Here is a 54,468-nt window from a genome sequence, read left to right on the forward strand (position 1 = left end):
CAGCACGCCTGGACCGCTGCCTCAGAACGGGAATGAGACGACTCCGGCGCCGATGGCGGACTTCACGAGTCCGGGCGAGCCGATTCCGAAGGCCGCGGCCAGGGAGTAGGCCGGCGCCGCCTCGGCGGCGGTGGTTCCCGAACCCGTCGGCCAGTGCGCTCTCGCACTGCCGTCGGTCATGGCGTGGAGTTCGCCGATCGGTACCCCCTCTCGCAGCAGCGCGCTTCGGCTGGTGGTGGTGGTGGGGGCCAGACGGTAGTCGTGGCCGCTGTAGCGGACGTCGACGCGCCGGGAGCGCCTCCTGATGAAGCCGAGGCCCGGCTGGACAGGGACCGCCTCGCCGCTGATGCGCAGTTCGAGGTCGGCGGGGGCGCGGCTGCCGAGGGGGGTGCGGTGGTCCATGATCTAGCGCGTCTGGTACGAGTAGCCGACTGTACTGGGGCTGAGAGGGCACAGGGCGACCGACTTCTTGCCACGCCCACCCAGGACCCGTAGACCGGGAAGGTGATGCCGTGGGAGTTTCCGCGTCCCCGCTCCACGGTGCACTTGATGACGGCGCGATGCTCGTTCAGGTTCAGCGGCCCCGGGCTTACGCAGTACGAGCTGGCCTCGCCCCGGCCGAAAGAACGGTCTTGCTCATCGGGGAGAACATCGGGGCACTTCCTTCGGGTCGTGACCTGCGGCCTTACGGCCGTAGACGAAGGCGGGCGAGGCATTCGCCCGCCCTGAACAGAGGCAGCGGGTCCGCACGGCCCCGGAGGTGGTGCCGCAGCGGACCGGGCACGCCTGTTGACGTGGAGCGCGTGAGTTCCCGCGATCAGTGGCGGTATCCCAGGACTCCGTCATCGCGCAGAGGCGCACAGGTCATCCGGTCGGGAACGAGAGCGGCACCGCGCCGGTGGCGGACGCAAGCGGGTGACTGTGACCGGCCCAGCGCCACTTTGGCGGCCTGCGCGGATGAGGTGCTCGTCACGAACCAGGTCTGAGTGCCGCTCACCCAACCAGCCCCGGTCGGCCGGATGGTGGGAATGGTGACGGTCCACAGGTTCATGGCCTTCTCCGTCCTGCATCGATCGGCTACCGCAGCCCAGCCTTGCGCCGGGCGATCGTGGCGGCAAGGACGGCATTCCCGCCTTTCACGCCGCCCTGCGGGTCCTGCCCGGCCGCGCTGCCACTCTCCTCTGAATCGTGGGGTTTCGCCGTGCGGGGCCAGCCATCGGACCGGGCTCACCCGCCCGCAGGGCAGGCATCGGCGTTGCCTGCGGCATGGCATGGAAAGGGGGGCGTGTGGCGTTGCCGCCATGGCCGGACGGGTGGAGGCTGGACGGTGTGACGAAGGTCCGCGATGTCCTGTTCATCTTGTTCGACGGTGTCGTCGGACTGGACGTGGCCGGCCCGCTGGAGGTGCTCGCCGCGGCGAACGCCTACCGCGCCGGCCGCCCGCCCGCGACACCGGACGGGGCGGCCTACCGGATCCGCACGGCCAGTCCGCAGGGGCGCGCGGTGCGCACCTCCAGCGGACTCACCCTCTCCCCGGACCTTGACCTGTACGCGGCGCCCGTACCGCACACCGTGCTCGTCCCAGGCGGCTCCACCACACCGGACGGGAGCCTGGTCCTGGACGTCGACGTCGTCGCCTGGCTGCGCGCCAACGCCCCACGTTGTCGACGGACCGCCTCGGTGTGCACGGGCGCGTTCCTGCTGGCCGAAGCGGGCCTGCTGGACGGTCGCCGCGCCACCACGCACTGGAGCCGGACCGCCGAACTCGCCACGCGCCACCCCGCTGTGCGGGTCGAGGACCAACCGATCTTCGCCCGCGACGGCCGCATCTGGACCTCAGCCGGCGTCACCAGTGGCATCGACCTCACCCTGGCCCTCGTCGAGGACGACCTCGGACGCGACGCGTCCCTGACAATCGCCCGCCACCTCGTGCTCTTCCTGCGCCGTCACGGCAACCAGCAGCAGTTCTCCACCCAGCTGCGAGCCCAGACCGCCGAGCGGCCGGGACTGCGCGAGATCCAGCAGTGGATCGCCGACCATCCCGACTCCGACCTCAGCGTCGACGCGCTGGCTCACCGCGCCAGCATGTCCCCACGGCACTTCACCCGGGCCTTCACCGCAGAGACCGGCGTCCCGCCCGGCCGCTACGTCGACCGCACCCGCCTGGAGACCGCCCGCCATCTACTGGAGGACAGCACCGACAGCATCGACCACATCGCCCACCGCGCCGGCTACCCCAGCCAGGAAGCCATGCGGCGCGCCTTCCACCGCACCCTGGGACTCAGCCCGCTGCAGTACCGCACCCAAGCCGGGCACAGCCCGGCCCCACACTGACCCGGCTCTGCTCCGGCGATCACGCCCTCGAAGACGCTCCTGCGACCCTCGGCGGTACGAGGACCGGCGGGCTGGCTGTCAGCGCGCCCGGACCACCCCCGGACACCCCCGCACCACAGGAACGCCATCCGTGGCACCAGCGCCCCGGGCACCAACCTCGCACCGCCGCCCCAACGGCCATACGCCGCCCTGAGCCGCCGGTTCGCCTCACATCCTCGACCTGACCCCGCCCTCCTGGGGAGAGAGACGCCTCGCGCCCCAGCGGTGACTCGACGACCGGCTCCCCCGAACTCCAGCCCCTGTACCGATATCGAGGGCGGGCAGCGGTGAGGCGGCCCAGGTCCGCAGGGATGGGCGGATGATTCGCGGGCAGGCACGGTATTCCATCGTGATCAGGGGCTCAACACCTCATGATCCCCCGGAAGCCGTGCCAGCCTTCATCCGGCCCCGGTCTCCGAACTCCGCCCGCACCGATTCTGAATCAGCACCGAAACAGACGGATCTCGGAACGATGTCGCCCTGACACGATGACGATTCTTCATTTTGTGTGACTGTTGACGGTTTCTGGTGTCGGAGATTCCAAGGGGCGCAGGAGGCCGCGTAGCTGCACAAATATTTCACATTGGCTCGTTTCCGTGGAATCATTTCGTAGTCGGTGTGTCACGATCGTGTCCAGCCAGCGGGAAACGACTTGCCCGGCTGCTTACGTTTCGGAGGCGCTCCATGCCCGACTCGACCTCGCCCGAACCCGCCCGGCTCGGGCGACGCAGCCTGATCAAAGCCGCCGGCCTGGGCGTCACTGCGCTGGGTCTGGGGGCTGCTGTCCCCGGTGGTGCCGCAGTCGCGGGTCCGCGCGGCACGCCCGCGGAAAAGCCGTCCCGGTTGCTGCTCAACACGGTGAATCTTTATTGCAGGACGGCCACGGCCGTCTATGACGGCAGTGGCAATGTGACTATCGACATCACGGTCGGAAACTTCGGCAGCGTGGCCGCGACCGGCCCCGTCTCGCTCAAAGTACTCACTCCGTTCTACGCCAACATCAACGCGCTGCCGACTGTCGCCGGCGGCACATCCAGCTGGCTCTATGAGAACGCCGCACCTGAGGTGCCGTCCATCATCAAGGTCGCCTTCGACGGCTTCCCCGCCAATTCCACCAAGACCCTCACGCTCTCATGTGCTCTGGACGCCGGTCATCCCAACCTGCCGCCGATCGGGCGCGCGATCTTCACCACCGACGCGGCCAACACCACCGATGCCGACAGCGATCTGACCCGTAACAACTGGCTGTTCACCTTCCTGGGGGCCAGCCTGGCCGCGCCGACGGCCGGCAACGCGAACCTGTACTTCACCGTCCCCCAAAAGCCCCTCGTCGTGGGCGGCGCGGCAGAGAGCATTCCATTCAGCTTCTACAACGGGGCCGGCACCCTCCTCCACGGCACCTCACACCCGGCCTGCTTCACCTTCACGACGCCCTTCCACACCCGGGTTCCTTCCGCCGGCCGTCCTTCCGGGCTCACCGCCCTGTACGAGAACGACGACCCGGCGATCCCCTCGGTCTACCAACTGGCGGTCCCCGCCGGCTTGGGGGCGCTGGGACCGCTTGTTCCCACCGTCATCAACATCCCCTTCCAGGTCCAGAACGACGCCCCCCGACAGCTGATCCCCGCGACCGGCATCATCGTCCCCACCGGGAGCGACACCCAGGGCGACCGCTCCACCAACTCCACCCGCTTCAGCATCCTTTCCACCGCGAACGCCGCCGTATAAGGGTTCCTTGGCCGTGGTCGGGTCCTGGCCTAGCTCCGTCGCCCCCAAGAGCAGCCGTCACCTTCCCAATGGTGAATCGGCACGAGCGCCGCGTGCACCCGAGCTACACCGCAAGACGCCCAGATCGGTGACCTGCAGACTTCGGACGGCCAGGCCGGCCAGAGGATCACCGGGGCTGTCCGCAACCTGTGCCTTGCCGTACCGTCCCATGCGTTCTGCGACCCCCAGGAGCTGGCCCGTCATGCGCATCGTCCTCGGACAGAACCAGTACGGCAAGGAGCAGGTCAGGGTCGTTCGTGTGCAGCGCGGCCCCGAGAGCCACCGGATCAAGGATCTGAGTGTCAGCATCTCGCTCTCCGGAGATCTGGACGACACCCACTTGGGCCGTGACAACAGCAAGGTTCTCGTCACCGACACCCAGAAGAACACCGTCTACGCGTTCGCCAAAGAACACGGAATCAACGAGATCGAGGACTTCGGCATTCTCCTGGCCCGGCACTTCGTCGACTCGCACCCGCCGATCCACCGTTCCCGCGTTCGGATCGAGGAGTACTCGTGGAACGCGGCCCTTCCCCCGGAATCCCTCGATGCGGAGAGCGCCCCGCCTGCCCAGCATGCCTTCACCCGGTCGGGCAGCGAGACCCGCACCGCGGAAGTCGTCTACGACGGCACACAGTTCTCCGTCACCTGCGGCCTGACGGGCCTGCACGCCTTCAAGACATCAGGATCGCAATTCCAAGGCTTCGCCCAGGACCGCTACACCACGCTCCTGGACACCGCAGACCGCGTCATGACCCCCGCCATCACCGCGCGGTGGCGGCACCGCACAACCACGGACGACGGCCCCTCCGACGGCTGGACCCGCGCTCACCACCGGACGCGCACCCACATGCTCCAGGCATTCGCCGACACCTACAGCTTCTCCCAGCAGCAGACGCTGTACGCCATGGGCACCCGCATGCTCGAACACCGCGGAGAACTCGACGAAGTGCGCCTCTCGCTCAGGAACATGCACCACCTCGCCGTCGATCTGAACCCCTTCGACCTCGACAACGACAACGAGGTCTTCTACGCCCCCGACCGGCCCTACGGCATCATGGAGGGAACCGTACTGCGCGAGGGTGCCACAGCCCGTATCCCCACGGACTGAAGCGGACAGATCCACTGAACGACACCACCGGTTGTCTGCCTCGTCAGCGGGGAGCGCCGGTTCCTACCGCTCGGGCAGGGCTTCCTGCAGCGGCATCCGGGCCGGCGGGGACAAGCGGGTCAGCGTGCCCGCGACGGCGGGGCGGTGTGCGTGCGGGGCGAGTCGCTCGCCGAACCACTCCTGCAGGCACGGGGACAGGCGGCCGACCAGGGCGAGCGCGTGGTCGATGTCGGTTGCTGCCGCGTCGGCGTCGCCGAGTTCCAGCCGAGCCACCACCACTGCCCGCAGACGCTCGCCCAGGTGGGGGGAGCGGTGGGCCGGTGCGGCGTCCGGCGCCGACTCGAAGTACGCCAGCGCCCGCTCGGCGCGGCCCAGGAGCAGCCAGGTGTTGCCGTGGGCGAGGGCGAGGTACCTCTCGTCGACCGCCGCGCAGGAGGGTTGCGCGTCGGTGTGCCACGGCGGGGCGCCCCGCAGGGCCCGGCCGGCCCGCTCGAGGGCGCGCACGGCTTCGCCCGCATCGCCGAAGGCGGCGAGCGAGCGCGCTTCCCGGCTCTCCAGGGCAGCCGCCAACCGCGGCGCAGGCCGGGGAAGGACGGTACGCGCGGCGGCCATCAGCGCCAGTGCGTCGCCGGGATCGCCGAAGCGCAGGTGCCGGACGGCGAGCTGGGAGAGGTAGGCGGCGGTGTGCCGCCGGGATCCGGCCGCCGCCGCGGCGCGGAGTGCGGCCAGCGCGTAGCGCTCGGCCCAGGTCTCCTCGCCCTGGGCGCCGCACAGCCACGCGCGCAGGGCGGCGGCACGTGCGGCCAGCAGCAGCAGTCGGGAGCCGTCGGGGCTGTCGGGGCCGTGGGCTGTGAGCAGCGGGGTGATGAGGTCGTACTCGGCTTCGGCGGCCGTGTGCAGCGCGGCCACCGGGATCGGGGTTCCGGCCTCGAGTGCCTCCAGTGCACGGAGCCGGGTCCCGGTCCAGGCGAGTGTCTTGGCGAGGGCGGGGTGCCCGCTCGCAGAGCAGCTTCGGGGGGCATCGGAGAGGCAGGTGAGGGCAGCGCGGATCTGGGCGGCGAGCACCGGGCCGGTGACGGTGAGGTGCGCGGCGCACGGCCCGGCTGCCAAGGGGAGGCTGTTGATGGCGGCGATGGCGCCGTCCGCGGTCCACGGCCTCGTCAGCAGGCTCGTGTCCCCGGTGGCCGGGAGCAGCCAGTGCGGCCAGCCCAGGCGCAGGACGTCGTCCTGGGGGATGTCGTGGATGTGGGCGATGGCCAGCTGCGCGGTGGTCTCGGGGGCGATCCGGCCCGATTCCCAGCGGGACACCTTCTCCCGGCGCGCGGCCATCTGCCCGAAGCCGAGCTCGGCGTGCGTACGCGCGACCAGCCGTGCGTAGGCGGGGTGTGAAAGACCGATCGAGGTCCGCAGAACCGCCAGGGGGTGCAGTGCCATGCCAATGCTTTCCATTTTTAGGATTTCCCCGCCCCCAGAATATGCTGGACCGCTGGCGCTGTCAAAATCACGAGGCACCCCCAGGCACCCCCTATTTCGTGGCGCAAGGAACGGGCATCGCATCTAATTCTCGTGGGCGATTCGCCCGACTGACCGAGGGAATTCTTATGCGTAGCCTGATCCGATCCGTCTCACTGTCCGCCCTGGCTGTGGCCGCCGTGCCCGCGCTGCTGCTGGCGGCTTCGCCACCCGCCTCCGCAGACGGGGAGATGAACTTCGGCGGAGGTGCCGGCGACCGCGGCTCGTCGAGTTTTTCGCCGACCGCGCAGAACTGCGAGGGCATCTACACCTACCTGCGCTCGAACGGCGGAGTCGTCAGCAAGATGCCCAAAGATTTCCAGAACGAATGGCGTCAGTGCGCCAGCGGGTCCATCGGTTTCAAGAAGGGCTGAGAAAGGGACGGACGCGGGAGTCGGAGAAACATGTACACGATTGTCGGCCTCCTGGCGGGCCTCGGCGGCTTGGCCGGCGCTGCCGTTGTCCACCTGGTCCGGCGTGACCGCCACCGCAGGGAGGGAGACGTCACCGGCCTGCTGATCGAACGACGGCGCACCGCGGAGGCCGCCCAGCTGAGGTCTGCCTGCACGAGCAATCCGGTCCACCACGGCGGCGGCCCGACCATGCCGAACGGCCCTTACGGGTAGCGGCGGAGATCCGGCGCTCGGGCGCGCCCCTGCGGCCCTCCACGCGGTCGCTGCGGACCCTCGCCGGGTATTGCCGCCCCTGGGCGGGCGGCCCCAGCGGAGCGGGCGGCCGCGGCGCAGGCCGGGCCCGCAGCCCGGTGCTGGGGCGGCGGTTCGCGGGGCATGCTGGCTGCTCAGCGGCGGTGTCCAGATCTGGGTCATCGACGAGCTCGCCAAGATAGTCAGCTGAACGAGGCCGCTGTCGTCGGTACAGTCCGGAAATCCACCCCGAAGAAAGCCCGTGATGTCTGATCCACTCCCCCCGCGCGGGAGCACCGCAGAGGATTCGATCGCCGTTTTCGGCGCTCTTCTGGTGCTGCCCGCAGGAGTTCTCCGGATCCTGTCACGGCCGGGCCACTCCGAATTCCTCGCATGGGCCTGGAGTCTCCAGGGCGCGGCCCTGCTGTCCATTGTCCTGGGAATAGCCGTCGGGGCCGTGAGGGGGCGTAAGCCCTCTCCCGGGATCTGGGGCACTCTCGTCGTATGGACCCTGGCCGCCGGCCACGGGCTGAGCTGTCTCTGACCGTGTGAACCAGCCGGTGACAACGACCGACGACCGGGAGAGCGCCGTTCGGACGCGCCGCAGCACCAACGGGAGGGACTCGCGCCGGTCGGCGGACCGGCGCGAGTCCCTCCCTCCTGCATGACGGTCAACCGATCAGACGAGCCTTCTCGAACCGTCGCTATATCGGCCTGACCAGCCCTGTTGGTCCATGACCAGCCGCACGGCGGATCATGGACAGGAATCCCGACGTGTTGCAGACCCGCACGCGGACGACGCCGGGCTGTGCACCGCTTGCGCCGCCGAGCACCTGGTCATCGCACACCCCGACGTGGAGATCCCGGGCCCGCCCGGACCACTTGGTGGTCATCCCAGGGTCCCGAGCACGGGGCCGCCCGCTGTTGGCGTGCCAGCGTGCCGGCGGACCGCGGGTGGGAATCGCTGGCTTGGGTGGGGCAGGGGGACTATGGGTTCACGCACATCGCGTACGCGGAGAGCTTGTGGTTGTCCGGCACATCGAACGCCTTGATCACTCAGCCTTTTCCGTCGCCATACGGTCGGTTGGCGTTGACGTTCAGGCAGGCGTGGCCGCTCGGCGTTCAGCTGCCTGTTGCCCTCGTAGCCGCCGCCCGCAGCGATCTCCCCGGCAGGGCAGCGCGCAGCGCGCCTCAGCCACGGTGATCAGGCCGGTGGAAGCCCTGCCGTCGGGTGCGCTGCGCCTGGTGGACGTCCTGACTGTGGCGCCGCGGTGGCCGGGTGCCCGCTGGTCCTGGTGATCGCCCTCAACGGCGTCCAGGCCGGTGCCCTCCTGTGCCACCTGGCGGTGTGCGGCGACGAACGGCCGCCCCGCCACTGCTGCTGCGCGGGGCGGCCTTCGCCGCTGTCTCCCAACTCGACTGGTGGGGAGCGCTGTTGATCGGTTTCCACAACAGCCGGCGGTGAACGCCGGTCAGTCGGTGACCTCCTTCCACCCGCCCGGCGACATGGTCAGGTGCAGGATGCCCCGGTAGGCCCGGCGCTTCCAGAGCGTCGCGCCGTCCCCGTACTCCGGCAGGGCCTGCCGCGCCTCCTCCTCCGAGTCGAAGGCGTACTCCTTGCCCGCAGCCGAACGGATCTTCCAGTCGTCCATCGGCATGTCCTCGAGACCCATGGCCCGCTCCTCCTCACTCGTCACTCTTCACTCGTCGGTGACCGGGCGGCCGAGGCCCTCCGGACTCCTGCTCCTGACCTTGCGTGATCCGGCGCAGCCGCGCCAGCTCGGCCCGTACGCCGGCCCCGGCGCCGGCCGCCGTCGCGCGCACCAGCGCGGAGCGCAGCTCCCGGTGCCGCCCGCCCGCGAGGGCGGCCAGGGCCTCCAGCTCGTAGAGCGTGCCGGCCCGGCGGGAGTCCTGCGGCCGCTCGCGGGGGCGTAGTTCCTCGATCGCGTCGACCACGCCCGAGAGGGTGCGGAACGCGGCGCCGGCCGCCGCGAGCGAGCGGTAGAGGACGGCCTCCGCACGGCGGGCCGCCCGCTCCAACTGCGCGGTGCGGTCGGCGATCTCGGCCGCGCCGCCGAATCGCAGGGCCAGGTCGCAGAGCAGCGCCCAGGAGTCACCACGCCGCTCGCTCCAGTAGCCGGGGGCATCGGTGGGCAGCTCGTCCAGGGCCCGGGCCAGCTCGCGGTAGAGGCTGCGGGCCCGGTCGGGGCGGAGCGGTCCGAGCAACGCCGCCTGGGTGCGGTAGTACAGCCACTTGGGGTTGTCCGGCTCCTCGGCCGCGCATCGGTCTACCAGTTCGGCGTATGCGGGGAGCTTGCGGTGGCGGGCGACAGCCTCCGGCCGGTGCCCGTGGTGGTCGAAGCGGACGTCCAACCGGACGGTGTCCGGGGCCTCGCCGTCCCGGTCGTACGGGCGCTCGTGCACCCGGCCCCGGAACCGCAGCGCACCGGCGGCGCGTACGGCCCGGGCCGGGAAGGCGCCGGCCGGACGGCCGATGTCCCGGACCTCGGGGCACCCGGCCAGGCCGGCGTCCGGGAAGAGGAGGTCGAGCAGGGTGAGGGCGCGCCGTACCGCCCCTGCGGACTCCGGCGCGAGCACCTCGTCGGCGTCCACGTGGAGGAACCAGCCGGGGCGCGGGTGCCGGAAGGCGAGGTTGCGGTGGTGGGAGAAGTCGTCCCGCCACGGTGCGTGGACCACCTGCACCGGCAGGCCCTGGGCCCGGGCGACCTGGACGGTGCGGTCGGTGGAACCGGAGTCGATCAGCAGCACCCGGTCCGCGTCGGCGGCCAAGGCGCGCAGGCACGGGCCGATCGCCGCCTCCTCGTCCCGGGTCAGCACCACGGCGGTGACCGGTGAGGGCGGGCGGAGCCGGTACTCCTCGGCGGTGGCCCGCCGGTCGCGGCCCGCCGTCAGGTGACGGCCGGTCAGCCCGGCGCCGAGCTCCCGGAGCAACGGGAGGTCGCGGTCCAGGCGGGAGGCGGCCGGGCCCGGGTGCTCCGGGTGGTGGCGGCGCAGGTCGTCGAAGCGCACGGTGATCAACCCTCCTCCGGCCGGGTGACGGTCACCCGCTGGTCGGCCTCGAAGGCCGAGGGGTGCCCGTGGGAGACCAGGACACGGCTGGCCCCCCGGTCGCCGAGGCCGCGCCAGACGCGGGTGGCGGTCTCCGGGTCGAGCGAGCTGAAGGACTCGTCGAACAGGTAGATCCGGGGGTCGGCCAGCACCGCGCGGGCCAGCCCGAGGCGCTGGACCTGACCGCGCGACAGCCCGGCGCCGTCCTCGCGCACCGGCTCGTCCAGACCGCCCGGCAGGCTCCCCAGGACCTCCCCGAGGCAGGCCAGCCGGCACGCCTCGGCGAGCTCCTGCTCCGACCTGGCGGCGCCCAGGGTGAGGTTCTCCCGGACGGAGGCGGCGAACAGCGCGGGCACCTCCGGGACGTAGAGCACCTCCCGCCGGACGGTCACCTCCGGCAGCCCGGCCAGCTCGTGGCCCGCCAGGGTGACGCTGCCGCCGTACCCGGGCCGCAGCCCGGCGACGGCCTGGAGCACGGTGCTCTTGCCGGCCCCGTTCGTCCCCTCCAGGCGGCAGCTGGTGCCGGCCGGGACGGTCAGGTCGAAGCCGCTCACCGCCGCCCGCACGGCACCTGGGTGACGCACCGTCAACCCGCGCACCAGCAGGTCCGTGCCGGTGCCGGTACCCGTGCGAGGGCCGCTTCCGGTACTGGAGGCCGCCGTGGGCGGTTCGCGCTGCGCCAGCACGTCGCGGTAACGGCCGAGGGCGGCGCCGAGCCGTTGCAGGCGGATCTGGAGCGCGGCCAGAGAGTCGGCCGCGGTGAGGAAGTACCCGGCGACGGCGAGCAGGGCGAGCACCTGGCCGAGGGTGAGCACACCCGCCAGTGCCCGGGTGAGGCAGGCCCAGACCAGCAGCACCGAGGTCACGCCCAGGGTGGCGCTCTTGGCAGCCGCGTTCAGGTTCTCCGCCCGGCCCAGCCTGGTCGCGGCCTCGACCCGCCGGTCCAGCGCGTGCCGCACCCGGCCGGTGGCGTACGCCCGGCGCACCGGGCCGGTCACCTCCGAGCGTCCGCGCAGCACCGTGAACAGTTCCGCCTTGAGGGTGGCGTCCCGTTGCAGCACCTCCTCGGAGGACTCCCGCACGGTGCGGTAGAGGGCGGCGGAGCCGGCCGCGTTCACCCCGGCCGAGAGCAGGACCAGGAGCAGCACGACCGGATCCCGCCAGGCCAGGTAGCCGGCCGCGGTCACCAGCACGCAGCAGTCGAAGACCGCCCGCACCGTGGTCGAGGCGACCAGCACCTGGATCTCCTGGACGTCGTCCAGGCGTCCCACCAGGTCACCGGTGCGCCGACCCTGGTGGAAGGCGAGCGGCAGCCGGGCCAGCTTGCGAACGTAGCGCAGCGACAACTCCCGCTGGAGCCACTGCGCCAGAGCTACCGTCACGCGGCCGCGCAGGTACTGCGCACCGGCGGCCACCAGGACCACGGAGGCGAATCCGGCGGTGAGCACCGCCAGCGTGCGGTCCCCGCCACCGCGCGCCAGTGCGTCGAGGGCGATCTGGAGGAACAGCCCGGTCAGCAGGACCACGGTGGAGGCCAGCAGGGTGAGTGCCAGTACCAGGAGGAGGGCCGGGCGGCGCAGTCGCAGCAACGGCCAGAGCGCGGTGCGCTCGCGCTGCCCGGCGGCGGGCTGATGCCGCAGGGAGAGGTGCGGCCTGCGGCGGTGCCCGGTGGGGCGGGGCGGTCTCTCCGTCACCAGGGCGGCGCCGAGGAAGACCTCGGCCAGATCCGCGCGGCCGATCCGCACCGGTCGCACCCGGAGCGGGTCGCTGACAGTGAAGCCGCCGTCCGCGCCGGCCTCGTGCACCACCACGAAGTGCGGGCGTTCCGCCACCCGGACGAGCACGATGGCCGGCCCGGCCACCCCGACGGCCCGTGCCAGTTGGGCGACGTCCAGCCGCAGCAGCAGGCTCTCCAGGCCGTAGCCGGAGAGCACCTGCCGCAGCCGGAGCAGGCTGGAGCCCCGCTCACCGAGGCCCACCGAATCGCGCAGCACCGCGGTGTCCACCGACAGCCCGTGCCGGCGCAGGACCGTGCGTGCGCAGGCGGGCCCGCAGTCGGTGTCCCCGCTCTGCCTGGTGTGGTACCTGCTCCAGCGCACGGCCCCGTCCTCCTTCCGGTCCAGGCCCTTCAAGCCCGGTGCCTAGCGGCACTCGCGGTTGTAGATCGCCATGTAGTCGGAGGGGGTGCCCCCGCAGGAGATCACGGCGCTGGTGGTGGCGAGGGTCCAGATGTACGCGCACTGGGCCGCACTCAGGCCCTCGGCGGCGGCGGATTCGGCCTCCGTCTCGGTGAGCTCGGGGAATCCCAGAGCCCGTAGCTCGGACAGGGTCATGACGTCCTCCTCGGTCGGTTCGATGGTCTGACGGTCGGGCCCTGGGTCGCCCCGGCCCTGCTGTCGAGGTTGGCCCGCCGGCCGCACGGGGGCAAGGACGGATGGCCCACCTTCCGGGCCACCTTCCGGGGCGGCGCCCGGGCGGCAGCGTTGCGGCCGGCCGGCGCCGGGCGGAGGCTGGGACGCCCTGGTCTTCACCGCCCGCCCTGCCCGACAACCTCCGCCAAGCCGTCGCCGCCTCCGAGGGGGACGACCCCGAACGGGCACCGGTGGTGTGGCTAACGCTCGCCGCTGCAGCCGGTTCCACCTCTACCCGGCCGTCGACCCCGGTCTCGACCAGACCACCGACCCTGGTCTCACCGTCGGACCGCTGCTCCTCCTGCCGATGACCGATGTCGCCTACCGGTGGCGCTGGGCACCCAGACCGGGGCCCCGCGGGCGAGCACGCTCCAGCAGTAGCCGCCCGTCCTGATCCGTACGTTCGGGTGTACATCGTCGACCTGGCGAAGGGGTACTGACCGGGCTCTGAGACGGCGCCGTCTCGCCGGAGTGTTCCCAGCCACTGACTCTGGTGAGTGTCCCGGCGGTCCCCATCGGGGACCGCCGGGACACTGCACGGGCGTTCTAGCGGCCGCTGTGGTCGATGACGTTGCCGTTGGAGCAGTTGTTGGCATGGCCGCCGACCCAGTCGCCCAGGACCGGGACGACCGCCACCTCCTGGAGGCAGACCACGTCGGCGGTGAAATTCCAGAGGTTGGCTGCGTTTGCGCCATCCCCGAAGTTGGAGTCGTTGTGGGCGTGGGCGTGGGCGGGCACGGTCATGGTGGCCGTGGCGAGCGTCATGACAGCCACCGAGATGATCTTCTTCATGCTGACCGCAACGATGCCGGTGTGAAAAGGACGCGACGGCATCCGGCCGGGCACCGGGGTGTGCTGGGAGTGGGGCCCTGCGTTACGGGGCGGTGCAGATCACGGAGGCGTGGTCGGAGCACTTGGGCGCCTCGGCCTCGGGGGCGGAGTCCCCGGTGTCAGGGTCATCGGGGTCGGGGTCGGGTCGGGGTCGGGGGCCCTGGCGCCGGGGCCCGCCCGGCCGGTCACACCGTCGCACCGTGCACCCCCCATCGGGACGGCGAGCCCGGACGAGGGCCGAGGCGGTCCAGCACCCGATGTGCTTCGGGGACGAGGTAGCGCATCGCCACCAATCGTGACAATCTGCGACGGCGAGCGGGCCGCCAGGGCTCCGCCAGTACCTGGGAGATCACATGGGCAGTGTCGCCTTGATGACCACGGCGGTAGTCATCGCCCCCGCCCCTCTCACCTGGCCCCACCTGCGCGTCCTGTGCCCCAAACCGTGCCCCACCCACCGGGAGGTGCCGCGCGGGGGCCGGCCGGCCGCCGCCGCGGTCCTCGCATTCTGGCTCCTGCCCCTGGCCCTCGCCTGCTCATTGCCGCTCTCCGGCGACTGCATCGGCCTGACCGCGGCTCTGGCACCATGGATGGTCCTCACCCCCGCCCTCGCGCTCGCCACATCCCCCCAGCGCCGCCACCTGGGCCGCAAAGGCGACCTGGCGGGGGCATGGGACCACGAAAACCCGATGCCCCCGGCCACCCCCCGGGAGATCGCCGCTCTCTGGCTGGCCGTGCTGGGCATCGCCGTGCTGACGCTGGACTGGGTGCTTCCCGTCCTCAGAGGGCCCTTCCACGCACTCGGTACCGGCGCCCTCGTCCTGTCGTGCATCGCCGGGGCCGCCGTGCACATCGCCGTACAGCGCAGGCTGAACCATCGCCGCGAGGTGAACTGCGCCGAACGGATCCGCCAGTACGCGACCTACCACCGGTCCCCGGCCCACTGAAACCCCGGAGCCGGCCCGGCGGTTTCTAGGGGCCGATCGCTCCACCCGCACGCAACCCCGCCACTCTCCAGGCACCTGTCGCGCCGTGTGCCGGTCCGGACCTGCTCGGCTCGGCATAGTCACCGCTCCGGCCTTGCCCGCATGGCCCCCTCAACTCCTCACGGCCGTACCCCGTCCCGGCGCCAATGCCGATGACGTGGGGCGCTGACGCCGGCCCCTCGCCCTTGACACCGAAGGACCCCACTGGCGGCAGCTGCTCCCGGCCGATCCGCTCGGGCCCCGGCTCGAAGACGCCTCCCACTGCGGAGAAGCGGACGACGAGAAAGCGACCGCTCGGGTGGCAGCCCTCTCGTCATCCGCTTCCGTACCCGCCAGGGACGGCCCGTCCGGCCGTCCCTGCCCTCACCGGTGATCCACCCACGCCGCCGCACCGTCCGTCAGGACGGTCGGCCCGGATCAGGGCCTCTCGTTCCGCGCACGTCGGGCGGTCCCGCGCGGGGCGGGGCCGGGGGTGCCGGGCGGGGGCTAGTTGAACGCGACGCGGAAGGTGTTGTCCTCGTCGAGGGTGATCTCGGCGTTGCCGGTGATGCCTTCGTAGGCGCCGGTGCCGCCGGTGACCAGGCCGCGGTAGACGACGCCCGAGGCCGGTTCGGTGACCGGGAACATGACGTTGTAGCTGACCTGGTCCTGGCCGTTGTCGACGTCGAACGTGATCATCGTGGTGCAGAACGCCGTCTTGGCCTGGGCGGCGATGGCGTCCTGGTCGCAGAGGCTGTAGGCGGTGCCGACCTTCTTGCCGTCGCCGTCCGAGATCCGGCCGGTGCTGAACGCCTTACCGGTCGGAGCCTCCTTGAAGTCCAGGGTCAGGGCCGGGACGGGGGCCGCCCGGTGGGCGGTGGGGCTGGTGGCGGTGGCCGGGACGGCGGCCCAGGCCACGGCGCCGGCCAGTACGGCGGCCGCGACCAGGGTGGTGGTGCGGACGGGAGCGATGCGCTTCACGACAGTCCTCTCGACAAGCAGCGGGCGATGCCCGGTATCAGCCCATCTGCACACCGGAGAGTGCGCGCGGACGCACGCCCGCCCCAGCGCCCGGCCCGGCGCGGCACCGCCCCACCGCCCCACGGCCCCACGGCCCCACGGCCCCACCGCCACCAGTGCCGCACACCGTGGCCCCATGAGACCCGTCGCCGGTGCCGCCACGGCCCTCGCCCTGATCACCCTCGCCCTGGGAACACCGCCGGCCCACGCCACCCGAGCCGTCCACGCAGCCCCGGCCGGTCCGGACACCGTTCCCGAGCAGGTGACACCCGGCGTGGAGTACCAGGCGTACACCCTCGCCACCCCCCGCGGCACCACCCGCGTCCACGTCGTCACCGCCCACCTGGACCACCAGCAGGAACGCGCCGTCCCCAACGGCATCGCCATCACCACCAGAAAGCCGTTCGGATCATCGTCACACCGCTGACCAGGCACGACAGGCTCAGAAACGGGCACTCAATATCACCGAGGAGCAGCATCCCGGGGTGCAGGCCACCGGCACCCCGTGCGAGCGGACGGTCTTTCACAGGCTTGCGGTGAGGGGCGGCGGTTCCGGCCGCGCAGGTTTTCGGCTGGGAGATGCCGCCGGTGGCAGACTGGAGGATGTCCTGGAGGCCGGGTTGGACGGCACCGCCCGCTTGGCGCTGCACGAGTGCATCCACACCCGACTCTCAGCGGCACCGGCGTCCCGCCTTCGCACGCCTCTGGCTCTCACCTCTGTACAAGCGGAGCGGCGGCGCGCCGACGGCCATGGCGACCCCAGGTGGCCGCGTGGAACTCGGGACCTCATCCGTTGCTCGGCCATGCCCGACCAGCACCAGCTGGCCGCCCCCGATCACCACGTCCACCCCGGCCGGCAGGCCAACCGGACCCGGGGCGTCCTCCGCCGTGACACCCCCGCTCGCCTGCCGCTGCGCCAGAATGGCGAACAGCCGCACAGCGCAGCGCAATACAAGCGGAAGTACAGCCCATGACGCGGAGGTACAGCCCATGACGAGGTACAGCGTCGACCTTCACCGACGTGAGCTGATCGCCACCTGGGGCACCGGCGAGGGCGACCTCGCCACCCGCATCGAAGCCCTCCCCGCGGCACGGACACGGGCACGCTCCTGGCCCTGGCGCGCGCCCTCACCCTGCTCTCCGACGCCGCCTGGCGCACCTACACCCACCCCGCCGGCGCCGCCGACTCCCTGGAACCCAACACCGAAGGCTGGCGCCGCGAGGAGGAACGCAAGCACTTCGCCGAGGTGGTGGACGCGATCACCAAGCCGCACCTGCCCAGCGGCGGCGCCGTGATGGTCTCCTACAGCCACCTGCTCGAATCCGCGAACCGCGTCGGACGCGCCCTGCACCACCTCGACACCCCGGACCTCACCGCGGCCGTACTCGCCGAGGCAGCCACCGAACTCGCCGCCGTCGAGAACGCCGAACTCGGCGACCTCACCGGCCGCGCCCAGCAGGCCGTCCTCCTCAGCCGCGAGGACGCCTCCCCCGTCCAGGTCGCCGCCGCCGACCGCCTCCTCCAAAACGACCCCTTCGGCCCCGCCGAACTCTTCTCCACCATCGACCCCACCGCCGCCGCCGTCGCAGCCGCCCACTGGCTCGCCGCCGCAGCCGAGGTCACCGCCGAAGCCTCCGGCTACGAACCCACCCAGGTCGTCCTCGAAGCCGACAACATCGAATCCCTCCCCCACGAAACCCCCACCCTCGTCCTCGGCCTCATCGACGACGGCGCCACCCCGCACCAGGCCGTCACCGCCTCGTCCGCCACGCCATGCACATCACCGACGGCCTCCTCCCCGACCCCACCGCCCTGCGCGAACAACTCGACGACCTCGAAGAAACCCTCGCCGAATACACCGGCGAAGACGACCCCGACCTCGAGAACATCGCCCTGCGCCTCACCCCCCTCGACCCCAAGCGCCCCGCCCGCGACCTCCTCGAAGACCTCCTCACCGGCATCCACGCCTGCTGGCTCCTCCACAACGAATACGACGACCTCGACACGGACGAAGACCTCGGCGACGCCGAGGACTGGGACGACGAACAGACCGAGGAACACCAGAGCCGCAGCCGCCAACGCTTCGCCCAACTCGTCCGCGAAACCGCCGCCCACCACCGCGCCCGCCTCATCTGACCGGGCAGCCCCGGCAGCAAGGCGTGGGTCGCTCTGTCCGACCGCGTTGTCGACACCCTCGAAGACCGGGCCGGCACACGAGCGTTCGGCCAGATCACCTCCGCCGGCGGCTACGTCTTCCACCGCCACGGCCGCCCCCTGCACCCCAAGAACGTCCTCGACCACTTCCACCTGCTCTGCGACAAAGCCGGCGTCCCCCGCATCGCCCTCCACGACCTACGCCACCTCACCGCCAGCTTCGCCACCGCAGCCGGCGTCCCTCTGCCCGTCATCTCCAAGACCCTGCGCCACCGCACCCTGTCCACCAGCGCGAACATCTACACGGACCTGACCTTCCCCGCCGCCCGCGCAGCCGTCGACGCCGTAGCCTGGATCCTCAACAACGCCGACCGCGCCGCCCTCGGCCGGCCCGCCTGCCACGCCCGTCGCCCCTGGCACCAGAACCCGCGCCCGCACCGGCGACTTCCCGCGTATCAGCAGCCAGGAACAGAAGAAGCCTCAGCGGCCTGGCCGATGTGGCCCGGCGACCACCATGCGACCACTAGCTGACGCAACAACAAAAAGAGACGGCACGGCACCTGGGTTCCCAAGTAGCGTCTCTCACAACCGACTTCACAGTCGGGACGACAGGATTTGAACCTGCGACCCCTTGACCCCCAGCCGCCGAGCGAACCCGACGGCCGCTTCGTCGACGGCGCTGGCCAGCTCGCGTGGCCGGCGTCTGCAGGCGAATCATGGTCGCTTACCCACCGACTACGGATGGTGATCTTCCGGGCGGTGTGTCGTCTTGAGCGTGTCTTCGCCATGTGGTTCGGAGTGCTTCACGCACCGCCCCGCACGCTCTGCCGCCACACCCGATACGACAGCCACTCTTGCCACAGAGGCACCACCCAGTCCAAGGGAAGGGGAAGCTCATGGGACAGCGTGCGCAGCGTGGTCGGGTGTACCAGCGGTGTGGGTGTTCGGATGAGCACGGGAGGCAGTTGGGTCTGTGGTGTGTGCGGTTGCTGGAGGAGGCGGGTCACGGGTCGTGGACGTACTGGTCGACCTGGCGCCGAAGGACGGGAAGCGAAAAACCCGCCAGCGCGGCGGGTTCGCCAGCCGTGCGGAGGCGGCCCGGGAGATGAAGGCGGTGTTGGACGGTGAGCCGCGCGGGGTGTACGAGGACCGGCGCGTGACCGTGGCGGGCTTCCTGTGGCAGTGGCTGGAGGTGAAGAAGGAGGAGCTCGCGCCGAACACGTACCCCGGCTACGAGGCGTGCGTGGAACGGGACCTGATCCCCGCCTTCGGCCACTACCGGCTGCCCGACCTGCGGCCCAAGCACATCGAGCGCTGAATCGCCGCCCAGCGCAAGGCCAAGCGCGGCAAGGTCACCGCCTACCGGATCGCCTCCACCCTGCGCAGCGCCCTCAACACCGCCGTCCGCTCCTGGCGACTGCGCTACAACCCCGCCAAGCACTCCGTCCCCGCCCGGCCCCGCACCGCCGAACGCACCTGCTGGACCCCCGAACAGGCCGCCACCTTCCTGCGCCACAACGCCGAGCAGTACGCCGACCAGCTGACCGACCTCTTCGAGGTCATGCTCGGCACCGGCATGCGCCGCGGCGAGATCCTCGCCCTGCACTGGTCCGACGTCCACCTCATGGTCCGCAAGCTCTACGTCCGCTGGACCCTCGCCGCCATCGACAACGGCAAGATCCACCTCCGCGAACCCAAGACCGACGCCAGTAGAACCTGGATCAGCCTCTCCCCCAGTGCCAACAGCCGAGACCTTAAGATCTCGGCTTCTCTGATGCTCAACTATCTTGCGATACAGGTGAGTTGGAGATTTTGGGCGGAAGTGATGCCACGGACTGCCGACGGTGACCCAATGTTTACTTTCCACACAAGCGTCCGCTTTCACCCGTCAGCGTTCATGAGCGCTCATCCCGCGTGGTCCCAAAATGGTCCCAAGGCCTGCTCGGTACCGGCATGCGCCGCGGTGAGCAGCCGTCCGGTGTTGGCCGGGTTGGCAGGCGATGCCAAGGGGCGGACCGCCGCATCTTGTTCACGAGACGCTCCGCGCTCCCCCGCCGCGTCACCCCGATGGTTCGACGAAGCCGGACTCGTACGCGGCGATCACCGCCTGGGTTCGGTCCCGCGCGCCGAGCTTCGCCAGCACGCTGCTCACGTGGGTCTTCACCGTCTGCACGCCGAGGTGCAGCCGTTCGGCGATCTCGCCATTGGTCAGGCCGCCGGCTACCAGGCGCAGCACCTCGGCCTCGCGCTCGGTCAGCGCCGCCCGGGCCATGCTGTCGCGCGCGGCCGGGTTGCCCCGGCCGGCAGCAAGGCGGCGGAGTGAGGCCGGGAACAGCAGCGATTCGCCGGCCGCGACCAGCCGGACCGCATGAGCGATCTCGGCCGGGCGGGAGCGCTTGAGCAGGAACCCGTCCGCGCCCGCGCGCAGCGCCTGGTAGACGTAGTCGTCGTTCTCGAAGGTGGTGACGACCAGGATCTTGGGCGGCGGCTGCTCATCGGGCGGGCGGGACCGGAGGAGTTCGCGAGTCGCCGCCAGGCCGTCCATGGTGGGCATCCGGACGTCCATCAGCACCATCTGCGGGCGCAGCTCCCGGGCCAGCGCCACCGCCTCGGCTCCGTCATCGGCCTCGCCGACCACCCTCAGGTCGCCCTGCGCCTCCAGGACGGCCCGCAGCCCGGCCCGGACCAACTCCTCGTCGTCGGCAAGCAAAATGTCGATCATCACGCGCCCAAGCGTAGGGGCATCCGTACAGCCAGCACCCACTCGCCGGACTCGGGACCGGCTGTGGCCTCGCCGCCGAGCAGCGCGGCCCGCTCGCGGATGCCGCGAAGTCCCTTGCCTCCGTTGCGCTGTGCCGTGCCGACGAAACGGGACGCGCTCCCCGTGGGACGGGGAACGCCACCGGTCTGCGCCGCGTTGGCGCAGCGGAGCTCCAACTGCCCTTCCCGGACGGCGATCCGGATTCTGATCGGCTCGCCGGGCGCATACTTGAGCGCGTTGGTGACGCCCTCCTGGACGATCCGGTAGGACTCGTGGGAGAGCACCTTGGGCAGTCTGCCGGGCGGCACGTCGATCGACGCCTCGACCAGGCTGCCGGCCGCTCGAACGGCGTCGATGAACTCGGGCAGTTGCTCGACGCCGGGGCGCTCGATGGCCGTGCCCTCGGTGCCCTCGCGCAGCAGGACGAGGGTGCGTTCGAGGTCCTCCATCGCCTGGCGTCCGGTCTCCTCGATGACTTCGAGCGCCCTGGCGACGAACGCCCCGTCGTCGACCGCGCGTGCCGCGCTAGCCTGAAGGATCGTCACGGTCATTGCGTGGCCGATGGAATCGTGCAGCTCGCGGGCCAATCGGTTGCGCTCCAGGAGCTGTTCGGCCCGCAGCTCGGCCTCGACCATTCGCTCCTCCCGTGATGGTCCCAGTAGCCCTACTGCCATGGCGAGTTGAAGGCGGCCTGCCCAGACCATCAGCCAGCCGTAGCCGAATACCAACAGTGGTATCACCGGCAGGTACCAGAACGATCTTTCCAGGTAAGCCAGTTGGACACCGACCACGATGGCCTTGGGCGCGATCAGGAGATCATAGAGGACAGTGAACGTGAACACCGAGACGACCCCGGCCGCCGAGCCGAGTGCGATCCGTCCGATCAACCAGGTCGCCGTACGCCACCGATCGGCCCAAGTGCGGGCGGGCTCGGCAGTGATGTCCTCCTCCCGGTCGGGCACCAGCAGCAGACGCGCCTGGATGCCCTCGACCCGTCTGACCGCCGGCAGCATGGCGATCAGCGCGAGCAGCACGACGTCCACCGCCACGCTCTCCGCCAGGATCTCGGTAAGGCTCTTGTGGTAAGTCCCGGGGTAGATCATCAGGATGACGCCCGCGAAGATCCAGCCGGTCAGCAGGTGCAGCCAGCGGGCGTACGTGGCGCTGGCCAGAAGCGGTGCGAGAATTCTGGGCACTCGGTCATCCTGCCAGACCAGCGGCTGTCCGGTTGTCCTCCCGCAGCCTCCCGTCGTCAGCTCCCTCTCGAGAGGGAGGCGCGTCCACTCCGCAGCGGGATCCGCAGGAGGGCCCCGCCCGGGTCGAATGAGGTCGTCAATGGCGGACACGTAAGTGGAGGGTGATGCGCCCATGATCGAGATCCAGGGCCTCACCAAGGAGTACGACGGGAAGCGCGTGGTCGACGACCTCTCCTTCGAGGTCCGACCCGGGGTCGTGACCGGCTTCCTCGGCCCGAACGGTGCGGGCAAGAGCACCACCATGCGGATGGTCCTCGGGCTGGACCGGCCCACCGCCGGGCGCGCCCTGATCGACGGCCGCCCGTACATCGAGCTGACCGACCCGCTGCGGCGGGTCGGCGCGCTGCTGGACGCCCAGGCCCTGCACGGCGGGCGGACGGCGCGCGGCCACCTGCGCTGGATCGCCGCGAGCAACGGTCTCCCGGACCGCCGGGTGGGCGAGGCGCTCGCTCAGGTCGGCCTGGCCGACGCGGCCGACCGCCGGATCCGCGGCTTCTCGCTTGGCATGCGCCAGCGCCTTGGGGTGGCCGCGGCACTGCTCGGCGACCCGCCGGTGCTGCTGCTGGACGAGCCGGTGAACGGCCTGGACCCGGAGGGCATCCGCTGGATCCGCACCCTGCTGCGCGACCTGGCCGCCGAGGGGCGGGCGGTGCTGGTCTCCTCCCATCTGATGACCGAAATGGCCCTCACCGCCGACCACTTGGTAGTCATCGGCCGCGGCCGGCTGCTCGCAGACGCCGCCACCACCGACTTCATCGACCGCCACGGCCGCACCCGGATCCGGGTGCGCGCAGTGGACTCGTCCAAGCTCGCCGGTCTGCTCACCGGCGACGCCCTGCGGGAGCTGGGCGACGGAACGGCCACCGCCGAACCGGTGGAGGACGGAGCCTGGGAGGTGACGGGCGCCGCGTCCGAGGAGATCGCAGCGCTCGCGGCCGAGCGCAGGGTGGTGTTGTTCGAGATCGCCGTCCAGCAGGACTCCCTGGAGGAGGCATTCATGCGGATGACCGCCGACAGCGTCGAGTACCGGGCGGAGGCGACGGCGTGAGCGCACCTCACGGGATCGCGCCCGCGCCTTTCCCCATCCTCCGCAGTTTCACCTTCGCGCTGCGCGCCGAGCAGATCAAGCTGGCCACCCTCCGCTCGCTCTGGCTTCCCCCGGTGCTCGCCCTGGTGTTCACCGCAGGCGTCACCACCGCGATCGGCGCTGCCCTCGGCGGTACGGAGCACCACCTCACGGATGACCCGGGCGTCGGCGTCTACTACGGCCTCACCTTCGGTCAGGCCGCGGTCGCCTGCTTCGGGGTCCTGCTGATCGGGCAGGAGTTCAACACTCGGATGATCGACGTCTCGCTCATCGCCGTCCCCCGGCCCGGGCACCTGTACGGGGCCAAGGTGGCCCTCGGCGCGCTGGTCGCCCTCGGCGTGGGCGCGGGCGGTACGGCCGGCGCATTCGCCGGGTACGCGGCCACCGTCCCGGGCGACTGGGACGGCCCCGCGTTCGCCCGCAGTGCCACCGCCGGCGTGCTGTACCCCGTCCTGTTGGTGGTGTTCTGTCTGGGTGTGACGACGATCCTCGGCAACCTCACCGCCGCCCTGGCCGTGCTGGTACCGACCGTCTTCCTGCTCTCGCCGCTGCTCAGCGGTGTGTCCGGGGCGCGGAAGGTGGTGCAGTTCCTACCCGACAGGGCCGGCCAGTACGCGCTCCACTACACCGACGACCCGGAGATCGCGTACGGGCACTGGACCGGCCTCCTGATCATGGCGCTCTGGACGGGCGCGGCGGCGTTCGGCGGCCTGTACGCACTGCGCCGCGCACGCTGACCCCGCGAACACCCCGACGCGTTCCGGCCGCCGCTCCGAACCACCCCCGTGGGATGCCGTCCCCTCTTGAGAAGCGAGTAACCGATGACCATGGCACACGTCCTACGCGCCGAACGGATCAAGTTCGTCACCCTGCCTTCCCAATGGACCGCCCCGCTGGTCGCCCTGGTGCTGAACGTCGGCATCTCCGCCGCCCTCGGTGCCGCGGCCGGGCCGGGCGGGCTGTCCGGCAAGGACCCGGCCAGCATGATCTACTACGGCCTCAACTTCGGCGATGTGGCCGTCGCCTGCCTGGGGGTCCTACTGATCGGGCAGGAGTTCAACACCCGGATGATCAGCGTGTCGCTCACCGTCATCCCCCGACGCGGGCACCTGTACCTCGCGAAGCTGACGCTCGGCGCCGGGTTCGGGCTGCTGCTCGGGTTGGTCTCGACCGGCCTGTCGTTCCTGGCCGTCGGTACGACGACTGATCTGGATTTCAGCACCCCGGGGTTGACGCGGAGCTTCGTGGCGGGCGTGCTCTACTACCCGCTGATGGTGGTGCTGTGCCTCGGCCTGACCTCCATGATGGGCAACTTCACCGCCGCGCTCGGCCTGCTCGCCCCCATGGTCTTCCTGGGCACCACCTGGCTGGCCGCGATTCCCGGCGTGCGCGAGGTCGGCCAGTTCCTGCCCGACCGGGCCGGTCTCTACGCGCTGCGCACCCAGACCGACGCCGGCGTCCACTACGGGCACTGGACCGGTCTGCTGATCATGGCGCTGTGGACGGGCGCGGCGGCCTACGGCGGCCTGCGGGCGACGCGGCGGTACGACACCTCCTCGAAGTAGACCTTCCGACCGGACGCGAAGGTCACGGGCGTGCCGGAGGAAGGCGTTCTGGAGCCGGAGGATCCCTCGCGTGGTGGGCGAGGTGAGGTGGTCCCGCAGGGCTGGGGGAAGGCCTCCGGTCAATTCCGCAGATTCCTTCATATCTGTCTCCCTTGCGTATGTCGAGAGGGGGATGAGAGGTCCATCGGAAAGACGCTAAGGCGGTTCGTGACACGGCTCCGGAATCTTCCGGAGGAATTTGTTCGGCACCCCGTGGGCCGGATGGCTTGGACGGTTGAGTGCTGCAGTCCCGGACGGTAGCGCCGTCGTCGGAGTGGTGGGGGCGGTGGCGCCGGCCTCACGGCCGGTTTCTGCCGTTTCGGTAGGTCAGGAGATTCTCCCGCTGCTGTCAATGACGGTTCGCCGGGTCCCGGTCATCTTTTTCAGGGGTTCTTGGGGGGATTTTTCGCATTCTAGTAGATCGCATATGATCCAAAGTATTATGCAAAAGTCCCCGTTGTCACGCCATGATTGACACCAGGGTTTACTGAACTTGATCGAGTGATGTCGGGGCTGTTCGACTGACAGGCGCCGGACGGCTCCGGTAGCTGTTGGTCGTGAGATACGCGCAAGGCGGCGGCTTGACCGGCGCCGAGAGAGCCGCGCGCGAGCGGATCCGGCTGCAGGCCGTCGTCCGCTTCGAGGGCGGGGAGAAGAACAGAGAGATCGCCGCCTCGTTGCGGGTCAGCGAGCGGTCCGTTGAACGCTGGCGTCGGCAGTGGCGGGAGCGGGGGCGGGACGGGGTCCAGTCGAAGGGATCGCCAGGGCGGCCGAGGCTCAGCGATGCGCAAATCGATCGGCTTGAACGGGAGTTGGAACGCGGTCCGCTGGCCCATGGCTGGGAGGACCAGCGCTGGACCCTGGCCCGGGTGAAGACGCTGATCGGGCGGATGTTCCACGTCAGCTACACCGTGGAAGGGACATGGCGCCTGCTCAAGCGCCATGGCTGGTCGTGGCAGCAGCCGGCCCGGCGGGCGATCGAACGCGACGACGCGGCTCTCGAGTTGTGGCGGAAGGAGGTGTGGCTCCAGGTAAGAAGTCATCTCATTTGGATAGTCGTCGGGTGCAAATGAGGGCTGCGGCGATGCTGGCGAAGGCGGCGAAGTGGTCGGCCTTGCGTTCGTAGCGGCGGTGGAGTCGGCGGAAGCCGCCGAGCCAGGCGACGGTGCGCTCGATCACCCAACGGTGGCGGCCGAGGCGCTGGGAGGACTCGACGCCTCGGCGGGCGATGCGGGCCGGGATCTGCCGTCGGCGCAGGTAGGAGCGAATAAAGCGGTGGTCGTAGGCTTTGTCGGCGTGCAGCTTGCCGGGACGGCGGCGCCGCGGGCCGCGCCGTGAGCGGATCGGTGGGATGGCGTCGACGAGCGGGATCAGGGCCTGGCTGTCGTGGACGTTGGCCCCGGAGATCGCGAGTGACAGGGGTAAACCGGTGCGTTCGGTGAGCAGGTGGATCTTTGACCCGTACTTGCCCCGATCGACAGGATTCGGACCTGTCAGCTCCCCTTTTTCAGGGCCCTCATGTTCACCGAGTCGACCGCGCACCTCGACCAGTCCAGCTCGCCGCGCGCGCCGAGCTCGTCCAGGACGACCCGGTGGAGCTTGGCCCACACCCTGGCCCTGCTCCACTCGGTGAAGCGCCGATGGGCGGTGGGCCCGGACGGTCCGAAGCAGGGCGGCAGTTGGGCCCACGTGCACCCCGACGTCGCGACAAACACAATCGCCGCCAGCACCTCACGGTCCCCGTGGCGGCGCCGACCGCCGCCCTGCGGGCGGGTCGGCGCCGGCGGCACCACCAACTGGAACAGCTCCCACAACTCGTCCGGCACCAGGCGCTCCACGATCGTCACGGGAGCAGCTTACAAGTCCAAATGAGATGTCTTCTAAAAGCACCGCGGCGGCTCGCGGAGCCTGGGTGGTCTTCGAGGACGAAGCCGGGCAGACGCTGAGACCGCCGCGCGCCAGGACCTGGGGCCGAGTGGGGTGCACGCCCGTCGTGCGGGTGAAGGGCGGGGGCTCCGGACGGATATCCATGGCCGGGATGAGCTGCTACAAGAAGGGTGAACGCTCCCGGCTGATCTTCAGAGTCCGCCTGCACCGAGGGCGCAATGGCGAACGCAAGAGCTTCACGTGGCAGGACTACCGCGACCTCATCGTCCGGGCCCGCATCCAGCTCGGCGGCCCGATCGTGCTCGTCTGGGACAACCTGTCAGTCCACCTCGTGCCGCAGATGAAGGACTTCGTTGCCGCGAACGAGGACTGGCTGACGGTCTTCCAACTGCCCTCGTACGCACCGGACCTCAACCCACAGGAAGGCGTCTGGTCGCTGGTCAAGCGGACCATCGGCAACCTTGCCGTGGCGAACCTCGACCACCTGACCAAGACCGTTAAACGGAGCCTGAAGAAGATCCAGTACCGACCGCACCTGATCGACGGATGCCTCACCCAAGCCGGACTGATCATGGACGGCTGACCCCGACCAGAACCCGACACCACTCATTCAATTTCAGTAGCTGTCCACACAACAGATCATGATGAAGCGTGGGCTCGCCGTTCGCGCCATCGAACCCAGTAGTCGACCCCATCGGCTCGGTAACGATCCCCGCCGTCGTAGCGCCACTCAGCAACCAGCAACTTTGCTTCCGCGGGCGCTTGCCGGTGTGGGGTGAGCAATGCCGTCAGCTCGTCGTACCGGGCGTCGATGCCCCCGTGGCTGGGGTGGTCGTACTGGAGCGTGCCGCTGAGACAGATAGGGGTGGCCGCACTCGCGGCGCCCGCTGTGGCCGGGACGGCCGCTACAGCGGCGAATAGCGCTGCGGCCAGGGCGACAGCTCGGTACGGCAGTCGCGGTCGGAGAATCACAAAGGTCCTTCCGGGTGGGCAAAGTACGGCGCAGCGCGCAGCGTGATCAACCTATTGCCGTGAGTGATCAGGCGCTAGTGCGCCTTTGCCGTTGGCGGTTCTCAGCCAGCGTCGTTACTGCTCGCCGCGACCCGAGCGTTCTTCTTCCCTCAGAACTCGGCGCGACCCGGAACTTGACTGGTGGTCGAGCTGCTGGTGCCAGGCCGGGCGGCTTCCCGTCCTCCGGTCGTCCCAGGAGGGGTCGATCTCGGAGGCGACCAGCATCGCCGCCTGGGGCGGCCTGCGGCCTGGCAGGCGGTCGGCGATGGCCTCCCGGAAGAGCTGCCGGATCGGCAGATCGGAGGCGATCGCAGCGTGCGGAGGATCGTGCCGGGTCGGCTCGGGTGCGGCGTGGCCCCAGCAAATGGCTGATCAAGCACTCAGGTATGCTCCATCGCTGGCGCCTACTACTCGGTCGGCCCTCACCAGTCCCCCGGCCCAGCTCACGGCCGCGTCCGGACTCGCAGGAGCATTCGTCGCTCGGGGGCCGCCATCCCCTCAAGCTGGACGTGACGCGGCGCCACACAGAGGGCACATTTGAGGGCACATTCGAGCGGGTTACCCCGGGACAGTCCAGGCCAGAGGCTTGTCCGATTTTCTATCACTTGCCCAGACGTAGGCGTATTTGCGCAGGCCGGCGCAGTCCGCGCCCAGTCCTGGTATTACTGGTCGACCTTGCTCTGGCCGAACCACTGACGGGTGGTTCCGAAGACGCCGGGCACCTGCCTTCTGCCGGCAGCGGAACACCGGCCCACCGGGCCCGGCGATCACTACAGTCCAGGCGCATGACGACAGTGACAACGCACACGGTCGAATACGCGGCCGACGGCCTGACGATGATCGGGCACCTCGCGCTCCCGGCCGGTGCCGACCGCCGGCCCGCGGTCCTGGTCGGGCCCGAGGGGATGGGGCTCAGCGACGTCGAGCGGCGGCGGGCCGACGCTCTCGCCGAACTGGGATACGTGGCGCTGGCCTTCGACCTCCACGGCGGGCGCTATCTGGGCGACCCCGAGGAGATGCTGGCCCGTTGCCTGCCGCTGCTCGCCGACCCCGACCGGATGCGGGGCATCGGCCACGCGGCGCTCGACGTGCTCCGCGCCGAACCGCGGACCGACCCCGACCGGATCGCCGCCGTCGGCTACGGCACCGGAGGCGCGATCGCGCTGGAACTCGGGCGCGACGGCGTCGACCTGCGCGCGATCGGGACGGTCAACGCGACCACCACGGGCCGACCGGGCGAGACGGCGCGCATCCGCTGCCCGGTGTGGGCCGGCGTCGGGTCGGAGGACCCGATCATGCCGCCCGCGCAACGGGACGCGTTCACCGCCGAGATGCAGGCCGCGGGCGTCGACTGGCGCCTCACGGTCTACGGCGGCGCCCTGCACGCCTTCCACCACCCGCCGGTCGACCACACCGTGGTCCCCGGCGTCGGTCACCACCCGCGGCACGCGCGGCGAGCCTGGCGGGACGTCCTCGACCTGCTCGCCGAGTGCCTGCCCGTCACGGAGTGATCCGGTCGGCAACCGCGATTCCGGACCACAGGCGGAGCCCTCGGGCGTCACCGTTCACCGGGCTCGGACGCGCCGGGCCCCGTCCCCGCGGCGTGGCTCAGCCGGTGCCGAACTCGTAGGCGGCGACCTCGGCCAGCAGTGCGGTGCGGCGCTCCTCGGGCAGGAAGGAGGCCCGGAAGGAGTTGGCGGCGAGCAGTCGCAGGGTGTCCTCGTCCAGGCCGAGCGCCTCGGCGAGGGCGTCGAAGGTGTCGCCGACATAGCCCCCGAAGTAGGCCGGGTCGTCGGAGTTCACGGTGGCCAGCAGGCCGGCCGCGAGGATCGCGGGCAGCGGGTGGTCGGCCAGGGTGTCGACGCAGCGCAGCCGCACGTTGGAGAGCGGGCAGAGGGTGAGCGGGATCCGCTCCCGGACCAGCCGCTCGACCAGGGCCGGGTCCTCCAGGCAGCGCAGCCCGTGGTCGATCCGCTCCACCCCGAGCACGTCCAGCGCCTCGGTGATGTACGCGGCCGGGCCCTCCTCCCCGGCGTGCGCGACCCGGTGCAGCCCGGCCTCGGCGGCCCGCCGGTAGACCTCGCGGAACTTGGCCGGCGGGTGGCCGACCTCGGCCGAGTCCAGACCGACCCCGGTGATCCGCCCGCCGAACCAGGGCCGGGCGGCCTCGAAGGTCTCCAGCGCCGACTCGGCCGACTCGTCCCGCAGGAAGCACATGATCAGCCGGGTGCTGATGCCGTGCCGCCGCTCGGCCCGGTCCAGCGCCCGCCCGAGCCCGTCCACGACGACCGGCAGCGGAATCCCGCGCGCGGTGTGCGCCTGCGGGTCGAAGAAGATCTCCGCGTGCCGCACCCCCTGCGCCGCCGCCCGCGCCAGGTACGCCTCGGCGAGCTCCTCGAAGTCCTCCTCGGTCCGCAGCACCGCCATCAGCGCGTAGTACAGGTCGAGGAACGACTGCAGGTCGCCGAACGCGTACGCCCGCCGCAGCTCGTCGGCGTCCGCGAACGGCAGCACCACGCCGTTGCGCCGGGCGAGCGCGAACGCGAGTTCGGGCTCAAGGGTGCCTTCGATGTGCAGGTGGAGTTCGGCCTTGGGGATTGCCATCGATGCCTGTCCGGGGGGTTCGGTGCGAATGCGAAGGTTTCATCCTACGTTTCCCGCCTCGCCCCGCCCCATCTCACCCTGCCCTCACCCCACCTCCACCCCGAGCCGGGCGGCCCCCGCCCGGCCCCCGCGCGGCTCCGCCGGGGTCGAACGGGTGTACCGGTGGGCCCGACGGGGCACCGGGTATTCGGGGGGACGGTTCCCGTCCGAGGAGGCAGTGGACATGGCGCACCCCGACACCGCGCACGCCAGGCCCGAGGGCATCTCCCCGCACGCCCTGGGCAACGACACGCTGCTGCACGAGCTGGAGCAGCTGCACCGGACCAGGCACGAGACCTTCCTGTACGGGTCGGAGGAGGCCCTGAAGCGGCACACCCTGCGCACCGGGCAGCTGGAGGCCGAGTACCTGCACCGCTTCCCCAACCGCCTGGTCACCGCCGGGCGGACCAGGGCGGGCGCCCGGGCGCGCGACGCGGCGGCCCGGGCCGAGGCCCTGCCGGAGTAGCCGCGGGCCGACCGTCCGCCGGGACACGCCGGGCGGGGGTGGTACCCGGGGCGCGGGCGGTGGGCCAGGGTGGGAGGACCGACACCTCCACCCCCGCGCACCCCTGGGAGGGGCCCCGATGCCCATCGCAAGCGTGAACCCGGCGACCGGCGAGACCCTGGAGACCTTCGAACCGCTGGACGCGGCCGGCCTGGAACAACGGCTGGCCCGCGCCGAAGCGGCCTTCCGCACCTACCGCACCACCTCCTTCGCCCAGCGCGCCGGCCTGCTGCGCCGCGCAGCCGAGCTGCTCGACGAGGACCACGAGACCGTCGCCCGGACCATGACCGAGGAGATGGGCAAGCCGATCGCCGCCGCCCGCGCCGAGGCCGCCAAGTGCGCCAAGGCGATGCGCTGGTACGCCGAGAACGCCGAGGCGCTGCTCACCGACGAGCACCCGGAGCCGGCCGACGTGGCCGACGCCGGGGCGGCCCGCGCCTATGTGCGCTACCGGCCGATGGGCGTGGTCCTGGCGGTGATGCCGTGGAACTTCCCGTTCTGGCAGGTGGTGCGGTTCGCCGCGCCCGCGCTGATGGCGGGGAACGTCGGGCTGCTCAAGCACGCGTCCAACGTGCCGCGCACGGCGCTGGCGCTGGAGGAGCTGTTCCGGCGGGCCGGCTTCCCGGAGGGCTGCTTCCAGACACTGCTGATCGGCTCGGGGGCGGTGGAGGGGGTGGTCCGCGACCCCCGGGTGGCCGCGGTGACGCTGACCGGCAGCGAGCCGGCCGGGCGGGCGGTCGCGGCGGCGGCGGCCGACGAGGTGAAGAAGGCGGTGCTGGAGCTGGGCGGCAGCGACCCGTACGTGGTGATGCCGAGCGCGGACGTGGACGCCGCCGCGGCCACCGCCGTCACCGCCCGGGCGCAGAACAACGGGCAGTCGTGCATCGCCGCCAAGCGGTTCATCGTGCACACCGAGGTCTACGACCGGTTCACCGCCGCGTTCACCGCCGCCATGGGGGCGCTGCGGGTCGGCGACCCGATGGACGAGGCGGTCCAGGTCGGCCCGCTGGCCAGCCGGCAGGGCCGGGACGACATCGCCGAGCTGGTCGAGGACGCCCGGGCGCACGGGGCCCGGGTGGAGTGCGGCGGACGGCGGCCGGACGGCCTGGACGCGGGCTGGTTCTACGAGCCGACGGTGCTGACCGGCATCACGCCGCGGATGCGGATCCACCAGGAGGAGACCTTCGGCCCGGTGGCCACGGTCTACCGGGTGGCCGATCTGGACGAGGCGGTGGCGGTGGCCAACGACACCCCGTTCGGGCTCAGCTCCAACGTCTGGACCGAGGACCCGGCGGAGCAGGAGCGGTTCGTCCGGGACATCCAGGCGGGCGGGGTGTTCTTCAACGGCATGACCGCCTCGCACCCCGCGCTGCCGTTCGGCGGCGTCAAGCGCTCCGGTTTCGGCCGGGAGCTGTCCGGCCACGGCATCAAGGAGTTCTGCAACATCACCACGGTGTGGATCGCCTGAGTCCACTCCATCCGCGCGACCTGCGCGCCCCCGGCCGGGGCCGTGCGCCCCGGCCGGATCCGGCCAAGTTCGGGCACTGTCGATTTCTCCGATTTGCCCGTTTGTCCCGGATCCGCTGCCCGAAAGGGAACCCGCCGCCTTTCACAGTGGCGAGACAGACCCTCCACAGAAACCCCTTCGTTGACAAACAGACGTGAATTATTACGCTAATACTCAGAGCATTTTGGCGACGTAATTACCGATGGCCGAAGAAAGGCGGGTCGGACCGGTCGGTCTGTCGCCACCAGCGCATTTCCGGATAAGTTCCGTAACGACCGGCCGGAGGGCCGGTCACCACGGGAAGGAAAATGCGATGAATCTTCTCCAGCGCACCGTCGCCCTCGTCGCCTCGACCGCCGTCCTGGCCGGCGGCGCGACCGTTCTGGCCGCCGGCCAGGCGAGCGCCGCCACCACCGAGATCACCCTCCAGAACGTCGCCACCAGCCGCTACCTGGACAGCAACGGCAACGGCAACGTCTACACCCTCCCCGGCAACGGCGGCTCGTACCAGCGCTGGTACTCCAGCGACCTGGGCGGCTCCACCTTCACCCTGCGCAACAAGGCCACCGGTTTCTGCCTCGACTCCAACGGCAACGGCAACGTCTACGCGCTGAGCTGCAACGGCGGCAGCTACCAGAAGTGGGTCCGGGGGAACGGCGCCTACGGGCACACCTACCGGAACCTCGCGACCGGCCTCTACCTGGACAGCAACGCCAACGGCAACGTCTACACCCTGGGCGGCAACGGCGGCTCGTACCAGCAGTGGAGGTGAGCGCCGGTCAGACCGGTGATCGTCGGTCAATAGTGATGATCTGACGATCAGACAGGAAAGGAGTCCCTCCCCGGCGCCTCAATCGCCGGGGAGGGACTCTCCATGCTACGGTGCCCGCCCGGGGGCCGACACGCCCGGCGGCGTTCGCCGATGGCTGAACCCGCCCGCCACCCCGAGGCGTCGAACAAGAATCGGCCGCAGACCACTCGCACCCGGAACGACGGGGATGTTCAGTGACAATTAGTACACTCACATCAGCACTCCAGCGCAGGACGGAGGGTGACGAACCGTCGAGCGCGGCGTCCCCCGTCGATCGGCGGGTGCAATTCATCCCCTGGGCGGTCGCCCTCACCCTGTTCCTGGTCTACGCCTTCTTCACCGTTCGCCGTCATGAACTCCTGCTCACCAGCGGATACGATCTCGGGATCTTCGAACAGGGCGTGCGCGGCTACGCCGAGGGCCGCGGCCCGATCGTCGAACTCAAGGGCCCCGGCTTCAACCTGCTGGGCGACCACTTCTCGCCCGCCCTCGCCGCTCTCGCCCCGTTCTACTGGCTCTGGCCCTCCGCGAAGGTCCTGCTGCTGGCCCAGTCCGCCCTGGTCGCCGTCGCCGCCGTCCCGATCACCCGCTGGGCACTGCGCGAGCTCGGACCGGTCGCCGCCGGGATCACCGGCCTCGGCTACGGGCTCTCCTGGGGGCTGGCCTCCGCCCTCGGCTTCGACTTCCACGAGATCACCTTCGCCGTCCCGCTGATCGCCTTCTCCGTCGTCGCGCTCGGCGAACGCCGCTGGATCGCCGCCCTCGCCTGGGCCGCGCCGCTGGTCCTGGTCAAGGAGGACCTCGGCATCACCGTGGCCGCCGTCGGCGCCTACATCCTGTGGCGCGGAGACCGGCGCGTCGGCGTGGCCGGCGTCCTCCTCGGCGTCGGCTCCTCGCTGCTCGAACTCCTGGTGCTGCTCCCGGCGATGAGCCCGGGCGGCAGCTTCGCCTACTGGGACAACCTGAGCGGCGGCTCCGGCGGGCGCAATCTGCTCACCCTGCCGCTCGACCTGGTCACCCCGGGCGAGAAGGTCACCACCGTCCTGCTGCTGCTGGCACCGACCATGCTGCTGGCCGCCCGCTCCCCGCTGGTGATCGTCGCCCTGCCCACCCTCGGCTGGCGGCTGCTCTCCAACAACCCGGCCTACTGGGGCACCAGCTACCACTACAGCGCCGTGCTGATGCCGATCGTCTTCGCCGCCTTCGTGGACGTCCTGGTGAAGGCCCGCGGCTGGCGCGGGACCGTTCCACGCTGGATCGCCCGCGCGGCGCTACCGGTCAGCCTGACGGTCACCCTGGCGCTGCTGCCGGGCTTCGCGTTCGGACAGCTCTTCTCCACCGAGCTGTGGCGCACCCCGGCCCGGGTCGAGGCCGCCCGCTCGGTGCTCGCCACCGTCCCGGACGGCGCCCGGGTCTCCGCGTCGAACCGGCTGGTGCCGCAGCTGACCAACCGCTGCGAGGTCATCGTGTTCGGCTGGCCGCAGAACTGGTCGACGGCCGAATGGATCGTGGTCGACGAGGGCCAGCCGATGGGCTGGCCGCTGGCGCCCGACCGCGAGCGGCAGGAACTCGCCACCGTCAGGAGCAGCGGCTACCAGGTGGTGCGCAGCGACCACGGCATCACGCTGCTGCGGCGGGCACCCGGCACCGTCGCCCCGGCGGCGGCCGACACACCGCCGCCCGCCGGCCCCGGAGCCGGCTGATCCGGCGCCCGCCACCCCGCGGCCCGCCCGAACAGCAACCCCGCCCCCGCCCCCGACCACCTCAGGGATCCCGTGCCAGTCGAAACCGGGCTCAGCCCGTCCACCCGCCCGAACCGTCCACCCCTGCTGCCGCGCGTCGTGCGCCCGCCCGCGCCCGGCGCCGCCGCGCTCTCCGGCCGCCGGACCGCCGTGCTGACGCTGCTCTGCTTCGCCGTCACCGCGGCCTGCGGGCTCCAGCAGTGGTCGGCGGTCCTGCTGGGCGGCTTCGACCTCGGCATCTTCCACCAGGGTGTGGCCGGCTACGCGCACTTAGGGCTGCCGATCTCGCCGGTCAAGAGCTACCACCACGAGTTCCCCCCCGCCTTCTCCCTGCTGGGCGACCACTTCTCGCCGATCCTGGCCGCGTTCGCCCCGCTCTACTGGATCTGGGAGGACCCGCGCACCCTGATCCTCGGACAGGCACTGCTGCTCGCCGCGGGCGTGCCGCTGATCCGCCGGATCGCGGTGCGCTGCTTCACCCCGCCGACCGACGGCACCGGGTCCGGGACGGACGCGGACCCGGCGGCCGGGACCGACCCCGCGCGGCTGCGGACCGTGCGCCTGGTCGCCGACCTGGCCGGCCTCGTCTACGGCCTCGGCTGGCCCCTGCTCGCGGCCGGCCGGGGCGGCTTCCACGAGATCGCCTTCGCCGTCCCGCTCACCCTGCTGATGCTCGAACGCGGCCTGGCCCGCCGCTACGGCACCGCCGCGCTCGCCGCCGCCCTGCTCTGCCTCACCAAGGAGGACCTCGGCCTGCTGGTCGGCATGTACGGCCTGGTCCTGCTCTGGCGCGGCCGCCCGCGGGGCGACCGGCAGGGCGAACGGGCCGGGGACCGGCGCACCCTGGCCTACGGCGCGGGCCTGCTGGTCGGCGGTCCGCTGGCCTCCGCGCTCGCCATCGTCGTCCTGATCCCCGCCATGGGCGGCCAGCCCGACTACTACTGGGTGTACGGCCCGCTCGGCCCGGACGCCGGGACCGCTTTCGGCAACGTGCTCGGCGACCCCCTGCTGCTCGCCCAGGTCGCCACCAACGCCACCGTCAAGCCGCTGCTGCTGCTCTGGCTGTTCGGCACCCTGCTGCTGCTGCCGCTGCGTTCCGCCACCACGCTCTGCCTGCTGCCGCTGCTCGCCGAACGCGTCCTGTCGGACAACCCCAACCACTGGTCGATCGCCCACCACTACGACGCCTTCCTGTGGCCGGTGCTGCTCACCGCCACTCTGGAGGCGCTCGGCCGCCTGCACGCCCGGGGCGGGCTCCACCGGCGCACCGGCTACGGCCTGGGCACCGCGGTGGTCGCGATCTCCCTGGTCAGCAGCCTGGTGCTGGGCGGCATCAGCCTGCTGACCCCCGCCTTCTGGCGCCCCTCGGCGAGCAACGCGGCCCTGGTCCGGGGCGCCGCGCAGATCCCGGACGGCGCCCTGGTGGAGGCCGACAACCAGGTGGTGCCGCGCCTGGTCGGCCGCACCGACGTGGTCCTGGTGGACGGCGTGCCGCGCGGACGCGACTACGTCCTGATCCGCTCCGACACCCGGACCTTCCCGTTCCAGGCCACGGCCGAGCAGGCCGAGCGGATCGACCTCCTGCTGGCCCACGGCTACCGGCAGGTCTGGGGCGAGCACGGGGTGGTGCTGCTGCACCGCGAGAGCGACGAGCCGGTGCCCGGCGCGCGGGTGCCCGACGACGGCAGCACGCCGGTCAAGGAGATCGTCCCCTCCGACGTCGGCCACAACCTCTTCAAGGGCTGAGCCCGGGCGGGGTTCCCGCCCGGGGGTTCCCGTTCCGCCGAGCCGCTGCTCGGGGACGGGAACCCTTCGGGGAACGGTCAGGTGGCCATCCGGTGGCGGCCCCGGCCGGGTGTGGCCCACCGGGCGACGACGCCGACCAGTGCCAGCACGGTGACGCCCCAGACGATGCTGAAGATGATCAGCCAGGTCAGCGAGGCCTGGGTGCCGATGGCGCCCAGGCCGATCGAGAGGCCGACCAGGAGGACCACGGCCGTCGGGGAGAGACTGCACAGCCAGTGCCAGGCCCGGTGCGCCGGGCTCGGGTGGGTGGGCGCGTCGGGGCCGGTGTCCTGCGCCTTGTAGGTGATCAGGTCCATCGGGAATCGCCTCCGGGGGTGAGGGGGGAGGTCACGAGGCCTTCCGGGGAGTGGCGGGCTTCCGGGTCGTGCTGGTGGTGGTGCTCTTCTTCGCGGCCGTGCTCCTGCCCGCGCTCGTGCTCCTGCTCGCGCTCGTACTCTTCTTCTCGGTCGCGGACTTCTGCGCGGTGGCGGACTTCTTCGCGGTCGTGGACTTCCGGCTGGTCGCCGCCGACGGTTTCGTGGCCGTCGTCTTCGTGCCCGTCGTCTTTGCGGCCGTCTTGGTGGCCGTCGTCTTCTTCGGGGCGGCCCGTCTGCGCGGCGGCGGCTCCTCGGCCGGCTCGGCCTGCTCCTCCACCGCCTCCGCCTCGGCCTCCCCCGCCTCCGCCTCCGCCTCCCCGGCCTCGGCGCGGGCCCGGTCCGGATGGGCGTCCTTGGCCCGCCGCAGACTGCTGCGCAGCGCCTCCATCAGGTCGATGACGTTGTCCGGCGCCTCCCCCGCCTCCTCCTCGTGCGGGACCTCGACGCCCTGCAACCGCGCCTCGATCACCTGCTGGAGCGCCTGCTGGTAGTCGTCGTGGAGCTGCTCCAGGTCGAAGTCCTCGGACAGGGTCTCCATCAGCGAACGCGCCATCCGCAGCTCCTGCGGCCGGACCGTCACATCCTCCTCGGGCGCGATCCCGGCCGCCGGGCGGACCTCGTCGGGCCAGATGCAGGTCTGGAGCACCAGCGTGCCGTCGTGCACCCGGAGCACGGCCGGCGACTCCCGGCTGCGCAGCGCGATCTTGGTGACGGCGATCTGCCCGGACTCCACCAGCGCGTCGCGCAGCAGCGCATAGGGCTTCGAGGCGGCCTTGTCGGCGACGCCGACGTAGTAGGCCTTGGAGAACATCAGCGGGTCGATCTCGCCCTCGTCGACGAAGGCCAGCACGTCGATGATCTTCTTGCTGGGCAGCGGCAGGTCGGCGAGGTCCTCGTCGGTGAGCGTGACCGTCCGGCCGTCCGGGGACTCGTAGCCCTTGGCGATCTCCGCGTACGGGACCTCCTTCTCCTCCTGCTCGCAGTACCGCTTCATCCGCACCCGCCCGCCGTCCTTGGCGTGCACCTGGTGCAGGGGGACGTCGTGCTCCTTGGTGGCCGAGTACAGGTGGACGGGGATGGAGACCAGGCCGAAGCTGATCGTCCCCTTCCAGGTGGTCTGCATGGGGTCGCTCCTTCCCGGAGCCTTCCCGGAGCCGTCCCGGTGGTCCGCGCCGCGGTTCGCGCCGCGGTTCACGCGCTGGGTCGCGCCGGCCGGGGCGCCCGGCCCCGGAGATTCCCACTCTGCCCGGGTTCGCCCCGATCGGCCACCTGCCGTCGAACGGCGGACAATGGACGGCGAACGGAGGTGAACGCACCGTGCGCGACCCCGGACCGCCCCCACCGCCGGACACCACGACGTACCGGGTCCGCTACGCCGTGGCCGGCAGCCCGGATGTACGGGACGCGGAGGTCACCCTCGTCCCGGGCCACTCCCGGGAGAGCGACATCCCGGCCCTCCTGGACGCCCGGCTCCACCACGACCCGGACGGCCGCCGGATCGTCCTCCTCGACGTCACCGAGACCTGAACCGCCCGGCGCCCGCGCCCTGGCCGCCCCTCGGGCCCGCCGCTCGGGCTCATAGCTCAGGCCCGCCGCTCAGGCCCGCAGTGAGGCGAGCGTGACGAGGGTGATGTCGGACGGGGCGCCGACCCGCACGGGCGGGCCCCAGGCGCCGGCGCCGCGGGTGACGTAGAGCTGGGTGTCGCCGTACCGCTCCAGCCCGGCGACCGTCGGGTTGGCCAGCTCCGCCACGAAGTTGCCCGGCCAGAGCTGGCCGCCGTGGGTGTGCCCGGACAGCTGGAGGTCGACACCGTGCCGGACGGCGTCGTGGATGGTGACCGGCTGGTGCGAGAGCAGGACGGCGGTGCGGGCCGGGTCGCGGTCCCCGAGCGCCCGGCCGAAGTCGGGGCCGTCGCCCTCGCGCTCCCCGGCGATGTCGTTGACCCCGGCCAGGTCGAAGCCGCCGAGTTCGACCCGGGCGTTCTGCAGCGGGTGGACGCCCAGCTCGCGGACGAAGTCCACCCAGGGCGCCGCGCCGGAGAAGTACTCGTGGTTGCCCGTGACGAAGTAGGCCCCGTCGCGGGCCCGCAGCTGCGCCAGCGGCTCGGCGTCCCGCCCGAGCTCGGGGACCGTGCCGTCGACCAGGTCTCCCACGATCGTGATCAGGTCGGGCCTCGCGGCGTTGATGGTGTCCACGATCCGCTGGGTGTGGGCGCGGCCTAGGATCGGGCCGAGGTGGATGTCGCTGACCACCGCGATCCGGTAGCCGTGCGCACCGGCCGGCAGCTTGGCGAGCGGGACGGTCACCTGCTTGAGCCTCGGGCCGCGCAGCACCCCGTACATGCCGGTGCCGACCACGGCCGCCGCCGCGCCGGTGGCCCCGATCGCGACCGCCCGGGCGACGAACAGCCGCCGTTCCGGGGAGGGCGCGGCCGGGGCGACGGACGGCGCGGCGGGCGCGTCCGACGCGGGCGCGTTCGCCCCGGGCGCGTCCGCCATCGGCACGTCCGGCGCGGGCTCGTCCCGTACCGCCGCCCGCTCCGCCCGGGACGGCAGGCGGAGCAGCAGCGGCCGGACCAGTTCCCCGACGGCGAGCCCGAGCAGCAGGTACAGCAGCACCGCGAGCCAGAGGTAGCCGGGCCAGGCGAACCAGCGCTCGACCGCTATCGGGAACGCCCGCCCGCCGACCAGCGCCCCCACCGAGAGCAGCGGCAGGACGACGGCGAGCACCGTACCGGTCCGGCGCCAGGGGCCGCCGGGCGCCGAGACGTCGCGCACCAGCCGACGCCAGAGGTACCAGTGGACGAGGGTCAGCAGGGCGAGGACGAGGAGGGCGCCGAGCACCACGAGGACGATCATCACGCCGCCAGTATGTACGGCCTCCCGACAAACCCCCCGGGAGGGCCCCGAGTTGCTGGCGCTGCGTCAGATCTGAGCTTTTCGGGCTCCCGCTCCACCCGCCCTGACCTGGGTTTTCGCATCCGCTGAGCGAACAGTTGCCGACGCCTTGTTCCGATACCCGGAGGTAGAGGTTAGGTTGCACCGCAATGCGCGGATCCGTCCCCCACCCTCCGGTGATCGAGCCGAGGGTCGGGCCGCGCCGGAAAGGCACAGGAACCCTCACGATGAGTGCGGACACCACCACCCGGGCCGGCTCCCCTCCGCCCCGCGACTCCGCCGACCACCCCGCCGGACACGGCGGGCACGGCCACGGCGGCGACGGCCACCTCAAGGCCGGGCTCAAGAACCGCCACCTGTCGATGATCGCCATCGGCGGTGTGATCGGCGCCGGCCTGTTCGTCGGCTCGGGCGCGGGCATCGCGTCCACCGGCCCGGGCATCCTGCTCTCCTACGCGCTGGCCGGTGTGCTGGTCGTCCTGGTGATGCGGATGCTCGGCGAGATGGCCGCGGCCGACCCGCAGAGCGGCTCCTTCTCCGCGTACGCGGACCGGGCGCTGGGCCGCTGGGCCGGCTTCAGCATCGGCTGGCTGTACTGGTTCTTCTGGGTCGTGGTGCTGGCCGTCGAGGCCACCGCCGGCGCGAAGATCCTCAACGGCTGGATGCCGGGCGTGCCGCAGTGGGCGTTCGCGCTGATCGTGATGGCCGTGCTGACCGCGACCAACCTGGGCTCGGTCGCCTCCTACGGCGAGTTCGAGTTCTGGTTCGCCGGTATCAAGGTGGTGGCCATCGCCGCCTTCCTGGTGGTCGCCACCCTGGCCGTGTTCGGCCTGCTGCCCGGCACCCAGGCGGTCGGCACCAGCAACCTGACCGGCCACGGCGGCTTCCTGCCGCACGGGGTGGGCGCGGTCTTCACCGGCATGCTCACCGTCGTCTTCGCCTTCATGGGCAGCGAGATCGTCACCCTGGCCGCCGGCGAGTCCGAGGACCCGGAGAAGGCGGTCAGCAAGGCCACCAACAGTGTGATCTGGCGGATCGGGATCTTCTACCTCGGCTCGATCCTGCTCGTGGTGACCCTGCTGCCGTGGGACTCCGCAGCCGTCAAGGGCAGCCCGTACGTCGCGGTGCTGGAGCACGTGGGCATCCCGGGCGCCGGCCGGGTGATGGACGCGATCGTGCTCACCGCCGTGCTGTCCTGCCTCAACTCGGGCATGTACACCGCCTCCCGGATGGCCTTCTCGCTCGGACAGCGCGGCGACGCGCCCAGGGCCTTCGCGACGGTGACCAAGCGCGGCGTGCCGCGGGTGGCGATCCTGTCCTCGGTGGTGTTCGGCTTCGTGGCCGTCTTCTTCAACTACACCTCCCCCGACACGGTCTTCTCCTTCCTGCTGAACTCCTCCGGCGCGGTGGCGCTCTTCGTGTGGCTCGTGATCTGCTTCTCCCAGCTCCGGATGCGCCGGATCATCGAGCGTGAGATGCCGGAGCGGCTGACCGTTCGGATGTGGCTGTACCCGTACCTCACCTGGGCCGCGATCGGCATGATCGGGTTCGTGATGGCGTACATGTTCACCGACGCCGACGGTCGGAAGCAGATGTACCTGTCGCTGGTCGCCGCGGCCGTCGTGCTGGCGGCGTCGGCCGTGGTGGGCCGTCGGCGGCGGGCCGCGGCGGAGGCGCCGGCATCCTGAGCCGGGGCGCAGTACCGTCCGCGGGCACCGGGCCCGGGAGCCGTTGCGGAGGCTCCCGGGCCCGGTGCCGTCGCGCCCGCTCCGCGACCCCGTGCGGGGGAACCACTGCGGGGAACCACTAGGGGGAACTATGTGGGGAACCACCGGTTCCGTTCCGTGACGGGACGGACATGACCCGGCGACCCGTCAGCACCTACCCTTCCCCTCATGCGAGATCTTGCAGCGGGGATGGGGTACCTGGCCAAGGGCCAGAAGTGGGTGGCGCGGCACGGCCGCTGGTGGGCGTTCGGGATGATCCCGGCCCTGATCACCCTGGCCGGTTACGTGGTGGCGCTGTTCTTCCTCGGCGGCTGGGCCGGCGACATCGCCGCCTGGGCCACCCCGTTCGCCGACCACTGGGCCCCGTTCTGGCAGGACCTGCTGCGCACCACGCTCGCGGCGCTGGTGTTCGTCGGTGGGCTGCTGCTCTCCGTACTCACCTTCACGGCGGTCACCCTGCTGGTCGGCCAGCCGTTCTACGAGGAGCTCTGCGAGAAGGTCGACGAGACCGAGGGCGGCGCGCCGACCCCGCCGGACGTGCCGCTCTGGCGCGAACTGGTGGTGGCGGCCCGGGACAGCCTCTTCGTACTGGTGCGGGCGGGCGGGTTCGGCGTGCTGCTGTTCGCGGCCGGGTTCATCCCCGTGGTCGGGCAGACCGTCGTCCCGGTGCTGGGCTTCCTGGTCTCCGGCTTCTTCCTCACCTTGGAGCTGACCTCCGTCGCGCTGCAGCGGCGCGGTGTGCCGCAGCGGGAGCGGCTGCGGCTGCTGCGTGGGCGGCTCGGGCTGGCCTTCGGCTTCGGCGTGCCGCTGGTGCTGGGGTTCCTGGTCCCGCTGGTGACGGTGGTCGCCATGCCGGGCGCCGTCGCCGGGGCGACCCTGCTGGCGCGCGACCTGCTGCCGGTCGAGGAGGAGCCCGCGGCGGACGAGGATCCGGAGGACGGCGACGCGGCGGACGGGGAGACACCGGACCCGGCGGCCGTCCCGGACCTGCCGGAGTACCGGGCGCAGCAGCCCGCGGCGGCCAACCCCTACGCCGAGAACCCGTACGCCGGTGCGCCGCTGCCTGCGGAGCCGAACCCGTACCGGAGCGCGTGACCGGACCGTCACACCGCGTGCGGTTCGCAGGGCCCGCGTGTGAGGCCCCCCACAGGGCTCCGGCGATCCACTACCGCCGATAGTGGTTGTCCGCACGGCGGCCCGCAGCCCCCGACCGGGGCCCCACGGCCCGGGACCCGGCCGTAACGCTGGACCGGCCGTCACGAACCCCGAGAACTCAGGTGGTCGGCCGGTTCGGGCCGATCATCGATGGACGATCCCGGGCCCGTTCCATTGATTCCCCGAAACGGACAAATCCCATCGAAGCGCCCGCCACTGGCCGGGCGCTTCGCCGTTTCGGGGTCCTGCTGCCACTACCGGCCGTAGTAGCAGGCGCCTTTGCCGCTCGTTCCGGACTCTGCCAAGAATGGTCCGTCGCCAGGCAGCGCGGTCGGTCCCCCCGCCGCGCAGCTCCCGCCGCCCCGCACCTTCGTCGGGGCACGCACACCACGGCCGTCCCGTACGCCACCACGGGCCGCTCCCCCGAGCGGGCCCGTGTGATGCCCGGCGCCCGTGCCGCCACCCCGCCCGGGGCGGCGGCCGCCCGGACGGCCACCCAGGCCCTGACGGCACCCCGACGGAAAAGGATTGTCCGCTTCATGCAGCTCAGCCATGCCCGCCGCAACTCGCTGATCACCGGTATCGCCACCCTCGTGGTGGCGAGCGCGGCCACCGCCGCCCTCGCCATCCCGGAGAGCGGGACCGCCGTCGCCGAGGCGCCCGTCGCCGCGGTGGCCGCCACCACCGGCGGGATCTCGGCGGACGCGCAGGCCGCCGCGCAGGCGCAGGCCGAGGCGGACGCCAAGGCCCGGGCCGACGCACAGGCCGCCGCGCAGGCCGCCACGCAGGCCGAGGCCGACGCTACTGCCGCCGCCGCCGCTTCCGCACAGGCGCAGGCCCAGGCCCAGGCCCAGGCCCAGGCGCAGGCCCAGGCCCAGGCCCAGGCCGAGACTGAGGCCAAGGCCGCCGCGCAGGCGCAGGCCGACGCCAAGGCGAAGTCGGACGCCGCCGCCTCCCGCTCGCAGGAGCGCTCCGCGCTGAACAGCAAGCCGTCCTACTCCGGCAGCCCGCGCGAGATCGCCGCCCAGATCGTCCCGGCCGGCCAGCTCCAGTGCTTCAACAGCATCGTGTCGCGCGAGAGCAGCTGGAACGTCACCGCCACCAACGCCTCCTCCGGCGCGTACGGCCTGGTCCAGGCCCTGCCCGGTTCCAAGATGGCCTCGGCCGGCTCGGACTGGCGCACCAACCCGGCCACCCAGATCAAGTGGGGCCTGGACTACATGAACTCCCGCTACGGCAGCCCCTGCGGCGCCTGGTCGTTCTGGCAGTCCCACCACTGGTACTGAGCCGGCCCCGGTACCCCACCGACCCGGCACCCCGCCCCGAGCCCGCAGGCCCCCGCCTGCGGGCTCGGCCGCGTTCGGGGCCCGGCCGGAGCGCGGGCGGGACCGCTGTCAGACCCGGGCACCTCCCGCCCTCCGCCCGCCGGGAGCACCGGGGCCGCCGGGAGCAGCGGGAGCACCAGGAGCACCGGGGCCGCCCGGGCGCCCCCACAGTGCCTGGCGCAGCAGCGGCAGATACGAGCGGGCGATTTCATCGGCCGACAGGGCGGCGAGCGGTTGGAGCCGCAGCACGTAGCGGGCCATGATCAGCCCGGCCAGCTGGGTGCCGAACAGGCAGGCGCGCCGACGGGCGTCCGCACCGCCGAGCCGGGCCGCGACCAGGTCCACCATCTCGCGCTGCACGACCTCGCCCACCAGCAGCGCGACCGCCGGGTCCAGCGCCGAGCCGCCGATCATGGCGCGCAGCGGACCCGCGCTGTCGGGGGCGTCCCAGACACCGAGCAGCAGCCGCAGGGCGCGCTCGGGGAAGGTCTCCAGCTCTCCGTCCAGCGCTCCGGCCAGCAGCACCGCCGGGTTCCCGGTCAGGGCGAGGGCCGCCCCGAACAGGCCCTTCTTGCTGCCGAAGTAGTAGCTGACCAGGGCGAGGTCCACGCCCGCCTCGGCGGCCACCGACCGGAGCGTGACCGCCTGGTACCCCTCGGCCAGGAAGCGGCGGCGGGCAACGGCGAGGATCTGCTCCCTGGCCCCGGAGTTCCCGGTGCGCCGACCCCGGCGCGGCACCGGCCCGCCGGTCGGCTCCTGGGTCGGCCTGGTCGGCTCCTGGGTCGGCGCACCGGTCCGGGTCTCGCTCCGGGTCCCGCCCGGCGCTTCGGAGGAATTCATCATGGTTGAAATGCTAGCCGCAGCGCGCCCACGCTGGTCGGGCACCGACCGACCAGCGTGAGGAAGTCCCGCCATGCCCGCCACCGCCGCGCCACCGGACCGGGCGGCCGCCCCCGCCGCCCCGGACCGCCGTCACCGCGCCGTCCTCCTCGTCACCTGTCTCGCGCTGGCCACCGTGGTCGCCGCGATGGCCTCGCTCAACGTGGCCCTGCCGGACATCGCCCGCGCCACCGGCGGCAGCCAGACCCAGCTGTCCTGGATCATCGACGCCTACAGCCTGGTGTTCGCCGCCCTGCTGCTGCCCGCCGGCGCCCTCGGGGACCGGTTCGGGCGACGGCGGGCCCTGCTGGTGGGTCTGGCGCTGTTCGGCGCCGGCTCCGGTCTCGCCGCGCTGACCACCGACCCCGGCGCCCTGATCGCGCTTCGCGCCCTGCTGGGCGTCGGCGCGGCGCTGGTCATGCCGGCCACCCTGTCGACGATCACCAGCACCTTCCCGCCGGAGCGGCGGGCCCGGGGCGTCGCCGCCTGGGCGGCGGTCGCCGGCGCGGCGGCGGTGCTCGGCCTGTTCGCCACCGGCATCCTGCTGGAGCTGTGGTCCTGGCCGTCGATCTTCGTCCTGAACGTGGTGCTCGCGGTGCTGGCCCTGACCGGCACGCTGCTGTTCGTCCCGGAGTCCGCCGAGCCGGACGCTCCCCGGCTGGACCTCGTCGGCGCCCTGCTGGCCGTCGCCGGTCTCGGCTCCCTGGTCTACGCGGTGATCGAGGCGCCGGTCCGGGGCTGGGCCGACCCGTGGACCCTCGTCGGCGCGCTCGCCGGGCTGGCGCTGCTGGCCGGCTTCGTCCGCTGGGAGCTGCGGCGGCGGCATCCGCTGCTGGACCCCAGGCTGTTCCGCGAGCGCCGGTTCGCGGCCGGGACGCTGTCGATCACCTGCCAGTTCTTCGCCTTCTTCGGCTACCTCTTCGTGATCATGCAGTACCTCCAGCTGGTCCGGGAGCGCAGCGCGCTGGCGGCGGCCGTCGCGCTGCTGCCGATGGCGCTCGGGATGATGCCCGCCGCCCGGCTCAGCCCCCGGCTGACCGACCGGTTCGGCGCGCGCGGCCCCTGGGTCGCGGGTCTGCTGCTGATCGCGGGCGCGCTGGGCTCGCTCGCGCTGCTGGACGCCGACAGCTCCGGGTGGCTGGTGGCAGCCGTCCTGTTCCCGCTCGGCCTGGGCTCCGGGCTCGCCATGACGCCCGCCACCACCGCCATCACCGAGGCCCTGCCGAGCGCCCTGCAGAACGTCGGCTCGGCGATGAACGACCTGGCCCGGGAGCTGGGCGGCGCCCTCGGGATCGCCGTGCTCGGCAGCGTCCTGACGGCCGGCTACCGCGACCGGGTGGACGTCACCGGGCTGCCGCCGCAGCTCGCCGACGCCGCCCGCTCCTCGCTCGCCGCCGCCTCCCGGTTCGGGCCGCCGGTCGCCGACCGGGCCCGTGACGCCTTCGTCGACGCGATGCACCTGACCGTGCTGACCGCCGCCGGCGTCGTCGCCCTCGCCGCCGTCGCGGTGGCGCTCCTGCTGCGCGGCACGACGACGCGGACCGGCCGCTGAGCGGACCCGCCGGATGCGACGCCTCCCGGCCGTCCCCGCCCCGTCCGGGGGCGGTCCGGGGCTCGTTCAAGGCTCGCCCGACGCTCGTCGAGGGGTCGTTCAGTGCTCGTCGAGGGCTCGCCGGGGGCTCGTTCGAGGACGGTTCGCGGTACTTCGCAGACGGTACGTTCGGGTGCGGGCTGGCCGAAATCCCAGTGGCCCGGCGGGCGCGCGCCGGGCCAGAGTGGGCGCATGGATCAGGTGAGGCTCTCGGACGGGGTCGTCACGCTCACGCCGTTCCGGGCGGCGGACATCGACGCGCACCTGGCGGGCGAGGACGACCAGCTGGTGCGCTGGCTGAACGGCGGGCCGAGCACCCGGGCGGGCACCGAGGAGTACGTGCGGCGGTGCACCGCGCAGTGGCTGTACCGGGGGCCGGCGCGGGTGTTCGGCATCCGGACCGGGCCGGAGCCGGTACTGGTCGGCACGATCGACCTGCGGTTCGCGATGCCGCGCCTGGCCCCGGGGCAGGTCAACATCGCCTACGGCCTCTACCCCGCCTGGCGCGGCCGGGGCCTGATGACCCGGGCGGTGCACCTGGTGTGCCGGTACGCCGCGCAGGAGGGCGCGAGCGAGGGCGTGATCCGGGTCGACCCGGAGAACACCGCCTCGGCGGCGGTCGCCCGGCGGGCCGGATTCCGGTACTCCGAACGAGTGCGGGAACCGACCGGCAACCGGCTCGACTGGTACCTGCGCGAGCTGGCCGCCGTCCCGGCGGAGCGTTCCGTCCCGGCGGCCGGCTGCTCCGTCTGACGGCACCCCGCTCCGGCCCGCTCCAGCCTTCGGTGCCCTGCTCGGGACCCGGACGCGCTCAGGACCCGGCGCCCCGCTCACGGCCCGCGTCGGACGGCCGCCAGCACCTCGCCCGCCAGCAGGCCCACCGCGATCGTCGTCACCAGCGTCACCAACTGCGTCAGATCGCGGAAGCCCGCGATGGGGTGGCCGCCGGCCAGATCGGTCAGCCCGCGCATGCCGAGCGAGCCGACGGTCAGGGTGAAGAAGCCGGGCAGCAGCAGGATCAGTCGCGGCGGCGCGGCCGGCCGGCCGGCGACCCTGGTCGCGGCGGCGCTGAGCGCGGCGGCGGCGACGAAGGTCCCGGTGACCTCGCCGGCCAGCCAGGTGAACAGCGTCTGCACCGCCACGGTCAGATAGACCAGCAGCAGCAGCGGCGGCCCCAGCCGCAGCGGGATCGCGAAGGCCAGCACGGTGCCGGCCGTGAAGACGACCCAGGCCGTGAACAGCGCCCAGCGCGGCAGGTCCTGCGCGGCGGCCAGGTCGAACAGCGCGTGCCGGTCCCGTCCGGTGACGGCGAGTCCGACCAGCACCCCGACGTACAGCTGGAGCAGCAGGAACACCGCGTAGACCAGTCGCACCGCGCCCGGGGTGATGTGCCCGGCGGCGAGTTCGGCGGCGGCGGCGCTCAGATAGTCGCCGGGGACGAAGAAGAACAGCGCGGGCAGCATGATCAGCACCGGCCCGCCGTGCTCCGGGGTCCGGGCGAACACCAGCAGCGCGATCACCGACACCAGGACGGCCGCCACGAACGGCAGCACCGCGCCCAGCCGTGGCCACCGGGCCGCCCCGACCGCGAGCGCCGCGCTCGCCGCGCCGAGGACGGCGGTGGAGCCGATCTCCCACCAGGTCGGCTGCATCAGCGGGGCGAAGCCGACGGCGAACATCACGATCCCGAGCGCCTTCACCCACCACGGGTACGGCGGCGGGGACGTGTCGATGGCGGCGAGCCGGGCGGCCGCGGCGGGCAGGTCGAGCCGGCCGGCCGCGACCTCGGCGAGCAGCGGTTTCACGGCGGCGACCTGGTCCAACCGGAACACCTCGGGGAACGCCCGGACCGTCACCGTGCCGGTCTCGCCGCCGGCGGTGACGGTCAGCACCGCACCGTCCGGGACGACCAGCAGGCGCGCCGCACCGCCGAACGCCCGCGCCGCGCCGACGACGTCCGGCTCCAGCCGCTGGACGCCCTCGCCGCTGTTGCTCAGCAGGACGGAGGTCAGTCGGGCCAGGAAGGCGGTGAGCTCGCCCTGCCGGGGCGGCGGCGTCCGCTGCTCCATGCCCGCCTCCGTCCGCGCGCCGCCGCGGCGTCCCCGCGGCATCGCCTCCAGACTGCCCGCCGCCGGCGGATGCCGCGCGCCCAACCGCCGGCGGGGCCGTCGGCGGCAGGGGAGATCGGCGGTGGGGGACATCCGCGGCGGGGGACGTCGGGCGGAGCGGAGGTTCCTGACGTGGACGCGACCGGGGCGGCTGGTGAAGATATGGCGCACGTACATACGATTTGACAGGTCTTGGCCGTATTTACGGACCGTCAGGGCTTTGCCACCGTTCGCAGGCGCTCCTACGCTCCGGCGTCATGCCCTCACCCCTGATCAGCGTCGTGATCCCCGCCTACGACCAGCAGAAACAGCTGGCGGACTGCCTGGACTCGCTGCTCGCCCAGTCCTTCCGCGACTTCGAGGTGCTGGTGGTCGCCGACCGGTCCCCCGACTGCCCGGCCCAGCTCGTCGAGCGCTACGCCGCCCGGCACCCCCAGGTCGCCGTCCTCCAGCTCGACGCGGCGGTCGGCGTCGGCTTCGGCCGCAACGCGGGCGCCGCCCGGGCCCGCGGCGAGTACCTGCTGTTCCTGGACGCCGACCACCTGCTCGCCCGCGACGCCCTCGGCTCCTTCGCCGACCACCTGGAGCGGACCGGGCCGGTCGACCTGCTGCTGTTCGGGCACACCCGCCAGCACGCCGGCCGGGACTGGCCGGGCGGCGCCGAGACGCTGCTGGCCCAGGCCGGACCCGAGGTGTTCGGTCCGGCGGACCGTCCGGAGCTGCTGGGCGCGCCGCCGCTGATCTGGGACCGCCTGGTGCGGCGCGAGCACTGGCACGAGCAGGCGCTGGCCTTCCCCGAGGGCCGCTACGAGGAGGTCCCCGTCGTCCACCGGGCGATGCTGACGGCCCGGCGGATCGCCGTCCTGCCGCGCGCCTGCGTGCAGCTGCGCCGCCGCGAGACCGTCCACCCGACCGGCTCGCCGGGGAGCAGCAGCTTCGACCTCTTCGACCAGTACGAGCGGACCTTCGCGCTGCTGGACGAGCTGGACGTCCCCGGGGCGGTCCGTGACGCCCTGTTCACCCGGATGATCCGGCACTACCTGTTCGTCTTCGACCTGGCCGGCTGCGTCGCCCGCGCCGAGCGCCCGCAGTTCTTCCACCGCGCGGCCGAACACCACCGGCGCTTCCAGCCGCCCGGCCACCGCCGCCCCGGCGGACGCGAGGGCGTCAAGTTCTCCCTGCTGGCCGGGGGCGCCTATCCGGCCTTCGAGGTGGCCAAGCTCTCCCACATCGCCGCCGGCACCCTCACCGGCGCCTCCCGCCGCCGCTGACGGCGGGGGCGGGGGACGGGGCGGGGGGCGAGGCCGACAGGCGGCGCGGATCCGTGCCGCCCCCGGGCCGCCGGGTCAGGCGTGCGCCGTGCCGCCGTCGGCGGCCATGGCGGTGGCGATGCGGTGCAGGGTGTCGGCGCGCAGCTCGTCCGGCAGCGGCGGGAGCAGGTCCATCCAGAGCGCGAGAGTGGAACCGATCAGCTGGCGCTGGCCCTCGGGGCGGGCGATCAGCCACAGGTGGAGGTGGGCCGCGCCGTCGCCCCAGCGGTTCACATGGACGCGCCCGACACCGCCGAGCGCCAGGACCGCCCGCTCCGCCCGCTGGAGCATCGGGCCGAGTTCGACCGCCCGGGCCGGCGGGAGGTCCATCAGGTCGTGGTGGTCGCGCGGGCCGAGGAACAGCACGGCGGGCAGGCCGTGGGGCGCGTCGAAGGCCTTCAACCGCCAGTGCTCGTCGGTCCAGACGAAGTCCTCGTCCGGACGGCGGCACTCGTGGCACTCCTCCGCCCCTGCCTCGCCGTGCCGACCGGGCTCGGGCAGCTCGGCGGCGTCCAGCGGACGGACGGTCAGCTCACCCTCGTAGGGGAAGATCGACCAGGAAGGCGCCGCGTCCTCCGGGATCGGGAGCCGCTCGCCGACCGGCAGATGGGCGAGGAAACGGCGGGGGTCGTCAGGGTTCTCGGTGATCACGGAGGCCGACCGTCCCACACTCGCCGGGACCGCCGCCAGCGCTTTTCCTCCGGGCCCGTCCGCCCGCCCGGCCTGCGCGCCCTTGTCCGTGCCCTCGCGTCCCCTTCCTTCCGCGCGTTCCTCGGTGCCGTTCTCCGGGGCGGGCTGCGATGATCGGCGGGGACCGTTCGCCACCGCCAGGGAGGACCGCCCGTGAGCCGCCCCGACACCAGCCCCGGCACGGATCCGACGCCCGAGCCGACACCCGGACCGGCACCCGTACCGGCACGCCGAGCGGCACCCGGACCGGCACCCGGGCTCGCGCGCGAGCTGGCCACCGCGCTGCGCGGCGAGGTCCGGTTCGACGCCGCCGAACGCACCGTCTACAGCCATGACGCCTCCAACTACCGCCAGCTGCCGCTGGGCGTGGTCAAGCCCGCCGACGCCGAGGACGTGCGCACCGCCCTCGCGCTCTGCCGCCACCACCGGGTCCCCGTGGTGGCACGCGGCGCCGGGACCAGCATCGGCGGGCAGGCGATCGGCCCCGGCGCCGTGGTGCTCGACTTCCGCCGCCACCTGGGCGCCGTCCTCGGCATCGACCCGGAGCGCCGCACCGCCCGCGTCCAGCCCGGCACCGTCCTCGACGACCTCCAGCGCGCCGCCCGCCCGTACGGCCTGCGGTTCGGGCCGGACCCGTCCACCCACAGCCGCTGCACGCTCGGCGGCATGATCGGCAACGACTCCTGCGGCGCCCACTCGGTCGCCTGGGGCCGCACCGCCGACAACGTCGAGTCGCTGGAACTCCTGCTCGCCGACGGCACCGAACTGACCGTCGGCGGTGCGCTCACCGCCGCCGAACGCACCGCCCTCGCCGCCCGGCCCGGCCCCGAGGGCCGCCTCCACCACCGGCTCCAGGAGTTCACCGACCGCAACCTCGCCACCATCCGCCGGGGCCTGCCCGAACTCCCGCGCCGGGTCTCCGGCTACCCGCTGGACGCGCTGCTGCCCGAGCGCGGCCACCACCTGGCCCGCGCCCTCACCGGCACCGAGGGCACCTGCGCGCTGCTGCTCGGCGCCACCGTCCGACTGGTCGAGGAGCCTCCCGCCCGCGCCCTGGTGGTGGCCGGCTACCCGGACGAGACGGCCGCCGCCGACGCCGTGCCCGCGCTGCTGCCGCTCGGCCCGCTCACCGTCGAGGGCATGTCCGCCGACCTGATCGCCGCGCTGCTCGCCGCCGGACCGCGCCCGCCCGCCCTCGACCGGCTGCCCGACGGCGCCTGCTGGCTCTTCCTGGAAACCGGCGGCGCCACCGAGGCCGAGGCCCTCGACGCCGCCCGCCGGCTCGCCGACACCGTCCGGCGCGAACGCACCGCCACCGCCGCCGTCGTCACCGACCCGGCCGAGCAGCGCCGGCTCTGGACCGTGCGCGAGGCCGGGGCCGGAATCGTGACCCGGCTGCCCGGCGGCGGCGAGGCCTGGCCCGGCTGGGAGGACTCCGCCGTCCCACCGGAGCGGCTCGGCGACTACCTGCGCGGACTGCGGGCCCTGCTGCGCCGGCACGGCCTGCGCGGCGTGCCGTACGGGCACTTCGGCGAGGGCTGCGTCCATCTGCGGATCGACTTCCCGCTCACGCGGCCGCAAGGGCTGCCGGTGTTCCGGGAGTTCATGGAGCAGGCGGCCGACCTGGTGGTCTCGCACGGCGGTTCGCTCTCCGGCGAGCACGGGGACGGGCAGGCCCGCGGCGAACTGCTGCCCCGGATGTACCCGCCCGAAGTCATCGGCCTGTTCCGCGAGTTCAAGCACATCTGGGACCCGGAGAACCTGCTCAACCCCGGCGCCCCGGCCGATCCGCGCCCCCTGGACGCCGACCTCCGCTTCGCCGGGCGGCCGGTGCGCGAGCTGCCGCTCGCCCTGCCGTACGAGCAGGACGACGGCAGTCTCGCCAAGGCGGTCCGCCGCTGCGTGGGGGTCGCCAAGTGCGTCGACCCGACCACGGGCGTGATGTGCCCGAGCTACATGGCCACCGGCGAGGAGCGGCACTCGACCCGGGGGCGGGCCCGGCTGCTCGCCGAGATGCTGCGCGGTGCCGGGGCGCCGCCCGGCACCGGGGCCGCCATCACGGACGGCTGGCGGTCCGCCGAGGTCCGCGAGGCGCTGGACCTCTGCCTGGGCTGCAAGGGCTGTGCGAGCGACTGCCCGGTCCAGGTCGACATGGCCACCTACCGGAGCGAGTTCCTCCACCAGCACTACCGGCACCGGCCGAGGCCCGCCGCGCACTACGCGATGGGTCGGCTGCCGCTGTGGCTGCGCGGCGCCGAGCTCGCGCCCGGCCCGGTGAACGCGCTCACCCGCTCACCGGCCGCCCCGCTGCTCAAGCGGCTCGGCGGCATCGACGGGCGCCGGCCACTGCCGGTCCTGCCCCCGGAGACCTTCACCCGCTGGTACCGGCGGCGCCGCGCCGGGCGTCCGGCCCCGACGGGCGCACGGCCCGTCCTGCTCTGGCCGGACACCTTCTCCAACCACCTCCAGCCGGAGGTCCTGCGCGCGGCCGTCGAGGTCCTGGAACACCTCGGCTTCGACGTCCGGCTGCCGGCCGGCCCGGTCTGCTGCGGCCTGACCTGGTACTCCACCGGCCAACTCCCGGGCGCCCGGGGGGTGATGCGCCGCAGCCTGGCCGCGCTCGCCGCCACCGGCCTGCCCGCCGGCACGCCCGTCGTCGGGATGGACCCGAGCTGCACCGCCACCCTGCGTGAGGAGGTGCCGCGCCTGCTCGGCGCCGAGGGCCGCCCCCTGGCCGAACGCACCCGCACCTTCGCCGAGTTCGTGGACGAGTACGCGCCGGACACGCCGCTGCCGCAGCTGCCGGTGGACGCCGTCACCCAGACCCACTGCCACCAGCACGCGGTGCTCGGCAGCGCGGCGGACCGCCGGGTCGAGCGGCGGATGGGCGTCCGGAACCGGGTCCTGGACTCCGGGTGCTGCGGGCTCGCGGGCAACTTCGGCTTCGAACGCGGGCACTACGAGATCTCGGCGGCGATCGCCGAGCGGGTCCTGCTCCCGGAGGTCCGCGCCGCCGGACCGGACACCGTGATCCTCGCGGACGGCTTCAGCTGCCGCACCCAGATCGCCCAACTGGCCGACGGACGCCGGGCCCTGCACCTGGCGGAGCTGATGCTCCGGGCCCTGCGGGAGCAGCCGGACGGCCCCTCGGTCGAGTAGCCGGCCCGCCGCCGTCCGCCGCCTCGACGCCCGGGCGCGCTGGTTCCCTGACACCGTTCACGGGGGCCGCCACAATGACGGCATGACCCTCACCACCGCCGAGGCGGACAAGATCCTGGCCGACAACTTCGCTCCCTGGGTGCAGGCGCTCGGCCTGTCGGTGACCGGCACCGGCGAGCGCCACGCCGTCCTCCGGCTGCCCTGGTCCGACCAGCTCGCCCGGGAGGGCGGCGCGCTGTCCGGCCAGGCGCTGATGGCGGCGGCGGACACCGCGAGCGTGATCGCGGTGTCCGCCGCCCGGGGCGGCTTCGGCCCGATGACGACGGTGCAGCAGTCCACCGGCTTCCAGCGCGCGGTCGTCGGACAGGACGTCCTGGTGCACGCCCGGGTCACCAAGCTGGGCCGGCGGATCGCCTTCCTGGACATCACCCTCACCGCCGAGGGCGAGGAGGAGCCGGCCGCCCACGCCACCACGGTCTACGCCCTGGGCTGATCCCGCGCGGCACCCCCGGCACCGGCCCTCACTCTCACCCTGCACGACACGCTCCCCGCTTTACGCCCCTGCTCCCCCGCCCCCCGCTCCGCACACTTTGCAAAGTGCACTTTGCAAAGTGCGACCGGCCCTGATTTTCGACCCATACCGGTCATTTCCATGCGTATCGCCCCTCCCTTCACTTTGCAAAGTCACACTTTGCAAAGTGAAGGGAGGGGCGAGTCGAGTGAAGCCGCAGGCATCCCACCGGGTCGGGGGGGGGGGGGGCCCCCCCGCCCCCCCCCCCCACCCCGCCCCCCCGG

General features: G+C 72.3%; 49 protein-coding genes. 30 read left to right on the forward strand and 19 right to left on the reverse strand.

Annotation, left to right across the window (positions count from 1 at the left end; translation table 11 throughout):
* Nucleotides 1–21: 21 nt before the first annotated feature.
* Nucleotides 22–402 carry a hypothetical protein gene (locus SM793_RS06645; RefSeq protein ID WP_320437083.1) on the reverse strand — a complete coding sequence of 127 codons (381 nt, stop codon included), beginning with the start codon at nt 400–402 and terminating at the stop codon, nt 22–24.
* Nucleotides 403–1,329: 927 nt separating this feature from the next.
* On the opposite strand from SM793_RS06645, the gene SM793_RS06650 reads away from it, so the two are divergent.
* From SM793_RS06650 to pucL, 3 genes are all read left to right on the forward strand, one after another.
* Nucleotides 1,330–2,334 (forward strand): GlxA family transcriptional regulator, encoded by a 1,005-nt coding sequence (locus SM793_RS06650; protein ID WP_320437084.1) that lies wholly within the window; start codon nt 1,330–1,332, stop codon nt 2,332–2,334.
* A 723-nt stretch (nt 2,335–3,057) separates the two neighbouring features.
* Nucleotides 3,058–4,101: a hypothetical protein gene (locus tag SM793_RS06655; protein WP_320437085.1), complete on the forward strand. Its 1,044-nt coding sequence runs from the start codon at nt 3,058–3,060 to the stop codon at nt 4,099–4,101.
* 241 nt (nt 4,102–4,342) lie between these two features.
* Nucleotides 4,343–5,251: a factor-independent urate hydroxylase gene (gene pucL, locus SM793_RS06660; RefSeq protein WP_320437086.1), complete on the forward strand. Its 909-nt coding sequence runs from the start codon at nt 4,343–4,345 to the stop codon at nt 5,249–5,251.
* 63 nt (nt 5,252–5,314) lie between these two features.
* Here pucL and SM793_RS06665 read toward each other — a convergent pair whose 3' ends face one another.
* The gene (locus SM793_RS06665; protein ID WP_320437087.1) at nt 5,315–6,685 is read right to left on the reverse strand and encodes a hypothetical protein; all 1,371 of its coding nucleotides are present in this window, start codon (nt 6,683–6,685) and stop codon (nt 5,315–5,317) included.
* A 167-nt stretch (nt 6,686–6,852) separates the two neighbouring features.
* Here SM793_RS06665 and SM793_RS06670 point away from each other — a divergent pair, with 167 nt between their 5' ends.
* Together SM793_RS06670 and SM793_RS06675 are read left to right on the forward strand one after the other, a co-directional pair.
* On the forward strand, nt 6,853–7,137 hold the full coding sequence (locus SM793_RS06670; RefSeq protein WP_320437088.1) for a hypothetical protein: 285 nt from the start codon (nt 6,853–6,855) through the stop codon (nt 7,135–7,137).
* 30 nt (nt 7,138–7,167) lie between these two features.
* Nucleotides 7,168–7,389 carry a hypothetical protein gene (locus SM793_RS06675; RefSeq protein WP_320437089.1) on the forward strand — a complete coding sequence of 74 codons (222 nt, stop codon included), beginning with the start codon at nt 7,168–7,170 and terminating at the stop codon, nt 7,387–7,389.
* A gap of 1,490 nt (nt 7,390–8,879) precedes the next feature.
* On the opposite strand, the gene SM793_RS06680 is transcribed toward SM793_RS06675, so the two are convergent.
* The 5 genes from SM793_RS06680 to SM793_RS06700 form a co-directional block, all read right to left on the reverse strand.
* Nucleotides 8,880–9,080: a hypothetical protein gene (locus SM793_RS06680; protein ID WP_320437090.1), complete on the reverse strand. Its 201-nt coding sequence runs from the start codon at nt 9,078–9,080 to the stop codon at nt 8,880–8,882.
* 13 nt (nt 9,081–9,093) lie between these two features.
* Nucleotides 9,094–10,437 (reverse strand): glycosyltransferase, encoded by a 1,344-nt coding sequence (locus SM793_RS06685; RefSeq protein WP_320437130.1) that lies wholly within the window; start codon nt 10,435–10,437, stop codon nt 9,094–9,096.
* Nucleotides 10,438–10,442: 5 nt separating this feature from the next.
* The gene (locus SM793_RS06690; protein WP_320437091.1) at nt 10,443–12,575 is read right to left on the reverse strand and encodes a peptidase domain-containing ABC transporter; all 2,133 of its coding nucleotides are present in this window, start codon (nt 12,573–12,575) and stop codon (nt 10,443–10,445) included.
* Between the two features lie 42 nt (nt 12,576–12,617).
* Nucleotides 12,618–12,809, reverse strand: a complete 192-nt coding sequence (locus SM793_RS06695) for a sublancin family glycopeptide (RefSeq protein WP_320437092.1) — start codon at nt 12,807–12,809, stop codon at nt 12,618–12,620.
* A gap of 624 nt (nt 12,810–13,433) precedes the next feature.
* Complete coding sequence (locus SM793_RS06700) at nt 13,434–13,679, reverse strand: hypothetical protein (protein WP_320437093.1); 246 nt, start codon at nt 13,677–13,679, stop codon at nt 13,434–13,436.
* Nucleotides 13,680–14,089: 410 nt separating this feature from the next.
* Between SM793_RS06700 and SM793_RS06705 the strand changes: the two genes are divergently transcribed.
* Complete coding sequence (locus SM793_RS06705; protein WP_320437094.1) at nt 14,090–14,662, forward strand: hypothetical protein; 573 nt, start codon at nt 14,090–14,092, stop codon at nt 14,660–14,662.
* Between the two features lie 525 nt (nt 14,663–15,187).
* Here SM793_RS06705 and SM793_RS06710 read toward each other — a convergent pair.
* Nucleotides 15,188–15,661 (reverse strand): hypothetical protein, encoded by a 474-nt coding sequence (locus tag SM793_RS06710; protein ID WP_320437095.1) that lies wholly within the window; start codon nt 15,659–15,661, stop codon nt 15,188–15,190.
* 175 nt (nt 15,662–15,836) lie between these two features.
* Between SM793_RS06710 and SM793_RS06715 the strand changes: the two genes are divergently transcribed.
* The gene (locus tag SM793_RS06715) at nt 15,837–16,127 is read left to right on the forward strand and encodes a hypothetical protein (RefSeq protein ID WP_320437096.1); all 291 of its coding nucleotides are present in this window, start codon (nt 15,837–15,839) and stop codon (nt 16,125–16,127) included.
* Nucleotides 16,128–16,713: 586 nt separating this feature from the next.
* Here the strand turns inward: SM793_RS06715 and SM793_RS06720 are convergent.
* Nucleotides 16,714–17,445, reverse strand: coding sequence for a hypothetical protein (locus SM793_RS06720; protein ID WP_320437097.1), 732 nt, complete (start codon nt 17,443–17,445; stop codon nt 16,714–16,716).
* A 29-nt stretch (nt 17,446–17,474) separates the two neighbouring features.
* Here SM793_RS06720 and SM793_RS06725 point away from each other — a divergent pair, with 29 nt between their 5' ends.
* The 3 genes from SM793_RS06725 (at nt 17,475) to SM793_RS06735 (ending at nt 19,173) form a co-directional block, all read left to right on the forward strand.
* Nucleotides 17,475–17,837 carry a hypothetical protein gene (locus SM793_RS06725; protein WP_320437098.1) on the forward strand — a complete coding sequence of 121 codons (363 nt, stop codon included), beginning with the start codon at nt 17,475–17,477 and terminating at the stop codon, nt 17,835–17,837.
* Between the two features lie 33 nt (nt 17,838–17,870).
* Complete coding sequence (locus SM793_RS06730) at nt 17,871–18,386, forward strand: tyrosine-type recombinase/integrase (RefSeq protein ID WP_320437131.1); 516 nt, start codon at nt 17,871–17,873, stop codon at nt 18,384–18,386.
* A 481-nt stretch (nt 18,387–18,867) separates the two neighbouring features.
* Nucleotides 18,868–19,173, forward strand: coding sequence for an Arm DNA-binding domain-containing protein (locus SM793_RS06735; protein ID WP_320437099.1), 306 nt, complete (start codon nt 18,868–18,870; stop codon nt 19,171–19,173).
* A gap of 741 nt (nt 19,174–19,914) precedes the next feature.
* Here the strand turns inward: SM793_RS06735 and SM793_RS06740 are convergent.
* Together SM793_RS06740 and SM793_RS06745 are read right to left on the reverse strand one after the other, a co-directional pair.
* Nucleotides 19,915–20,577 (reverse strand): response regulator, encoded by a 663-nt coding sequence (locus tag SM793_RS06740; RefSeq protein ID WP_413815889.1) that lies wholly within the window; start codon nt 20,575–20,577, stop codon nt 19,915–19,917.
* A complete protein-coding gene (locus tag SM793_RS06745) occupies nt 20,577–21,812 on the reverse strand; it encodes a sensor histidine kinase (RefSeq protein ID WP_320437101.1) in 1,236 nt (411 codons plus the stop codon). Before SM793_RS06745 ends, SM793_RS06740 begins: the two co-directional genes overlap by 1 nt.
* Before the next feature lie 172 nt (nt 21,813–21,984).
* Here SM793_RS06745 and SM793_RS06750 point away from each other — a divergent pair, with 172 nt between their 5' ends.
* The 4 genes from SM793_RS06750 to SM793_RS06765 all read left to right on the forward strand — a co-directional run bounded on the left by SM793_RS06750 (nt 21,985) and on the right by SM793_RS06765 (nt 25,636).
* Entirely contained in the window at nt 21,985–22,920 is a 936-nt protein-coding gene (locus SM793_RS06750; RefSeq protein WP_320437102.1) for an ABC transporter ATP-binding protein, read from the forward strand.
* The gene (locus SM793_RS06755; protein WP_320437103.1) at nt 22,917–23,696 is read left to right on the forward strand and encodes an ABC transporter permease; all 780 of its coding nucleotides are present in this window, start codon (nt 22,917–22,919) and stop codon (nt 23,694–23,696) included. Before SM793_RS06750 ends, SM793_RS06755 begins: the two co-directional genes overlap by 4 nt.
* An 84-nt stretch (nt 23,697–23,780) precedes the next feature.
* A complete protein-coding gene (locus SM793_RS06760) occupies nt 23,781–24,524 on the forward strand; it encodes a hypothetical protein (RefSeq protein ID WP_320437104.1) in 744 nt (247 codons plus the stop codon).
* A gap of 596 nt (nt 24,525–25,120) precedes the next feature.
* Nucleotides 25,121–25,636, forward strand: a complete 516-nt coding sequence (locus SM793_RS06765) for a winged helix-turn-helix domain-containing protein (protein ID WP_320437105.1) — start codon at nt 25,121–25,123, stop codon at nt 25,634–25,636.
* On the opposite strand, the gene SM793_RS06770 is transcribed toward SM793_RS06765, so the two are convergent.
* A protein-coding gene (locus SM793_RS06770; protein WP_413815890.1) for an IS5 family transposase occupies nt 25,608–26,404 on the reverse strand; the annotation gives its coding sequence in 2 pieces (ribosomal slippage) (nt 25,608–26,059 and nt 26,059–26,404; 798 coding nt in all). The genes SM793_RS06765 and SM793_RS06770 overlap by 29 nt on opposite strands.
* A 71-nt stretch (nt 26,405–26,475) precedes the next feature.
* Here SM793_RS06770 and SM793_RS06775 point away from each other — a divergent pair.
* Both SM793_RS06775 and SM793_RS06780 read left to right on the forward strand, forming a co-directional pair.
* The gene (locus SM793_RS06775; protein WP_320437106.1) at nt 26,476–27,033 is read left to right on the forward strand and encodes a transposase; all 558 of its coding nucleotides are present in this window, start codon (nt 26,476–26,478) and stop codon (nt 27,031–27,033) included.
* Nucleotides 27,034–28,246: 1,213 nt separating this feature from the next.
* Nucleotides 28,247–28,972, forward strand: a complete 726-nt coding sequence (locus tag SM793_RS06780) for a dienelactone hydrolase family protein (RefSeq protein ID WP_320437107.1) — start codon at nt 28,247–28,249, stop codon at nt 28,970–28,972.
* A 97-nt stretch (nt 28,973–29,069) separates the two neighbouring features.
* On the opposite strand, the gene SM793_RS06785 is transcribed toward SM793_RS06780, so the two are convergent.
* The gene (locus tag SM793_RS06785; RefSeq protein ID WP_320437108.1) at nt 29,070–30,065 is read right to left on the reverse strand and encodes an adenosine deaminase; all 996 of its coding nucleotides are present in this window, start codon (nt 30,063–30,065) and stop codon (nt 29,070–29,072) included.
* Nucleotides 30,066–30,288: 223 nt separating this feature from the next.
* Between SM793_RS06785 and SM793_RS06790 the strand changes: the two genes are divergently transcribed.
* The 5 genes from SM793_RS06790 (at nt 30,289) to SM793_RS06810 (ending at nt 36,415) form a co-directional block, all read left to right on the forward strand.
* Complete coding sequence (locus tag SM793_RS06790) at nt 30,289–30,570, forward strand: DUF6158 family protein (RefSeq protein WP_030397015.1); 282 nt, start codon at nt 30,289–30,291, stop codon at nt 30,568–30,570.
* 118 nt (nt 30,571–30,688) lie between these two features.
* Complete coding sequence (locus SM793_RS06795; protein ID WP_320437109.1) at nt 30,689–32,077, forward strand: NADP-dependent succinic semialdehyde dehydrogenase; 1,389 nt, start codon at nt 30,689–30,691, stop codon at nt 32,075–32,077.
* Nucleotides 32,078–32,429: 352 nt separating this feature from the next.
* Entirely contained in the window at nt 32,430–32,888 is a 459-nt protein-coding gene (locus tag SM793_RS06800; RefSeq protein ID WP_320437110.1) for an RICIN domain-containing protein, read from the forward strand.
* Nucleotides 32,889–33,208: 320 nt separating this feature from the next.
* Complete coding sequence (locus SM793_RS06805) at nt 33,209–34,630, forward strand: DUF2079 domain-containing protein (RefSeq protein ID WP_320437111.1); 1,422 nt, start codon at nt 33,209–33,211, stop codon at nt 34,628–34,630.
* A gap of 72 nt (nt 34,631–34,702) precedes the next feature.
* Nucleotides 34,703–36,415 carry a DUF2079 domain-containing protein gene (locus SM793_RS06810; RefSeq protein ID WP_320437112.1) on the forward strand — a complete coding sequence of 571 codons (1,713 nt, stop codon included), beginning with the start codon at nt 34,703–34,705 and terminating at the stop codon, nt 36,413–36,415.
* Between the two features lie 77 nt (nt 36,416–36,492).
* Here the strand turns inward: SM793_RS06810 and SM793_RS06815 are convergent, their stop codons facing one another.
* Both SM793_RS06815 and SM793_RS06820 read right to left on the reverse strand, forming a co-directional pair.
* Nucleotides 36,493–36,771 (reverse strand): hypothetical protein, encoded by a 279-nt coding sequence (locus tag SM793_RS06815; RefSeq protein ID WP_320437113.1) that lies wholly within the window; start codon nt 36,769–36,771, stop codon nt 36,493–36,495.
* 31 nt (nt 36,772–36,802) lie between these two features.
* Nucleotides 36,803–37,954 (reverse strand): Ku protein, encoded by a 1,152-nt coding sequence (locus SM793_RS06820; protein WP_320437114.1) that lies wholly within the window; start codon nt 37,952–37,954, stop codon nt 36,803–36,805.
* A gap of 194 nt (nt 37,955–38,148) precedes the next feature.
* Here SM793_RS06820 and SM793_RS06825 point away from each other — a divergent pair, with 194 nt between their 5' ends.
* Nucleotides 38,149–38,358: a hypothetical protein gene (locus SM793_RS06825; RefSeq protein WP_320437115.1), complete on the forward strand. Its 210-nt coding sequence runs from the start codon at nt 38,149–38,151 to the stop codon at nt 38,356–38,358.
* 69 nt (nt 38,359–38,427) lie between these two features.
* On the opposite strand, the gene SM793_RS06830 is transcribed toward SM793_RS06825, so the two are convergent.
* Nucleotides 38,428–39,690, reverse strand: coding sequence for a metallophosphoesterase (locus SM793_RS06830; protein WP_320437133.1), 1,263 nt, complete (start codon nt 39,688–39,690; stop codon nt 38,428–38,430).
* 266 nt (nt 39,691–39,956) lie between these two features.
* On the opposite strand from SM793_RS06830, the gene SM793_RS06835 reads away from it, so the two are divergent.
* The 3 genes from SM793_RS06835 (at nt 39,957) to SM793_RS06845 (ending at nt 43,897) form a co-directional block, all read left to right on the forward strand.
* Nucleotides 39,957–41,417 carry an amino acid permease gene (locus tag SM793_RS06835; RefSeq protein ID WP_320437116.1) on the forward strand — a complete coding sequence of 487 codons (1,461 nt, stop codon included), beginning with the start codon at nt 39,957–39,959 and terminating at the stop codon, nt 41,415–41,417.
* A gap of 207 nt (nt 41,418–41,624) precedes the next feature.
* Nucleotides 41,625–42,551: an EI24 domain-containing protein gene (locus SM793_RS06840; RefSeq protein WP_320437117.1), complete on the forward strand. Its 927-nt coding sequence runs from the start codon at nt 41,625–41,627 to the stop codon at nt 42,549–42,551.
* 599 nt (nt 42,552–43,150) lie between these two features.
* Nucleotides 43,151–43,897, forward strand: a complete 747-nt coding sequence (locus SM793_RS06845; RefSeq protein ID WP_320437118.1) for a lytic transglycosylase domain-containing protein — start codon at nt 43,151–43,153, stop codon at nt 43,895–43,897.
* Between the two features lie 108 nt (nt 43,898–44,005).
* Here the strand turns inward: SM793_RS06845 and SM793_RS06850 are convergent, their stop codons facing one another.
* Entirely contained in the window at nt 44,006–44,779 is a 774-nt protein-coding gene (locus SM793_RS06850; RefSeq protein WP_320437119.1) for a TetR family transcriptional regulator, read from the reverse strand.
* Between the two features lie 70 nt (nt 44,780–44,849).
* Between SM793_RS06850 and SM793_RS06855 the strand changes: the two genes are divergently transcribed.
* Nucleotides 44,850–46,367: an MFS transporter gene (locus tag SM793_RS06855; protein ID WP_320437120.1), complete on the forward strand. Its 1,518-nt coding sequence runs from the start codon at nt 44,850–44,852 to the stop codon at nt 46,365–46,367.
* A 231-nt stretch (nt 46,368–46,598) separates the two neighbouring features.
* Entirely contained in the window at nt 46,599–47,159 is a 561-nt protein-coding gene (locus SM793_RS06860; RefSeq protein WP_320437121.1) for a GNAT family N-acetyltransferase, read from the forward strand.
* Between the two features lie 77 nt (nt 47,160–47,236).
* Here SM793_RS06860 and SM793_RS06865 read toward each other — a convergent pair whose 3' ends face one another.
* A complete protein-coding gene (locus tag SM793_RS06865; protein ID WP_320437122.1) occupies nt 47,237–48,475 on the reverse strand; it encodes a threonine/serine exporter family protein in 1,239 nt (412 codons plus the stop codon).
* 296 nt (nt 48,476–48,771) lie between these two features.
* On the opposite strand from SM793_RS06865, the gene SM793_RS06870 reads away from it, so the two are divergent.
* The gene (locus SM793_RS06870) at nt 48,772–49,785 is read left to right on the forward strand and encodes a glycosyltransferase family A protein (protein ID WP_320437123.1); all 1,014 of its coding nucleotides are present in this window, start codon (nt 48,772–48,774) and stop codon (nt 49,783–49,785) included.
* Nucleotides 49,786–49,860: 75 nt separating this feature from the next.
* On the opposite strand, the gene SM793_RS06875 is transcribed toward SM793_RS06870, so the two are convergent.
* Nucleotides 49,861–50,475: a hypothetical protein gene (locus SM793_RS06875; RefSeq protein ID WP_320437124.1), complete on the reverse strand. Its 615-nt coding sequence runs from the start codon at nt 50,473–50,475 to the stop codon at nt 49,861–49,863.
* Nucleotides 50,476–50,784: 309 nt separating this feature from the next.
* Here SM793_RS06875 and SM793_RS06880 point away from each other — a divergent pair, with 309 nt between their 5' ends.
* Both SM793_RS06880 and SM793_RS06885 read left to right on the forward strand, forming a co-directional pair.
* Nucleotides 50,785–53,673 carry an FAD-binding and (Fe-S)-binding domain-containing protein gene (locus SM793_RS06880; RefSeq protein ID WP_320437134.1) on the forward strand — a complete coding sequence of 963 codons (2,889 nt, stop codon included), beginning with the start codon at nt 50,785–50,787 and terminating at the stop codon, nt 53,671–53,673.
* Nucleotides 53,674–53,755: 82 nt separating this feature from the next.
* Complete coding sequence (locus tag SM793_RS06885; RefSeq protein ID WP_320437125.1) at nt 53,756–54,166, forward strand: PaaI family thioesterase; 411 nt, start codon at nt 53,756–53,758, stop codon at nt 54,164–54,166.
* Nucleotides 54,167–54,468: the final 302 nt, after the last annotated feature.

The sequence above is a fragment of the Kitasatospora purpeofusca genome (genome assembly GCF_034043715.1).
Lineage (GTDB): Bacteria > Actinomycetota > Actinomycetes > Streptomycetales > Streptomycetaceae > Kitasatospora > Kitasatospora purpeofusca_A.

Bases quoted from the DNA above. Each gene is read 5' to 3' on its own strand.
- SM793_RS06800 (WP_320437110.1), top strand. From the start codon at position 32,430: ATGAATCTTCTCCAGCGCACCGTCGCCCTCGTCGCCTCGACCGCCGTC.
- SM793_RS06815 (WP_320437113.1), bottom strand. From the start codon at position 36,771: ATGGACCTGATCACCTACAAGGCGCAGGACACCGGCCCCGACGCGCCC.
- SM793_RS06865 (WP_320437122.1), bottom strand. From the start codon at position 48,475: ATGGAGCAGCGGACGCCGCCGCCCCGGCAGGGCGAGCTCACCGCCTTC.
- SM793_RS06785 (WP_320437108.1), bottom strand. From the start codon at position 30,065: ATGGCAATCCCCAAGGCCGAACTCCACCTGCACATCGAAGGCACCCTT.
- SM793_RS06860 (WP_320437121.1), top strand. From the start codon at position 46,599: ATGGATCAGGTGAGGCTCTCGGACGGGGTCGTCACGCTCACGCCGTTC.
- SM793_RS06820 (WP_320437114.1), bottom strand. From the start codon at position 37,954: ATGCAGACCACCTGGAAGGGGACGATCAGCTTCGGCCTGGTCTCCATC.
- pucL (WP_320437086.1), top strand. From the start codon at position 4,343: ATGCGCATCGTCCTCGGACAGAACCAGTACGGCAAGGAGCAGGTCAGG.
- SM793_RS06680 (WP_320437090.1), bottom strand. From the start codon at position 9,080: ATGGGTCTCGAGGACATGCCGATGGACGACTGGAAGATCCGTTCGGCT.
- SM793_RS06705 (WP_320437094.1), top strand. From the start codon at position 14,090: ATGACCACGGCGGTAGTCATCGCCCCCGCCCCTCTCACCTGGCCCCAC.
- SM793_RS06665 (WP_320437087.1), bottom strand. From the start codon at position 6,685: ATGGCACTGCACCCCCTGGCGGTTCTGCGGACCTCGATCGGTCTTTCA.
- SM793_RS06855 (WP_320437120.1), top strand. From the start codon at position 44,850: ATGCCCGCCACCGCCGCGCCACCGGACCGGGCGGCCGCCCCCGCCGCC.
- SM793_RS06795 (WP_320437109.1), top strand. From the start codon at position 30,689: ATGCCCATCGCAAGCGTGAACCCGGCGACCGGCGAGACCCTGGAGACC.
- SM793_RS06675 (WP_320437089.1), top strand. From the start codon at position 7,168: ATGTACACGATTGTCGGCCTCCTGGCGGGCCTCGGCGGCTTGGCCGGC.
- SM793_RS06835 (WP_320437116.1), top strand. From the start codon at position 39,957: ATGAGTGCGGACACCACCACCCGGGCCGGCTCCCCTCCGCCCCGCGAC.
- SM793_RS06870 (WP_320437123.1), top strand. From the start codon at position 48,772: ATGCCCTCACCCCTGATCAGCGTCGTGATCCCCGCCTACGACCAGCAG.
- SM793_RS06830 (WP_320437133.1), bottom strand. From the start codon at position 39,690: ATGATCGTCCTCGTGGTGCTCGGCGCCCTCCTCGTCCTCGCCCTGCTG.
- SM793_RS06695 (WP_320437092.1), bottom strand. From the start codon at position 12,809: ATGACCCTGTCCGAGCTACGGGCTCTGGGATTCCCCGAGCTCACCGAG.
- SM793_RS06715 (WP_320437096.1), top strand. From the start codon at position 15,837: ATGAGACCCGTCGCCGGTGCCGCCACGGCCCTCGCCCTGATCACCCTC.
- SM793_RS06840 (WP_320437117.1), top strand. From the start codon at position 41,625: ATGCGAGATCTTGCAGCGGGGATGGGGTACCTGGCCAAGGGCCAGAAG.
- SM793_RS06700 (WP_320437093.1), bottom strand. From the start codon at position 13,679: ATGAAGAAGATCATCTCGGTGGCTGTCATGACGCTCGCCACGGCCACC.
- SM793_RS06850 (WP_320437119.1), bottom strand. From the start codon at position 44,779: ATGATGAATTCCTCCGAAGCGCCGGGCGGGACCCGGAGCGAGACCCGG.
- SM793_RS06845 (WP_320437118.1), top strand. From the start codon at position 43,151: ATGCAGCTCAGCCATGCCCGCCGCAACTCGCTGATCACCGGTATCGCC.
- SM793_RS06885 (WP_320437125.1), top strand. From the start codon at position 53,756: ATGACCCTCACCACCGCCGAGGCGGACAAGATCCTGGCCGACAACTTC.
- SM793_RS06760 (WP_320437104.1), top strand. From the start codon at position 23,781: ATGACCATGGCACACGTCCTACGCGCCGAACGGATCAAGTTCGTCACC.
- SM793_RS06780 (WP_320437107.1), top strand. From the start codon at position 28,247: ATGACGACAGTGACAACGCACACGGTCGAATACGCGGCCGACGGCCTG.
- SM793_RS06790 (WP_030397015.1), top strand. From the start codon at position 30,289: ATGGCGCACCCCGACACCGCGCACGCCAGGCCCGAGGGCATCTCCCCG.
- SM793_RS06750 (WP_320437102.1), top strand. From the start codon at position 21,985: ATGATCGAGATCCAGGGCCTCACCAAGGAGTACGACGGGAAGCGCGTG.
- SM793_RS06655 (WP_320437085.1), top strand. From the start codon at position 3,058: ATGCCCGACTCGACCTCGCCCGAACCCGCCCGGCTCGGGCGACGCAGC.
- SM793_RS06740 (WP_413815889.1), bottom strand. From the start codon at position 20,577: ATGATCGACATTTTGCTTGCCGACGACGAGGAGTTGGTCCGGGCCGGG.
- SM793_RS06725 (WP_320437098.1), top strand. From the start codon at position 17,475: ATGCACATCACCGACGGCCTCCTCCCCGACCCCACCGCCCTGCGCGAA.
- SM793_RS06645 (WP_320437083.1), bottom strand. From the start codon at position 402: ATGGACCACCGCACCCCCCTCGGCAGCCGCGCCCCCGCCGACCTCGAA.
- SM793_RS06670 (WP_320437088.1), top strand. From the start codon at position 6,853: ATGCGTAGCCTGATCCGATCCGTCTCACTGTCCGCCCTGGCTGTGGCC.